This window comes from Streptomyces sp. NPDC001980 (assembly GCF_040296885.1).
Lineage (GTDB): Bacteria > Actinomycetota > Actinomycetes > Streptomycetales > Streptomycetaceae > Streptomyces.
Map to the genome: position 1 here is coordinate 55,488 of NZ_JBEOYD010000017.1, position 55,323 is coordinate 110,810.

The 55,323-nt window shown below is 70.3% G+C and carries 51 protein-coding genes, 1 tRNA gene and 1 pseudogene (1 of these 53 cut by a window edge); 17 read left to right on the forward strand and 36 right to left on the reverse strand.

The window, feature by feature from the left end:
* A protein-coding gene (locus tag ABT137_RS25540; RefSeq protein ID WP_351712695.1) for an MFS transporter crosses the window boundary here: on the reverse strand, positions 1 to 1,419 show its 5' portion. It extends 129 nt beyond the left edge of the window; only the first 1,419 of its 1,548 coding nucleotides appear in the window; its start codon is at positions 1,417 to 1,419; its stop codon lies off the left edge, out of view.
* Positions 1,420 to 1,522: 103 nt separating this feature from the next.
* Complete coding sequence (locus tag ABT137_RS25545) at positions 1,523 to 2,053, reverse strand: hypothetical protein (protein ID WP_351712697.1); 531 nt, start codon at positions 2,051 to 2,053, stop codon at positions 1,523 to 1,525.
* Between the two features lie 98 nt (positions 2,054 to 2,151).
* On the opposite strand from ABT137_RS25545, the gene ABT137_RS25550 reads away from it, so the two are divergent.
* The 3 genes from ABT137_RS25550 to ABT137_RS25560 all read left to right on the forward strand — a co-directional run bounded on the left by ABT137_RS25550 (position 2,152) and on the right by ABT137_RS25560 (position 5,901).
* Entirely contained in the window at positions 2,152 to 2,862 is a 711-nt protein-coding gene (locus ABT137_RS25550; protein ID WP_093502626.1) for a response regulator transcription factor, read from the forward strand.
* Positions 2,859 to 4,289: a sensor histidine kinase gene (locus ABT137_RS25555; protein WP_351712699.1), complete on the forward strand. Its 1,431-nt coding sequence runs from the start codon at positions 2,859 to 2,861 to the stop codon at positions 4,287 to 4,289. Before ABT137_RS25550 ends, ABT137_RS25555 begins: the two co-directional genes overlap by 4 nt.
* A 133-nt stretch (positions 4,290 to 4,422) precedes the next feature.
* Complete coding sequence (locus tag ABT137_RS25560) at positions 4,423 to 5,901, forward strand: glycoside hydrolase family 18 protein (protein WP_351712701.1); 1,479 nt, start codon at positions 4,423 to 4,425, stop codon at positions 5,899 to 5,901.
* Positions 5,902 to 5,925: 24 nt separating this feature from the next.
* On the opposite strand, the gene ABT137_RS25565 is transcribed toward ABT137_RS25560, so the two are convergent.
* The 5 genes from ABT137_RS25565 to ABT137_RS25585 all read right to left on the reverse strand — a co-directional run bounded on the left by ABT137_RS25565 (position 5,926) and on the right by ABT137_RS25585 (position 11,578).
* Entirely contained in the window at positions 5,926 to 6,609 is a 684-nt protein-coding gene (locus tag ABT137_RS25565) for a hypothetical protein (protein ID WP_351712702.1), read from the reverse strand.
* A gap of 156 nt (positions 6,610 to 6,765) precedes the next feature.
* Positions 6,766 to 8,187, reverse strand: coding sequence for a GH1 family beta-glucosidase (locus ABT137_RS25570; RefSeq protein WP_351712962.1), 1,422 nt, complete (start codon positions 8,185 to 8,187; stop codon positions 6,766 to 6,768).
* Positions 8,188 to 8,326: 139 nt separating this feature from the next.
* Positions 8,327 to 9,226 (reverse strand): carbohydrate ABC transporter permease, encoded by a 900-nt coding sequence (locus ABT137_RS25575; RefSeq protein ID WP_351712704.1) that lies wholly within the window; start codon positions 9,224 to 9,226, stop codon positions 8,327 to 8,329.
* 10 nt (positions 9,227 to 9,236) lie between these two features.
* On the reverse strand, positions 9,237 to 10,247 hold the full coding sequence (locus ABT137_RS25580; protein ID WP_351712964.1) for a carbohydrate ABC transporter permease: 1,011 nt from the start codon (positions 10,245 to 10,247) through the stop codon (positions 9,237 to 9,239).
* A 5-nt stretch (positions 10,248 to 10,252) separates the two neighbouring features.
* Complete coding sequence (locus ABT137_RS25585) at positions 10,253 to 11,578, reverse strand: ABC transporter substrate-binding protein (RefSeq protein ID WP_351712706.1); 1,326 nt, start codon at positions 11,576 to 11,578, stop codon at positions 10,253 to 10,255.
* 340 nt (positions 11,579 to 11,918) lie between these two features.
* Here ABT137_RS25585 and ABT137_RS25590 point away from each other — a divergent pair, with 340 nt between their 5' ends.
* On the forward strand, positions 11,919 to 12,974 hold the full coding sequence (locus ABT137_RS25590) for a LacI family DNA-binding transcriptional regulator (protein WP_351712708.1): 1,056 nt from the start codon (positions 11,919 to 11,921) through the stop codon (positions 12,972 to 12,974).
* 280 nt (positions 12,975 to 13,254) lie between these two features.
* On the opposite strand, the gene ABT137_RS25595 is transcribed toward ABT137_RS25590, so the two are convergent.
* Positions 13,255 to 15,210 carry a protein kinase domain-containing protein gene (locus tag ABT137_RS25595; RefSeq protein ID WP_351712710.1) on the reverse strand — a complete coding sequence of 652 codons (1,956 nt, stop codon included), beginning with the start codon at positions 15,208 to 15,210 and terminating at the stop codon, positions 13,255 to 13,257.
* A 203-nt stretch (positions 15,211 to 15,413) separates the two neighbouring features.
* Entirely contained in the window at positions 15,414 to 16,013 is a 600-nt protein-coding gene (locus tag ABT137_RS25600) for a TetR/AcrR family transcriptional regulator (RefSeq protein WP_351712712.1), read from the reverse strand.
* Positions 16,014 to 16,138: 125 nt separating this feature from the next.
* On the opposite strand from ABT137_RS25600, the gene ABT137_RS25605 reads away from it, so the two are divergent.
* Positions 16,139 to 17,272, forward strand: coding sequence for an FAD-dependent oxidoreductase (locus ABT137_RS25605; protein WP_351712966.1), 1,134 nt, complete (start codon positions 16,139 to 16,141; stop codon positions 17,270 to 17,272).
* Positions 17,273 to 17,661: 389 nt separating this feature from the next.
* Here the strand turns inward: ABT137_RS25605 and ABT137_RS25610 are convergent, their stop codons facing one another.
* The 6 genes from ABT137_RS25610 to ABT137_RS25635 all read right to left on the reverse strand — a co-directional run bounded on the left by ABT137_RS25610 (position 17,662) and on the right by ABT137_RS25635 (position 22,015).
* A complete protein-coding gene (locus ABT137_RS25610) occupies positions 17,662 to 18,117 on the reverse strand; it encodes a hypothetical protein (RefSeq protein WP_351712714.1) in 456 nt (151 codons plus the stop codon).
* Between the two features lie 62 nt (positions 18,118 to 18,179).
* A complete protein-coding gene (locus ABT137_RS25615) occupies positions 18,180 to 18,695 on the reverse strand; it encodes a SigE family RNA polymerase sigma factor (RefSeq protein WP_351712716.1) in 516 nt (171 codons plus the stop codon).
* A gap of 326 nt (positions 18,696 to 19,021) precedes the next feature.
* A tRNA-His gene (locus ABT137_RS25620) sits at positions 19,022 to 19,094 on the reverse strand.
* Positions 19,095 to 19,241: 147 nt separating this feature from the next.
* Positions 19,242 to 19,844, reverse strand: coding sequence for an oligoribonuclease (orn, locus tag ABT137_RS25625; protein WP_089105167.1), 603 nt, complete (start codon positions 19,842 to 19,844; stop codon positions 19,242 to 19,244).
* Positions 19,845 to 20,087: 243 nt separating this feature from the next.
* Entirely contained in the window at positions 20,088 to 21,260 is a 1,173-nt protein-coding gene (locus ABT137_RS25630; protein WP_351712719.1) for a helix-turn-helix domain-containing protein, read from the reverse strand.
* Between the two features lie 377 nt (positions 21,261 to 21,637).
* Positions 21,638 to 22,015 carry a hypothetical protein gene (locus tag ABT137_RS25635; RefSeq protein WP_351712721.1) on the reverse strand — a complete coding sequence of 126 codons (378 nt, stop codon included), beginning with the start codon at positions 22,013 to 22,015 and terminating at the stop codon, positions 21,638 to 21,640.
* Positions 22,016 to 22,365: 350 nt separating this feature from the next.
* Here ABT137_RS25635 and ABT137_RS25640 point away from each other — a divergent pair, with 350 nt between their 5' ends.
* Entirely contained in the window at positions 22,366 to 22,893 is a 528-nt protein-coding gene (locus tag ABT137_RS25640; RefSeq protein ID WP_351712723.1) for a universal stress protein, read from the forward strand.
* A gap of 154 nt (positions 22,894 to 23,047) precedes the next feature.
* On the forward strand, positions 23,048 to 23,614 hold the full coding sequence (locus ABT137_RS25645; protein WP_351712725.1) for a GPR1/FUN34/YaaH family transporter: 567 nt from the start codon (positions 23,048 to 23,050) through the stop codon (positions 23,612 to 23,614).
* Between the two features lie 124 nt (positions 23,615 to 23,738).
* Here ABT137_RS25645 and glmS read toward each other — a convergent pair whose 3' ends face one another.
* Together glmS and ABT137_RS25655 are read right to left on the reverse strand one after the other, a co-directional pair.
* Complete coding sequence (glmS, locus tag ABT137_RS25650; protein ID WP_351712727.1) at positions 23,739 to 25,556, reverse strand: glutamine--fructose-6-phosphate transaminase (isomerizing); 1,818 nt, start codon at positions 25,554 to 25,556, stop codon at positions 23,739 to 23,741.
* A 30-nt stretch (positions 25,557 to 25,586) separates the two neighbouring features.
* Positions 25,587 to 25,844, reverse strand: coding sequence for a hypothetical protein (locus ABT137_RS25655; protein WP_351712729.1), 258 nt, complete (start codon positions 25,842 to 25,844; stop codon positions 25,587 to 25,589).
* Positions 25,845 to 26,009: 165 nt separating this feature from the next.
* Between ABT137_RS25655 and ABT137_RS25660 the strand changes: the two genes are divergently transcribed.
* On the forward strand, positions 26,010 to 27,575 hold the full coding sequence (locus tag ABT137_RS25660; protein WP_351712731.1) for a purple acid phosphatase family protein: 1,566 nt from the start codon (positions 26,010 to 26,012) through the stop codon (positions 27,573 to 27,575).
* A gap of 68 nt (positions 27,576 to 27,643) precedes the next feature.
* Here the strand turns inward: ABT137_RS25660 and ABT137_RS25665 are convergent, their stop codons facing one another.
* On the reverse strand, positions 27,644 to 28,507 hold the full coding sequence (locus tag ABT137_RS25665; protein ID WP_351712733.1) for a DUF4429 domain-containing protein: 864 nt from the start codon (positions 28,505 to 28,507) through the stop codon (positions 27,644 to 27,646).
* Between the two features lie 86 nt (positions 28,508 to 28,593).
* Between ABT137_RS25665 and ABT137_RS25670 the strand changes: the two genes are divergently transcribed.
* The gene (locus tag ABT137_RS25670) at positions 28,594 to 30,222 is read left to right on the forward strand and encodes a beta-N-acetylhexosaminidase (RefSeq protein ID WP_502984575.1); all 1,629 of its coding nucleotides are present in this window, start codon (positions 28,594 to 28,596) and stop codon (positions 30,220 to 30,222) included.
* A gap of 70 nt (positions 30,223 to 30,292) precedes the next feature.
* Here the strand turns inward: ABT137_RS25670 and ABT137_RS25675 are convergent, their stop codons facing one another.
* The 7 genes and pseudogenes from ABT137_RS25675 to ABT137_RS25705 all read right to left on the reverse strand — a co-directional run.
* On the reverse strand, positions 30,293 to 32,062 hold the full coding sequence (locus ABT137_RS25675) for an IucA/IucC family protein (RefSeq protein WP_351712735.1): 1,770 nt from the start codon (positions 32,060 to 32,062) through the stop codon (positions 30,293 to 30,295).
* Positions 32,059 to 32,604 carry a GNAT family N-acetyltransferase gene (locus tag ABT137_RS25680; RefSeq protein ID WP_351712737.1) on the reverse strand — a complete coding sequence of 182 codons (546 nt, stop codon included), beginning with the start codon at positions 32,602 to 32,604 and terminating at the stop codon, positions 32,059 to 32,061. Before ABT137_RS25680 ends, ABT137_RS25675 begins: the two co-directional genes overlap by 4 nt.
* Entirely contained in the window at positions 32,601 to 33,884 is a 1,284-nt protein-coding gene (locus ABT137_RS25685) for a lysine N(6)-hydroxylase/L-ornithine N(5)-oxygenase family protein (protein ID WP_351712739.1), read from the reverse strand. Before ABT137_RS25685 ends, ABT137_RS25680 begins: the two co-directional genes overlap by 4 nt.
* Entirely contained in the window at positions 33,868 to 35,310 is a 1,443-nt protein-coding gene (gene desA / locus ABT137_RS25690; RefSeq protein ID WP_351712741.1) for a lysine decarboxylase DesA, read from the reverse strand. Before desA ends, ABT137_RS25685 begins: the two co-directional genes overlap by 17 nt.
* Before the next feature lie 145 nt (positions 35,311 to 35,455).
* Entirely contained in the window at positions 35,456 to 36,292 is an 837-nt protein-coding gene (locus ABT137_RS25695) for a siderophore-interacting protein (protein ID WP_351712743.1), read from the reverse strand.
* 50 nt (positions 36,293 to 36,342) lie between these two features.
* Positions 36,343 to 37,389, reverse strand: a complete 1,047-nt coding sequence (locus ABT137_RS25700) for an ABC transporter substrate-binding protein (RefSeq protein WP_351712745.1) — start codon at positions 37,387 to 37,389, stop codon at positions 36,343 to 36,345.
* Between the two features lie 109 nt (positions 37,390 to 37,498).
* A pseudogene (locus tag ABT137_RS25705) lies at positions 37,499 to 37,768 on the reverse strand (methyltransferase type 11); the annotation flags it as partial.
* 72 nt (positions 37,769 to 37,840) lie between these two features.
* Between ABT137_RS25705 and ABT137_RS25710 the strand changes: the two are divergent.
* Positions 37,841 to 38,131 carry a hypothetical protein gene (locus ABT137_RS25710; protein WP_351712747.1) on the forward strand — a complete coding sequence of 97 codons (291 nt, stop codon included), beginning with the start codon at positions 37,841 to 37,843 and terminating at the stop codon, positions 38,129 to 38,131.
* A 262-nt stretch (positions 38,132 to 38,393) separates the two neighbouring features.
* On the opposite strand, the gene ABT137_RS25715 is transcribed toward ABT137_RS25710, so the two are convergent.
* Positions 38,394 to 39,314, reverse strand: coding sequence for an alpha/beta hydrolase (locus ABT137_RS25715; protein ID WP_351712749.1), 921 nt, complete (start codon positions 39,312 to 39,314; stop codon positions 38,394 to 38,396).
* Positions 39,315 to 39,422: 108 nt separating this feature from the next.
* Here ABT137_RS25715 and ABT137_RS25720 point away from each other — a divergent pair, with 108 nt between their 5' ends.
* The gene (locus ABT137_RS25720; protein ID WP_351712751.1) at positions 39,423 to 39,869 is read left to right on the forward strand and encodes a MarR family winged helix-turn-helix transcriptional regulator; all 447 of its coding nucleotides are present in this window, start codon (positions 39,423 to 39,425) and stop codon (positions 39,867 to 39,869) included.
* Between the two features lie 121 nt (positions 39,870 to 39,990).
* Here ABT137_RS25720 and ABT137_RS25725 read toward each other — a convergent pair whose 3' ends face one another.
* Both ABT137_RS25725 and ABT137_RS25730 read right to left on the reverse strand, forming a co-directional pair.
* Positions 39,991 to 40,785 carry an SDR family oxidoreductase gene (locus ABT137_RS25725; RefSeq protein ID WP_351712753.1) on the reverse strand — a complete coding sequence of 265 codons (795 nt, stop codon included), beginning with the start codon at positions 40,783 to 40,785 and terminating at the stop codon, positions 39,991 to 39,993.
* Complete coding sequence (locus ABT137_RS25730) at positions 40,782 to 41,186, reverse strand: GlcG/HbpS family heme-binding protein (protein WP_351712755.1); 405 nt, start codon at positions 41,184 to 41,186, stop codon at positions 40,782 to 40,784. The genes ABT137_RS25725 and ABT137_RS25730 overlap by 4 nt, the downstream gene beginning before the upstream one ends.
* A 305-nt stretch (positions 41,187 to 41,491) precedes the next feature.
* Between ABT137_RS25730 and ABT137_RS25735 the strand changes: the two genes are divergently transcribed.
* Positions 41,492 to 42,451, forward strand: coding sequence for a GlxA family transcriptional regulator (locus tag ABT137_RS25735; protein ID WP_351712757.1), 960 nt, complete (start codon positions 41,492 to 41,494; stop codon positions 42,449 to 42,451).
* A 163-nt stretch (positions 42,452 to 42,614) separates the two neighbouring features.
* On the opposite strand, the gene ABT137_RS25740 is transcribed toward ABT137_RS25735, so the two are convergent.
* Entirely contained in the window at positions 42,615 to 42,881 is a 267-nt protein-coding gene (locus tag ABT137_RS25740; protein ID WP_351712759.1) for an acyl-CoA dehydrogenase family protein, read from the reverse strand.
* Positions 42,882 to 42,952: 71 nt separating this feature from the next.
* Between ABT137_RS25740 and ABT137_RS25745 the strand changes: the two genes are divergently transcribed.
* From ABT137_RS25745 to ABT137_RS25760, 4 genes are all read left to right on the forward strand, one after another.
* Positions 42,953 to 43,585, forward strand: a complete 633-nt coding sequence (locus ABT137_RS25745) for an HD domain-containing protein (protein ID WP_351712761.1) — start codon at positions 42,953 to 42,955, stop codon at positions 43,583 to 43,585.
* Positions 43,586 to 44,035: 450 nt separating this feature from the next.
* Positions 44,036 to 44,521, forward strand: a complete 486-nt coding sequence (locus ABT137_RS25750; protein ID WP_351712763.1) for a cupin domain-containing protein — start codon at positions 44,036 to 44,038, stop codon at positions 44,519 to 44,521.
* A gap of 343 nt (positions 44,522 to 44,864) precedes the next feature.
* Entirely contained in the window at positions 44,865 to 45,587 is a 723-nt protein-coding gene (locus tag ABT137_RS25755; RefSeq protein ID WP_351712765.1) for a hypothetical protein, read from the forward strand.
* Positions 45,588 to 45,844: 257 nt separating this feature from the next.
* A complete protein-coding gene (locus ABT137_RS25760) occupies positions 45,845 to 46,147 on the forward strand; it encodes a hypothetical protein (RefSeq protein ID WP_351712767.1) in 303 nt (100 codons plus the stop codon).
* Here the strand turns inward: ABT137_RS25760 and ABT137_RS25765 are convergent.
* The 3 genes from ABT137_RS25765 to ABT137_RS25775 all read right to left on the reverse strand — a co-directional run bounded on the left by ABT137_RS25765 (position 46,144) and on the right by ABT137_RS25775 (position 47,791).
* Positions 46,144 to 46,467, reverse strand: a complete 324-nt coding sequence (locus ABT137_RS25765; RefSeq protein ID WP_351712769.1) for a hypothetical protein — start codon at positions 46,465 to 46,467, stop codon at positions 46,144 to 46,146. The two genes, ABT137_RS25760 and ABT137_RS25765, sit on opposite strands and share 4 nt — an antisense overlap.
* A gap of 203 nt (positions 46,468 to 46,670) precedes the next feature.
* A complete protein-coding gene (locus ABT137_RS25770) occupies positions 46,671 to 47,201 on the reverse strand; it encodes a PaaI family thioesterase (RefSeq protein ID WP_351712771.1) in 531 nt (176 codons plus the stop codon).
* Between the two features lie 83 nt (positions 47,202 to 47,284).
* Complete coding sequence (locus tag ABT137_RS25775) at positions 47,285 to 47,791, reverse strand: winged helix-turn-helix transcriptional regulator (protein WP_351712773.1); 507 nt, start codon at positions 47,789 to 47,791, stop codon at positions 47,285 to 47,287.
* A gap of 137 nt (positions 47,792 to 47,928) precedes the next feature.
* On the opposite strand from ABT137_RS25775, the gene ABT137_RS25780 reads away from it, so the two are divergent.
* Positions 47,929 to 49,521, forward strand: coding sequence for an MFS transporter (locus ABT137_RS25780; RefSeq protein ID WP_351712775.1), 1,593 nt, complete (start codon positions 47,929 to 47,931; stop codon positions 49,519 to 49,521).
* Between the two features lie 75 nt (positions 49,522 to 49,596).
* On the opposite strand, the gene ABT137_RS25785 is transcribed toward ABT137_RS25780, so the two are convergent.
* Genes ABT137_RS25785 through ABT137_RS25800 form a run of 4 tightly spaced genes read right to left on the reverse strand, consistent with a single transcriptional unit; the run spans position 49,597 to position 55,257 of the window.
* Positions 49,597 to 50,757 carry an acyl-CoA dehydrogenase family protein gene (locus ABT137_RS25785; protein ID WP_351712777.1) on the reverse strand — a complete coding sequence of 387 codons (1,161 nt, stop codon included), beginning with the start codon at positions 50,755 to 50,757 and terminating at the stop codon, positions 49,597 to 49,599.
* A 5-nt stretch (positions 50,758 to 50,762) separates the two neighbouring features.
* Complete coding sequence (locus ABT137_RS25790; protein WP_351712779.1) at positions 50,763 to 51,710, reverse strand: hydroxymethylglutaryl-CoA lyase; 948 nt, start codon at positions 51,708 to 51,710, stop codon at positions 50,763 to 50,765.
* On the reverse strand, positions 51,707 to 53,629 hold the full coding sequence (locus ABT137_RS25795) for an acetyl/propionyl/methylcrotonyl-CoA carboxylase subunit alpha (RefSeq protein WP_351712781.1): 1,923 nt from the start codon (positions 53,627 to 53,629) through the stop codon (positions 51,707 to 51,709). Before ABT137_RS25795 ends, ABT137_RS25790 begins: the two co-directional genes overlap by 4 nt.
* A gap of 11 nt (positions 53,630 to 53,640) precedes the next feature.
* The gene (locus ABT137_RS25800) at positions 53,641 to 55,257 is read right to left on the reverse strand and encodes a carboxyl transferase domain-containing protein (RefSeq protein WP_351712783.1); all 1,617 of its coding nucleotides are present in this window, start codon (positions 55,255 to 55,257) and stop codon (positions 53,641 to 53,643) included.
* Positions 55,258 to 55,323: the final 66 nt, after the last annotated feature.

Sequence of the window (55,323 nt, forward strand, 5' to 3'; positions counted from 1 at the left end):
CAGGTTCATGCCGTGCACGAAGGATGCGTGGGCGGAGGCGGTGAGGGCGGTGTCGTGCAGTCGCGCGGCGACCGCGTTCGCGCCGGAGACCGAGTCGCGGGCCGTGTCCGCCGCACCGGCGGGCAGCCGGGCGGTGTGCAGCCGGGACAGATAGCCGTAGCTGAGGAGGCTGCCCAGACCGGCGACGCCGAGCACCGAGCCGAGTTGCTGGACCGTCTCCAGGAGGCTGGTGCCGGAGCCGGTGCCTTCCTGTGGCAGCGCGGACATGACCAGGCTGGTGGCCGGGACCACCGCGAGCCCGAAGCCGAGGCCGGTCAGGGCGAGCCACAGCGCGGCGAAGCCGTAGCCGTCGCCGGTGTCCGTGGTCGCGCCGAGCAGTACGCCGGCGGCGAGCAGCAGCAGCCCGAGGGGTACGACGGTCCGGGCACCGAGCCTCGGGACCAGCGGCTCGCTCGCCGCGGCCGCCGCCATCAGGCCGCCGATCAGGGGGAGTACCCGCAGGCCGGTGCCGAAGGCGTCGTTGCCGAGGACCGCCTGGAGGTACTGCGGGACGACGAACAGGATGCCCGTCACCGCGAAGTTGACGAAGACGGCGATCAGCGTGCCCCACAGGAAACGGCGGTCGGCGAACAGCCGCAGGTCGACGATCGGCGCCGGGGCGCGCCGCTCGCGGACGACGAACGCGGCGAGCAGGACGCCGGCGGCGGTGAGCGAGGCCAGGACCCGCGCGCCGGTCCAGCCGGCTTCGGGGATCAGGATCGTGCCGTAGACCAGCGTGGTGATGCCGAGGGCGCCGAGCAGTGCGCCCAGGGTGTCGAAGGCCCCTGCGACGGGGCGCCGGACGTCCCCGGGCAGCAGCCACAGGCCGGCGAGTACGGCGAGGACGGCCACCGGGGCGTTGAACACGAAGACCGAGCCCCACCAGAAGTGGTCGAGGAGCCAGCCGCCGACGACGGGGCCGACGGGCATGCCCAGCGCGGTCGCCGCCGTCCACACGGCGATCGCCTTGGGCAGTTCCTCCTTCGCGAAGACGCGGGGCAGGATCGCCATGGACAGCGGCACGATCGCGGCGGCGCCGAGGCCGAGGACCGCGCGGGCGGCGATGACCGCCGACGGCGAGGTGGCCAGGGATCCGATCAGGGAGGCCGCGCCGAACAGCGAAATGCCCGACAGCAGCAGCTTCTTGTGGCCGAACCGGTCACCGAGCAGGCCGACCGGCAGCATCGCCACCGACAGGGTGAGCAGGTAGCCGCCGCCGATCCACTGCAACTGGGCGCTGTCGGCATTGAGTTCGCCGGCGATGGTCGGTAACGCGACGTTGATGACCGTTCCGTCGAGGCCGACGATCAGCACGCTCAAGGTGAGTGCGGCCAGCGCGAGCCAGCGGCGCGGCGACCGGGTGAGGTCGGGCACGGACATGTGAGCCTCCCATGGGGCGGCAAGTAATGAGAGGCTACCCGCAAATGAGAGTTGACTGTCAATATCTAGTTGTCTTTCACTTTCCTGTGCTCGGTAGGTCTCCTCAGTACGTCTCCACCTGCACCTGCGGCGGGCCGTCGTGCCATGTGCAGAAGACCGTCACCCGGTCCGTGCTCCTGCTGAACTCGATGCGGATCCAGTACTCCGTCTTCCACACCTGCATCGACCAGCCCGTTCCCGGTGTCGCCGACACCAGAGTCGCGCTGGTGGTGCCCAGGTCGAAGACCGCCCGGCCGCCGTCCGTGTCGTATGCCTTGACCTGGCCCGAAGCGGAAGTGGAGGCGGTGGCGGTCGGGCTCGGGGTGGTGGCCGGAGTGCGGGACGGCGTCGGTGCGGGAGTCGCCGACGGGCGCGGGGAGGGGGTGGGCGACGGGCTCGGGGCGCGGGACGTGGACGACGCCAGGGGCTTGGAGCCCTGGGTCGTCGGGTCGTCGTCCGCCGCCGTGACGGGCAGGGCGCGGGGCGGGGCGTAGGCCGTGGCCGCCATCACCGTGTGGACGCCCCACCACGACAGCGTGACCGCCGCGCCCGTGGCGAGCAGCCAGGCCATTACGTGTACGAGTCCTCTGCGCATCGCGGGCCATACTGCCTCAGGGGTACCGCCGTGCGCACTCGACCCGAGTTATCCACAGGCTCCGACCGGCGCCTGCCGCATGGCGTACGGTGCGGCGCATGGCAAGTGTGCTCGTGGTCGAGGACGACCAGTTCGTCCGCTCGGCGCTCATCCGGCATCTCACCGACGCCTCGCACACCGTGCGCAGCGTCGGCACCGCGCTGGAGGCGCTGCGCGAGGTCGCCCATTTCCGTTTCGACGTGGTCGTGCTGGACCTCGGACTGCCGGACCTGGACGGCTCCGAGGCACTGAAGATGCTGCGCGGCATCACCGACGTGCCCGTCATCATCGCCACCGCCCGGGACGACGAGACGGAGATCGTCCGGCTGCTCAACGCGGGGGCGGACGACTATCTGACGAAGCCGTTCTCCGTCGAGCACCTGTCGGCGCGGATGGCCGCCGTGCTGCGCCGGGCGCGGTCGGGCGGCGGCGAGCCGGCGCCGTCGAGCGTGCTGCGGGTCGGCGGGCTGGCCGTCGATCCGCTGCGCCGGCAGGCCGAGTTGGACGGGGTGCGGCTCGACCTCACCCGGCGGGAGTTCGACCTGCTGGCCTTCCTCGCCGGACGGCCGGGGGTCGTCGTGCCGCGCAAGGAGCTGCTGGCGGAGGTGTGGCAGCAGTCGTACGGGGACGACCAGACCATCGACGTGCATCTGTCGTGGCTGCGGCGGAAGTTGGGCGAGACGGCTGCCCGGCCGCGGTATCTGCACACCCTGCGGGGCGTCGGCGTGAAGCTGGAGCCGCCGGGCGGGGAAGCGAGGCCGGTCGGATGAGATGGGCTCTGGTCAAGGTCTGTCTGGCGGTCACCGCGATGGTCGTGGTCGCCTTCGCCGTTCCGCTCGGCCTGGTCGTCAAGGAGCTGGCCCGGGACCGGGCGTTCTCCAACGCCGAGCGGGAGGCCGCCGCGGTCGCCCCGGCTCTGTCCATCACCACCGACCGGGACAAGCTGGAGCGGGTGGTGGCCTCGGCCGGCGCCGATCGGGGCATGGCCGTGCACATACCGGCGGCCGGTGGTCAGGCCGCCGTCGACATCGGGCGGCAGCGCGCAGCCGACCGGGACATCGCGGCCGTACGGAAGCTGGGGCGGGCCTCCACCACCGGCGTGGCCGGCGGGTCGACCCTGCTGCAACCGGTCGCGCTGAGCTCCGGTGCCATCGCGGTCGTCGAGGTGTACGTGCCCGAGTCCGAGGTGACCAACGGCGTCGGCACGGCCTGGGCGGTGCTCGCCGCCGTCGGCCTGGCGCTGATCGTCGGCTCGGTCGCGGTCGCCGACCGGCTGGGCGTACGGATGGTGCAGCCCGCCCAGCGGCTGGTCGAGGGCGCGCACGAACTGGGGGAGGGCAAGCTGGGGGCGCGGGTGCCCGTGGAGGGGCCGAACGAACTGCGGCTGGCGGCGGTCGCGTTCAACTCGATGGCCGATCAGGTCGTCCAACTGCTGGCGAACGAGCGGGAGCTGGCCGCCGATCTGTCGCACCGGCTGCGTACGCCGCTCACCGTGCTGCGGCTGAACGCGGCCTCGCTCGGGGACGGGGCCGCCGCCGAGCAGACCCGGGCCGCCGTCGCGCAGTTGGAGCGCGAGGTCGACACCATCATCCGGACCGCGCGGGAGGCCAAGCCGCAGACGGCGGCGGCCGGGCCGGGGGCCGGGTGCGACGCGGCGGAGGTGGTGCGGGAGCGGATGGGGTTCTGGTCGGCGCTCGCGGAGGACGAGGGCCGCAAGTGGCGGGTGGCCGGCGTGGACCGGCCGGTGCGCATACCCGTGGCCCGCGCCGACCTGGCCGCCGCGCTCGACGCGCTGCTCGGCAACGTCTTCCGGCACACCGCCGAGGGCACCGCCTTCGCGGTCGACGTGCACAACGCGGAGGACGCGGTGATCGTGCTGGTCTCGGACGCGGGGCAGGGCATCCGGGATCCGGAGGCGGCGATGGCCCGGGGGCGGGGTTCCGGGGCGGCCGGATCGACCGGGCTCGGCCTGGACATCGTGCGCCGGCTCGCCGAGTCGACCGGCGGCGACGTGCGGATCGGGTCGTCGGTGCTGGGCGGGACCGAGGTGCGGATCTGGATCCAGCTGGACGGCCGGAAGCCGGAGCGCAAGGGGCACCGGGGAGCGGTGCGCCGACGCCGTTCGCGCAGGCCGCCGGGGGACACCGGCAGGAGGGGGACCGGGGGAACCACCGGAAGAATTGGTCTCGACCTTTAATCGGTCCCGATGCCTTCCTTAAGCGCACCCTAAGATCCCCAACTGCCGCCCCTATCAGGCCGTTTGTCCGATTCCCGACCGCTAGCGTGCTGCCGCACCCCACCCCCTCTTGGCAGGCGAAGGCAGGCACGGCATGAGCACGCACCGGCGCAGAATCAGTGGCAGGAACAAGGCGATAGGCGGTCTGGTCGCCGCGGCCGTGGTCGGCGGCGGGGCGATCCTGTTCACCGGCATCGCGCAGGCGGCCGGGGTCGGTGCCGCGTACACGAAGACCAGCGACTGGTCGACCGGGTACAGCGCGCAGTACGTCGTCACGAACAACAGCGGTGCCAGGGAGCAGGACTGGACGCTGGAGTTCGACCTGCCGGCCGGGGCGAAGCTCAGCTCGCTGTGGAACGCCGAGTACACCGTCAGCGGCCAGCACGTCACCGTGAAGCCGCCGAAGTGGGACACGGACGGCCTCGCGGCCGACGAGTCGGACACCGTCGGCTTCGTGGTCAACGGCAGCGGGGACCCGACCGGCTGCCGCATCGACAACGCGAGCTGTTCGGCGGACGGCACGGCGACCCCGGAGCCGAGCGGCCGCCCGACGCAGTCCGCGACCCCGACCGCGACCGCGACCCCCACGGCCACGGCCTCCACCCCCGCCACCCCTACCGCGACGGCCACCCCCACGGCCTCCCCGACCCAGACCACCGGCACCGGATCCGGTACCACCGCCTCCGCCGGCTTCGCCCCCTACGTCGACACCTCCCTCTACCCGGCGTTCGACCTCCTCGCGGCCGCGGACGCGACCGGCGTGAAGAACTACAACCTCGCCTTCGTCACCGACGGCGGCGGCTGCACGCCCAAGTGGGGCGGGGTGACGGACCTGGCGAGCGACGGCGTGGCGTCCCAGATCGGCGCCCTGCGCGCGAAGGGCGGTGACGTCCGGGTCTCCTTCGGCGGCGCGTCCGGCTCCGAACTCGCCACCACCTGCTCCTCGGCGGACGCGCTGGCGACGGCGTACGGCAAGGTCGTCGACGCCTACAACCTGACCAAGGTCGACTTCGACGTGGAAGGCGGCGCGTTGCCCAACACCACGGCGAACACCAACCGCGCGAAGGCCATCGCCAAGCTCCAGGCGAGCCACCCCGACCTCGACGTCTCCTTCACCCTCCCGGTGATGCCCGAGGGCCTCACCCAGGACGGCGTGAACCTGCTCTCCGACGCCAAGGCCAACGGCGTGAAGATCAGCGCCGTCAACATCATGGCCATGGACTACGGCGCCTCCTACAACGGCGACATGGGCACCTACGCCACCCAGGCCGCCACCGCCACCCAGGCCCAGATCAAGAGCGTCCTCGGCCTCTCCGACTCCGCCGCCTGGAAGGCGGTCGCCGTCACCCCGATGATCGGCGTCAACGACGTCTCCTCCGAGATCTTCAAGGTGGACGACGCCACCCAGCTCGTCGACTTCGCCAAGTCCAAGGGCCTCGGCTGGCTCTCCATGTGGTCGGCCACCCGCGACCAGCAGTGCGCCGGCGGCGCCAAGTCCACCGCCGACGCCACCTGCAGCTCCATCACCCAGGACAAGTACGCCTTCTCGAAGGCCTTCGCCGCGATCGGCTGACCCGCTTCGCGAGCGGTCGTCCGCTCAGAAGCCGCCGGGCCCGCCCGGACCGCCGAACCCCCCGAAGCCGCCCGGCCCGCCCATCGGCGGGCCGTGGTGGTGGAAGCCGTCGAAGAGGGCGTCCGCCAGGAGCATGCCGCCGACGCCCGCGGCGCCCGCGACCAGGGCGGTCTTCCACCAGGGGGTGCTGTACCAGCCGCCGGGGACGGTGCGGCCGCCGACCAGGCCGCCGGGGTAGTAGTAGGGGGTGCCCGCGCCGGGGCGGTCCGAGGACGTGTACGTCTGGCCGCCCACCGTCACCTGCCGGCCCGCCGCGGCCGAGCCCGTCGGCGGCAGGGCCGGGCCGGGGTCGAGGCCGAGGGCGGTGCGGGCCGCCCGTACGTAGTGCAGGCCCTCGACGGCGGTCTGGGTGACCAGGGCGTACTGCGCCGGGGTGTACGCCGTCGCCAGCTGGGCCTGGGCCGCGCGGTGGCGTTCCGTCGCGTCGGCCAGGGCCTGGCGGGCCGCCCGGTCGTCGCCCGCGGCCAGGGTCGCGATGCCGCCGCCGAGCCGGTCCACCCAGCGGGTGGCCTCCGCCCCCGCGTCGGCGGCGAGGTCCTGCTGCGCCAGTTGCCCGGCGCCGGCCGCGGCCTGCTGCCGGTTCCGGCCGACGAAGGCCACCACTGAGCCGATGACCAGCGCCAGCAGCACCAGCGCGATGAATCCCATGACGTCCTCCGGTGTCCACGTCCACGAGGATCGCTCGATCACCTCGTACGACTCATGAGACGCCCGGGGGTTGAGAGACCGCTGATCGACGGCTGAGCGGTCCCTGTGAGACGGGCGCGGCACTCCCCTCCGGGTGCCGCGCCCCGCTTGCTCGTGTCAGGCCGCCGCAGGCCGGGCCGGCGGCAGCGTTCCCGTGCGGGCCGCCTCCGCGTACCAGCGGGCGCTCGACTTCGGGGTCCGGGCGAGGGTCGCGTAGTCGACGTACACCGCGCCGAACCGCTTCTCGTAGCCGTACGCCCACTCGAAGTTGTCCATCAGGGACCACAGGTAGTAGCCGCGCACGTCCGCGCCGTCGGTGATCGCGCGCCGCACCGCCGAGAGGTGGCCGTGCAGGTAGGCGATGCGCTCCGGGTCGTGGACCCTGCCGTCCGGGTCGGGCTTGTCGTCGTAGGCCGCGCCGTTCTCGGTGATGTACAGGGGCAGGCCCGGCGCCTCGCGGGTGTAGCGCATGATCAGCTCGTGCAGGCCCGTCGGGTCGATCGTCCAGCCCATCTCGGTGCGCTCGCCCGGCGTCTGGTGGAAGGTGACGTCGTCGGCGCCCGGCCAGGGGGAGTGGGCGCTGGCGCCGTGGCCGTCCGCGCGCGGGCCGGTGCTCGCATCGCCGGAGGCCGACACCAACGCGGGCGTGTAGTAGTTCAGGCCGAGGGCGTCCAGCGGCTGGTGGATGGCGGCCAGGTCGCCGTCCTGGACGTACGACCAGTCCGTCACCGACGCCGTCGCCGCGAACAGCGACCGGGGGTAGGAGCCGTGCAGGATCGGGCCGTGGAAGACGCCGTTGGCCAGGTCGTCGATGGTGCGGACCGCCACCAGGTCCGCCGGGTCCTGCGAAAGCGGCCGTACCACCGAGGAGTTGAGGCTGATCGCCACCTGGTTGCGGGCCGGCATCGCGGAGCGCAGCGCCGAAGTGCCCAGGCCGTGCGCGAGGTTGAGGTGGTGCGCGGCGCGCAGAGTGGCCGCCGGGTCGGTACGGCCGGGCGCGTGCACCCCGGAGCCGTAGCCCAGGAAGGCGCTGCACCAGGGCTCGTTGAGGGTGATCCACTGCTCCACCCGGTCGCCGAGCGCCTCGCCGACGATCTGCGCGTACTCGGCGAACCGGTACGCCGTGTCCCGCTCCGGCCAGCCGCCCGCGTCCTCCAGCTCCTGCGGCAGGTCCCAGTGGTAGAGGGTGACGGCCGGCTTGATGCCCTTCGCCAGCAGTTCGTCCACCAGGCGGCGGTAGAAGTCCAGGCCCACCTGGACCGCCGGGCCGCGGCCGGTCGGCTGGACCCGCGACCAGGAGACCGAGAACCGGTACGCGTCCAGGCCGAGGTCCGCCATCAGCGCCACGTCGTCGCGGTAGCGGTGGTAGTGGTCGACAGCGATGTCACCGGTCTCGCCGCCGGCCGTCTTGCCCGGCGTATGGCTGAAGGTGTCCCAGATCGAGGGGGTGCGGCCGTCCTCCCGCACCGCCCCCTCGATCTGGTACGCGGAGGTGGCGGCGCCCCAGAGGAAGGCGGGAGGAAAGGTCACGGAGGTCATGGGTTCAGGCATGGAAGCGCTCCCATAGGAGGTCGTGGAGACCGACGGGTAGGTGAGGAGGAGGGGAGAGGAGAGGGGGCCGGGACGGCGGTGACCCGGCCCCCCGTCGCACGGGCGGCGGCGCCCGGAAGGGAGGCGGTCAGCCCTTCACGGCGCCCTGCATGATGCCGCCCACGATCTGCTTGCCGAAGACCGCGAAGACCAGCAGCAGCGGCAGCGTGCCGAGCAGCGCGCCCGCCATGATCAGGGACTGGTCCGGGGTGTAGCCGCGGCCCAGGCCCGCCAGGGCGACCTGCACGGTCGGGTTGCCGGTCTGCGTGAGCACCAGGAACGGCCACAGGAAGTCGTTCCAGGCCTGTACGAACATCAGCATGCCGAGCACAGCCATCGCCGGGCGCGCCGCGGGGAACACGATGTGCCATACCACCCGCCAGCTGCTCGCGCCGTCCACTCTGGCCGCCTCGATCAGCTCGTCCGGCAGCGCCTGGATCAGGTACTGCCGCATGAAGAACACGCCGAACGCGCTCACCAGGGACGGGAAGATCACCGCCTGCAGCTGGTCCGCCCAGTTCAGCTTGGCGACCATCATGTACAGCGGGATGATGCTCAGCTGCGGGGGCACCATCATCGTGCCGATCACCGTCAGCATCAGGATGTTGCGGCCCCGGAAGCGCAGCTTGGCGAAGGCGAACCCGGCGATCGTGGAGAGCACGACGATGGTGATCGCCGAGATCCCCGCCACGATCGTGGTGTTGAGGAAGGCCTGCCCGAGGTTGGCCTCGTTCCACGCCACGTCCAGGTTGTGGAAGAGGTTCCCGCCGAACCAGAACGGCGGCGGGGTCTCGGCCAGCCGGTTGTTGTTCCGGGACGCGGCGATCGCCGTCCACACCAGCGGGAACAGCGAGCCGATGGAGAACAGGACGAGGATCGTGTACGCGATCGGGCCCGCGTGCATGGTGCCGCCGGCGCGCGCCGACTTCGAGCGCCGGGCCCGCTTGGGCTCGACCGCCGGGGAGGGTTTGGTCAGGGTCGTCGTCACGGCCGGTCTCCTAACTACTGGCGCGCAGCCGGCGCGAGATGACGTAGTTGACGATCCCGATCACGATGAGGATCAGGAACATCGTCCAGGCGATGGCGGAGGCCCGGCCCAGGTGCTGGTTCACCCAGCCCTGCTCGTACAGGTACAGGCCGAGCGTCTGGAACTGGTGCTCCGCACCGCCCGACGCGCCCTTGTTGGCGTCGAAGATCAGCGGCTCGCCGAACAGCTGGCTCGCGCCGATGGTCGACACCACGCAGGTGAACAGGATCGTCGGCCGCAGCTGCGGCAGCGTCACATGGATGAACTGCCGCCAGCGCGAGGCGCCGTCCAGGGCCGCCGACTCGTACAGGTCCTGCGGGATCGCCTGCATCGCCGCCAGGTAGATCAGCGCGTTGTAGCCGGTCCACCGCCAGATCACGATCGATGACACGGCTATCTGGGACGGCCACTTGTCGTTCTGCCAGTCGATGTGACCGACGCCGACGAAGTGCAGTGCCCAGTTGATCATCCCGTAGTCGCGGCCGAAGAGCAGCACGAAGACGAGGGAGGCCGCGGCGATCGAGGTGGCGTACGGCGCCAGCATGATGACCCGGTAGAAGGTCGAGGCGCGCAGCTTGTAGTTGAGGATGTGGGCGAGCCCCATCGCCATCAGCAGCTGCGGAACCGTCGAGATGATCCCGATGGTCAGGGTGTTGCGGGCCGCGTTCCAGAAGAAGTCGTCGTCGAAGATCCGGGTGTAGTTGTGCAGCCCCGCCCACTGCATGTCGGTGGGCGCGGTCAGCTCCACCGTGTGCAGCGAGGCCCAGCCCGTGTAGATCAGCGGGAAGAGCCCGAAGGCGAGGAAGAGCACGAAGAACGGCGAGATGAACCCGTACGGGCTCCACTTGATGTCCCGCTGCCAGCGGCGCGAGAGACGGGCGCGGCGCCGCCGCTCCGCCTCCGTGGGGCCGGCGGGCGGGCGGGCCGGGGCCGCGCCCCCCTCCTTCGCGGGGGGCGCGGCGGTGTCGTGCCGGGTGGCCATGCCGGTCACTTGTCCAGACTGTTGTCGATGGTCTTGGTCGCCGTCGCCCAGGCCTCCGCGGGCGACTTGCCCTTGGTGACGAGGATGACGCCGTTGTTGGCCAGACCGTCCTGGATGATCTGGTCCTTCGGGCCGATGACCTGCACCGGGCTGCTCTTGGCGGCCTCGGCGAAGATCGTGCCGATCGGCGCGTCACCGGTCATGTCGTTCTTGGCGCCGGTCACCGCCGCCGAGGTGTACGTCGACGGCGCGCTCGGGAAGGAGCCCTGCACGCTGAAGAGCTTGGCCTGCTGTTCGGGTGCGGTCAGCCAGGCGGCCAGCTTCTCGGCCTCCGCGACGTTCTTGCCGCTCTTGGGCACGGTCAGGAAGGAACCGCCCCAGTTGCCGGCCTTCGGGGCCTGGGCCACGTCCCACTTGCCGGCCGCGTCCGCCTTCGACTGGCCCTTGATGTAGCCGAGCATCCACGGCGGGCAGGAGATCGCCGCGAACTTGTTGTTGGCGATCGTGCTGTTCCAGGACGGCTGGAACTGGGTCTGAGCCTGGACCAGCCCCTCCTGCGCGGCCTTCGCGGTCTGGTCGAACGCGGTCTTCACGGCCGGGTTCGTCTTGTAGATGATCTTGCCGGAGGAGTCGTAGAACTTGGTGCTCTCACTGGACAGGATCGCGTTCAGCAGACCACCGGGGGAGTCCATGAAGGTGGTGCCGGAGGGCGCCTTCTTCTTGTACTGCTCGCCCACCTGGACGAACTTGTCCCAGCTGCCCGCCCACAGCTTGCTCACCGCGTCGCGGTCGGTGGGCAGGCCGGCCTCCTGGAAGAGGTCCTTGCGGTAGCAGATGGCGAGCGGACCGACGTCGGTGCCGAGCCCGATGGTCTGGCCGCCACTGGTCGTGGCCTGCTTCCACTTCGAGTCCAGCCAGTTGCTCTCCGAGACGCCGTTGACCTTGGACAGGTCCTCCAGCTTGTCGGCGAACGTGCTGGTGACCTCGGCGATGTTGCTGACCTCGACGGCCTGGATGTCCATCAGACCGCTGTTGGTGGTCAGGTGGTTGACCAGCGCCGGGTAGTAGTTCGCGTTCTGCTCGACCGAGGTGTCCTTGATGGTGATGTTCGGGTGGAGCTTCTCGTACTCCTTGTAGAGCCCGGCCTCCTTGAAGCCGAACGTGCCGAAGAGGCCGAGCGTGATCGTCGTCTTGCCCTTGCCGCCGCCGCTGGTGCCGTCGCTGCTGCCACCACTGTCGTCGGCACAGCCGGCCAGCAAAGCTCCTCCGAGTGCCAAGACGGCCGCCAGGACCACCGCCTTGTGCGAGGCGGTTCGGGTACGTGCTCGCATTACGTCCTCCTGTTGCCCTGACGTGCCGACCCCCCGGCCAACTGCATTGTTGGGCCCGTTAGTTCTCGCTGCGGCTCGGGCGGGGAACGTGCGGGATGTGTATGTGTCAGGTACTGTGGGAGCGCTCCCACCAGTGATGTGTTGAAGAGTCGTCGGTTCGGAGCGGGGTGTCAAGGGAGTGGGCGTGGCGAACCGCGTTCAGTTATCGGCCCGTTAGCTAACTCCGGGGCGAGGTGCGGCAGCGTTACATGTCATGACAAATCGGCCGCCGGTGCGTCGACGTGCGGCACTGTTAGATTCCAGGCCAGCGAGTTGTGTGTAGGCGAGGAGGGCGGAGCCCATGGCAAGCCACGGAGCGCGGGGGCGTAGTGGTGGTCGGCCCACCCTCGAAGAGGTGGCCGCGCGGGCCGGGGTGGGGCGCGGGACCGTGTCGCGGGTGATCAACGGGTCGCCGCGGGTCAGCGACGCCACCCGGGCCGCCGTCGAGGCCGCCGTCGAGGAGCTCGGTTACGTTCCGAACACCGCCGCCCGCGCCCTCGCCGCCAACCGCACCGACGCCATCGCCCTGGTCGTCCCCGAGCCGGAGACCCGGTTCTTCGCGGAGCCGTACTTCTCGGACATGCTCCGCGGTGTCGGCGCCGAACTCTCCGACACCGAGATGCAGTTGCTGCTGATCTTCGCGGGCAGCGACCGGGAGCGGCAGCGGCTCGCCCAGTACCTGGCCGCGCACCGCGTCGACGGCGTCCTGCTGGTCTCCGTGCACGCCGACGACCCGCTGCCCGACCTCCTCGCCCAGCTGGAGATCCCGGCCGTGATCAGCGGCCCGCGCTCCGCGGCCGAGACGCTGACCTCCGTCGACTCCGACAACTACGGCGGCGGCCGCTCCGCCGTCGAGCACCTGCTCGCCTCCGGCCGCCGCACCATCGCGCACATCACCGGCCGCCTGGACGTCTACGGCGCCCAGCGCCGCGTCGACGGCTACCGCGACGCCCTGCGCGACGCCGGCCACGAGGTCGACGAACTCCTCATCGAGCCGGGCGACTTCACGGAGGAGGGCGGCCGGCGCGCGATGTCCGTGCTGCTGGACCGGCACCCCACCCTCGACGCCGTCTTCGCCGGCTCGGACGTGACGGCGGCGGGCGCCCGCCAGGTGCTGCGCGAGGCGGGCCGCCGGATCCCCGACGACGTGGCGCTGGTCGGGTACGACGACTCGGCGATCGCCCGCCACATGGACCCGCCGCTCACCAGCGTCCGCCAGCCCATAGTGGAGATGGGCCGCGCGATGATCGACCTCCTCCTCGCGGAGATCGCCGACCGCCGCCCGGCCGCGTCCCGGGAGCTGGAGCGGCGGCACGCGGTCCTGCCGGCGGAGCTGGTGGTGCGGGCCTCGTCCTAGTCCCGACCGGTCCCGGACGGGCGCGCTACCGCCCCTGGGCCCCGCCGGGGCGGACCGCGTCCCAGCCGCCTTCCGGCAGGTCGAAGGCCGTGTTGACGGCGGCCGCCGGGTCGGGTGGCGGGCCCGCCAGGGTGCGGGCCTCCAGCGCGCAGTGGGCCGGTGCCGCGCAGGCGGGGTCGTCGGCCGGTGCGCCGAGTTCGGCGGCGATGGCCTCGGCCGGGGCGCGTTCGTGCGACAGCTACGTCGCGATCTCGGCGACGTCTCTGACACAGGCGCTGTGTCAGGACCAGTTCCACACCTGGTTGATGCTGCCCGCGCAGCCCCATACCTGCACCGTTTCACCGTCCTGGCCGGAGGTGGCGGCCTCCGCGTCCAGGCAGAAGCCGTCCGGGACGCTGACCAGCGTTCCTCCGTCGCCGAGCCGCCACATCTGGGCGCTCAGGCCGTCGCAGGTCGCGGCCCGGATCTTCTGTCCGTGAGCGGCGGTATCGGCGTCCAGGCAGCGATGGCTGCCCTGGTTGACGACGAGGTACCGGGAGCTCTGACCGGGCACGCGATACAGCGCCCACTTCTGAGTGGCCGTGCCTTTGCACCCCCACACCTGGACGTTCGGGGCGCGGGTGTCGAGACACCTGGCGACCGAGGCGGCGTTGACGCTCTGTGTCACGGTGACCGGCCCGGCCCGGACCGGCCCGCGCGGGTTGTCGTACAGCAGCGTCTTGGTATGCGCGCCGACTTTCCCGTCGGCAGTGGTACCGGCCTCGGTCTGGAAGGCCCTGACGGCTGCGAGGGTCTCCTGCCCGAACCGCCCGTCCGCCGTGACGTACAGGCCATGGCCGGCGAGGAGTGCCTGCAGGGCCTCGACGCAGTCGCCGGTGGCTCCCGACGCGATCTCTGCGGGGCACGCGCCGGTGCGGATGTCCAGCGTCGCGGGATCCCGTGTGGCCGCCGGACTCGGCGCCTCTGTCGCCGCGTGGTGGTCCGCCTTCGACGGACTGGCTGTGGGCGCCTCCGGCGAACTGCTGGGCGCCGGGGCCGGGCTCTCCGCCACGGCCGACGAGGTCTCGGGCGCGGTGCCGGCCGGCGCCGGGGCGTTTTCGTCCTGCGGCAGCAGCGCCACCGCCAGGCCTCCGGCGACCAGGACGCCCGCCAGGGCGGCGGCGCCCACGATCAGCTTTCTGCGTTTCCGGGGCGTGGGCGTGGGTGCGGGCGCGGACCCGGACGGGTCAGTGCCGGTGGGCGGGTCCCCGGGTGACGCGAGAGCGAAGGCGGCGGGCCGCTCGTCGTGGCGAGGTGTCCGCTGCGGGGCGGGCCGGGACGGCCGTCCGGTCGGCGCGGGCAGCTGGTGCCCGATCGCGGTCCGGAAAACCGCCTCCGGTGACGGACGCTGCTCGGGATCCTTGTCCAGACAGCTGCGGATGAACGCGGCCAGTTCCGCATCCACGGCCGCCGCACTCTCGAGGACCTTCTCCCGCGGCGGCTCAAAGGCCACCCGGTGCAGGACGTCGACCCCCGTGCCCTCGCCGAACGGCGCCTGCCCGGTGACGGCGTAGGCGAGGGCGGAGGCAAGCGAGAAGACGTCGGAGGCGGCGGTGACCTCCTTGCCTCTGACCTGTTCCGGGGACATGAAGGCAGGGGTTCCCACGTTCTGGCCCGTGGCGGTGATCGTGGTGCCGTCGGTGGCCTGGACGACACCGAAGTCGATGACGCGGGCGCCGTCGGCCGCCAGGATCACATTGGACGGCTTGAGGTCACGATGGACGATCCCCGCGCGCCAGATGGCTTCGATCGCGCGGCCCATGTCGGCCAGCAGGCGCCAGGCGGCCGTGGCGTCGATCGGTCCGCGCGCGTCGACGACTTCGGCGAGAGTGGGCCCGGGGACGTACTCGGTGGCGACCCACACCAGATCATCGTCGCAGCCGCTGCCCAGCAGCCGGACGATGTGCGCCCCCTGGACGCGGTCCAGCGCGCCGACCTCGCGTTCGAAACGCTTGCGGAACTGGGGGTCCTCTGCGTATTCCGGCCGGATCACCTTGACGGCGGCCAAGCCCGCCCCGCCGGTGGTGTTCCGGCCCAGATAGACCCGGCCCATCCCGCCGCTGCCGAGAACCGACAGCAGGGCATAGGGACCGACCCGTACGGGATCCTTCTTCCGGAGCGGCACCGGAGGCGGCGGTTCCATGCCGACTGCCGTGTAGGCGAGCGCGTGGGACCGGCTGTATTGCGGGACGGACATGGGGATTCCGGTCTCTCGCGTGACGCGTACGACGTGCGCGACTGGTCTCGATCGGCATGAGGCTATCGCAACATACCTTCGAAATAAGCGAGTTGGCGTTCGAATCAACCTCGCACCACCTCGCCCGACAGCACCCTCGCGAGGATGACCTGCTCGATCTGGCAGGTGCCCTCGTACATACGGAAAAGGGCCTGTCGTCTGGATCACGCCGCAGACGCGGGCGGTCTGCCCGGCGGCTCCCAGCCGCGCGCCAGGATGTCGAAGACCGCCTCGACGGCGGCCCGGTGGTCCTGGCGACTGCGCGTGAGCGCCGGGATCTCGAGGACGAATCGAGCAAGAGCCGCACAGGCGAGGTCGTCGTGGCCGACACCGACCTCGTCGGCGATGGCTGCGCTGAGGGAGTCGGTGTGGCGGGTCCACATGTGTTCGGCGTACGCGCGCAGCACCGGGGTGGAGTCCACCAGCTTGGTGAACGCGTCCCGCTGCGGATGCGCCGCGACCGGCAGCCAGGTGTCGAGGGCGTGCTGCCGGAGGGCGTCGACGATGCTCTGCCCGGCGGCTCGCTGCCGCACCGCGGCGACCAGTTCCGACTCCCGGTCCGCGTCCTGGTCGAAGACCAGCGCCTCCTTGCCGCTGAAGTGCTTGAACACCGTGGTGGTCGACACGTCGGCCGCGTCGGCGATGTCGCGGATGCTCACCTGGTCGTAGCCGCGTTCCAGAAACAGTCGCAGCGCGGCGTCGGCGATGGCTTGCCGGGTGGCCGCCTTCTTGCGTTCGCGGCGGCCGACAGAGGGCTCGGTCATGTCTTGAGCATACCCAAAGGTTGCCCCAATGGCTAAGTTGACTCGTTGCACTTTTCTACTCGGTCTGCTTTTCTGAGGGTGTCGACACCCTGTACCGACCGACGCAAGGAGCACCCATGACATCCATGCACTCCCCCGAACCCGCCCGCGCCCGCATCAGCGTCATCGGCGCCGGACCCGGCGGACTGACCTGCGCCCGCATCCTCCAGCGGCACGGCCTCGCGGTCACCGTCCACGAACGCGACCCGGGCCCCGACGCACGCGACCAGGGCGGCACCCTGGACCTGCACGCCGACAACGGCCAGCTCGCCCTGCGCGAGGCCGGCCTGCTCGACGAGTTCTTCGCACTGGCCCGCCCCGAGGGGCAGGAAATGCGCCAGCTGGACCCGACCGGCAAGATCATGTTCCACAAGGTCCCGGAGGCCGGCGAGCTCTTCAAACCGGAGATCGACCGCGGCCGGCTGCGCAACCTGCTGCTCGGCTCCCTGCGGCCGGGGACCGTGCAGTGGGGCAGCGCCCTCGACACGATCGGCGGACCCGCCGACGGGCCTCGGCAGCTGCGTTTCACCGACGGCACGACCGCGGAGGCCGATCTGGTCATCGGTGCCGACGGAGCATCCTCCCGGGTACGCCGGGCCGTGTCCCCCGCCGTCCCCGAGTACACCGGGGTGAGTTTCCTGGAGGCATGGTTCTCCGACGTGGAGAACCGGCACCCCGAGATCGCCGAGCTGGTCGGCCCGGGCAGCGCCGCGGCGGCCGACGGCGACCGCGGCCTGTTCGCCCAGCGCAACGGCGGAGACCACATCCGCGTCTACGCCATCCGGCGTGCTCCGGTCGACTGGATCAGCGCGAACAGCCTGGCCGCCGACGACACCGACGGCATCCGCGCCCTGCTGCTCGACGAGTACGCCCACTGGTCGCCCCGCATGCGCCGGATGATCACCGAAAACGACGGCCGCTACGTCGACCGCCCGATCTTCGCCCTCCCGGTCCCGCACACCTGGGAACCCCACCCCACGGTGACCCTGCTCGGCGACGCCGCCCACCTCATGCCCCCGCTGGGCGTCGGCGTCAACCTCGCCATGCTCGACGCCGCCGAACTCGCCCTCGCCCTCGTGCGCGCATCCACCGTCGACGACGCCGTCCGCACCTACGAGAAGACCATGCTCGCCCGCTCCACCGAGACGGCCAGAGCCCTTGAGGGCGGCGCCGAGCACCTGCTGTCCGCCGACCTCCCCGACTTCGACGCCCAGCCCTGAGCGCACCCGACCGGCCCGCGCAGCGAAGCCGCGGTCGGTCCCGGTCCGGGCCGTTTCCGGGATCACCGCGCGGACCGGAGGAAGATGCCCGCGACGTGGAGTCCGGCCAGGCGGACGGTTGCCGTCTTCCGGTAGCGGGTGGCGATGCCGCGTCACTCTCACCAACGGGCCTTGGAGGTGGCGTAGTCGGTTGGCCGTTGGCGCAATCCGGGGTTGTGTCGAGGCCTTTGGCGAGCGACGACACGACGGCAGGTCCCGTGACCGGCGTCCGGTACCGCGCGCCGCGGCCGGCTTTCGCGTCGGTTCCGGTGCGGGGGTCGGGTCTGTGATCCTGTGGCAGACACCCGCCCCTGATTGGCGCAGGGGCGGGTGTCGTGCTCAGGGCCGGATCAGTTGCCGGCGCAGAGGACGAAGCTGACCGTGTCGCCGTTCTTGACGGTCTTCGGAGCGTGCGGGGACACCTCGATCACCGAATTCGGCTTGCACTTCGGAGCGGTCCCCTTGCTGACGGTGCCGAGCTTGGTCTGGGTCTTCAGGAGGTACGCCTCGGCACTCTTCAGGTCCCAGCCCCAGAGGTCTGCCGCGATGGGCTTCTCGCCGTCGACGGCATAGAGCAGGGTGGTGGCGTCCCTGTCGGGGGCGGCCGTCCTGGCGGCGGCCGTCTTGGTGGCGGCCGCCGGCTGCGAGCCGCTCGCGCTCATCGCGGCCAGGGCGGTGCCCCCGCCACCCAGGACGATCACGGTGGCGACGGCGGCGATGCCGACGGCCCGGCGGCGCCGGGTACGGCGCACGATCCGGGGCGCGTCGAAGTCCGGCGCATCGGCGGAGTTCGCGTACTGGTTCATGGCATTCATCAGTTCCTCTTCGAATGGGGTGCGGCCGGAAGGCCGTGCGTCGCCGTACGAGGTCATCGGATTCCTTCCGTGTGCCGTCGTGGTGAAGGGTCGGAGAGTGCGGGGAACTGGTTTCTGAGCTTCTCGATGCCCCGGGCGAGCTGGGAGCGGACCGTGCTCGGCGAGATGTCGAGATCGGCGGCTATCTCGGCGTCCGAGAGATCATGGAAATACCGGAGCACCACCACCGTTCTCATCCGCATGGGCAGTTGCTGCAGTGCGCGCACCAACTGGTCCCTGCTGTCGACCTGCCCGTACTCGTCGCCGGGGGCGGCCCGGTCGGGGCCGTCCGAATGCGAGACCGTACGGCGGAAGCGGCGCCAGCGGTCATTGGCCAGGTTGATCATGATCCGCCGTATGTAGGCGTCCGGAGCGTCCTTCGCCGCGATGGTGCGCCATTTGCGGCAGGCCCGCTCCAGGGTTTCCTGGACCAGGTCCTCCGCCGTCTCCCGGTTTCCCGTGAGGACGAGGGCGCCCCGGAACAGCGCGGCCGACCGAGTGGTCACGAATGCCTGGAAGTCCGTCTCCACACGCTCCTCCCTTCCTGTCACCCCTCCTCGACGGGGCAGCCGCGGGATCTGCTGCACGAGCGCGGTGAGACCTGGGTCACAGTCCTCGGGTGAGGGCGGAGCCCGGAACATCCCCACCCGTCCGCTCGCTGTCGATCCGAAACGGTAGGTGGTCTGGATCGTTGATCCCCCCTCAGCGAACTGGTGTGGGGAGCTTCTTGAAGGCCTCGGCATGGGATCGGACAGCAGATCGAAAATCCGGCCGCGCCAGGCCGCCGTTTGGCCGAGCCGGGAAACCAAAAGGCCCCTGGCCTGCGTTTCCGCAGGCCAGGGGCCTTTTGTTCAAGGGTGAGTGACGGGACTCGAACCCGCGACATCCTGGACCACAACCAGGTGCTCTACCAGCTGAGCTACACCCACCACGACCGGTGGTGACTTTGTGGTTTCTCCGACCGGCCGAGAAAAAGTGTACAGGGTCCGAAGGGGTGCTCGCGCACGGCTTTCCCGGCGGCCCTCCGGAGACCTGCCGGACGTCTCCGGGACCGCTCCCGGGCGGCTCCCGGACGGCTATTCCGCAGGCAGGACGTGCTTGGCCGCGATCGTCCGCGCGGTGTCCGAGTCCGGGCCGGGCTGCGGTACGAAGATGGCCTCGCGGTAGTAGCGCAGTTCGGCGATCGACTCGCGGATGTCGGCGAGGGCGCGGTGGTTGCCGTTCTTCTCCGGGCTGTTGAAGTAGGCCCGCGGGTACCAGCGCCGGGCCAGCTCCTTGACGCTGGACACGTCGACGATCCGGTAGTGCAGCCAGCCCTCCAGGGCCGCCATGTCCCGGGCGAGGAAGCCGCGGTCGGTGCCGACGGAGTTTCCGCACAGCGGGGCCTTGCCGGGTTCCTTCACGTGTTCCCGTACGTAGGCCAGGACCTGCTCCTCGGCCTCGGCGAGCGTCGTGCCGCCGGCCAGCTCGTCGAGCAGGCCGGACGTGGTGTGCATCTGCCGCACCACCTCCGGCATCGTCTCCAGTGCCTTGGCCGGCGGACGGATGACGATGTCCACGCCCTCGCCGAGCACGTTCAGCTCGGAGTCGGTGACCAGTGCGGCCACCTCGATGAGCGCGTCGTCGGACAGCGAGAGGCCGGTCATCTCGCAGTCGATCCACACCATGCGATCGTTCATGCGACCACCCTAAAGCTGACGTCGGCGTTTGTGGGCCCCCGGTGCAACGCCGACGTCTGCGGGGACTGCCGCCCCGCGCCCCCGCATCATCGGCCTACGGCCTCGTCCTCGAACGCCGGACGGGCTGAGACGGCAGCTGAGTGCCGTCTTCTCGGGCTCGCTCCTTGTCCTGCCGAGTCGAGCGGTGGGTGGGCGAGGGCCGGGGCCCGCCCACCCGAGGGTGCCGGGTGGGCGGGGGAAGGGTCAGCTGCCGGTGCGGGGACCCGGGAGGCTGGCCGAGAGGCCTACCGTTGCTGTCCTGCGGGTCTGCATCGGCAGTACGCCCTCGGGGTACGGGACCGCGAGCGGGCCCGTCGGCGGCAGCGGGGCCGGTTCCGGGGTGTCGGGGCGGTCGGACTGCGGGCGGCGTGCCCGGTACGCGGCCCGGTACGCCGCCGGGGACGAACCCAGCTGACGGCGGAAGTGACCGCGCAGGGCGACGGGGGAGCGGAAGCCGCAGCGGCCCGCCACCTCGTCCACCGAGTAGTCCGACGTCTCCAGGAGGCGCTGAGCCTGGAGGACCCGTTGCGTGATCAGCCACTGGAGCGGGGCCGACCCCGTCAGCGAGCGGAAACGGCGGTCGAAGGTGCGGCGCGACATGTACGCGCGCGCCGCCAGCGTCTCCACGTCGAACTGCTCGTGGAGGTGCTCCAGCGCCCAGGCGACGACCTCGGCGAGCGGGTCGGCGCCGATCTCCTCTGGTAAAGATCGATCGAGGTAGCGCTCCTGACCGCCCGAGCGGCGCGGCGGGACCACCAGGCGGCGGGCGAGCGCACCGGCCGCCTCGTTGCCGTGGTCCGTCCGCACGATGTGGAGACAGAGATCGATTCCGGCCGCCGTACCGGCCGACGTGAGGACGTCGCCGTCGTCCACGAAGAGTTCTCGCGGGTCGACGTGCACCGACGGATAGCGCTTGGCCAGCGTCGGCGCGTACATCCAGTGGGTGGTGGCCGGGCGGCCGTCCAGCAGGCCTGCGGCGGCCAGCACGAACGCGCCCGTGCACAGCCCGACTATGCGGGCCCCTTCTTCATGGGCGCGGCGCAGCGCGTCCAGCGCATCTTCCGGTGGCGGCGCGGTGATCGAGCGCCAGGCCGGTACGACGACCGTCCCGGCGCGCGAGATCGCTTCCAGGCCATGCGGCGCGGTGAGTTCCAGGCCCCCTGTGGTCCGCAGCGGGCCTTCCTCACCACCGCACACCAGCAGTCGGTAGCGCGGTACGCCGGCGTCCTGGCGGTCTATCCCGAACACCGACAGCGGTATGGAACTCTCGAAGATGGGGCCGCCGCTGAACAGCAGCACCGCGACGATCTCCTTGCGGCGTCGCCCGGACAGTTTCCGGGCCGCGGCTTCCGGCGCGGCAGTGGAGTCGTGGCTCATCCTGCTAAGCCCCCCTCGGTGGTCGCGGCTCCTCGGTTGTGTCGCTCCTGCACGTTTCCCCTCGGTCCTGCACGAGTCCCCCGCCGTAAGACGTCAAGATCGAATCTACTGGTTTCCGCAGTGTCGCGTTGACCAGTTCGACACGCCGTCGATTGTCGACATGACAACTTGGCGTGAAGCATTCGATCACGAAGGGTTGCACTCACGGGCCGTGCAGGGAAGTGCGCCTCGTCGCCGTGGCCAAACCGCGTAGGGTGCGGAGGGTCCCGCAGACCCTTTCCGTGCAGGTGGAACGGGGGTTGGGGGGTGGGTGGCGCCCCTCTTGCACAGGTCCGCCAAGTTGGCTGAAAAGAAGCGTTGGTGTGCACGGAAACCGGTCAGTCGACCGGTGTAGTGCTCCGGGTGTGACGTCCGCCTCCCCGGGGCGCCGCCCCACGCTCGGCGCCGGGCCTCGCGCCGAGCTCCGAGCGGCGCAGCAGGAAGCGACACGCGACGGTGACGGCGGCGAGGCCGAGGGCGGTGCCGGCCGCGCCGGCCGGCGGGGTGCCGTACCAGAGGAGCACGACGGGGACGAGCGCGCAGGAGAACGCGGCCCAGCGAACCACGTCGCCGGCGGTGTCCGGAGCGCGGCGCGGGGAGGGGCCGTGATGCGGGGAGGAGGTGCGGTGCGGGGAGGGGGTGCGGTGCGGGGAGGGGGTGCGGTGCGGGCCGGGGGCACGGCGCGGGCGGGGGGTGGTGGGGCGCGGTCCGGACATGGTCGTACTCCCTCGTCGTGCTCCCTTGTGCTCCCTCGTGACGCACTCGTACCGGGATCAACGCGCGTTCGAGCGGTCGGTCACCGTGCGTGGGCTCCGGTGCTGTCCGAATCCTGTGCAAACCGCCTGTACGGGGCAGCAACCATTGCGTTACGGGCGCGGCTCGTGCATGCTCCCTGGAACCCCTAACCGACTCCGGGGAAGGTCCCCTACGGAGAGTGCGCGGGATCTGGGCTGAGGAGGCGTGCCGCCGTACCCTTGGGGGTATGGGGTTGGGAAGATGTTTCCCGGACACAGCTCCGCCGCACACTGTCGGCCCTCCCACAAAGGATCACAACGCCGAGACAGCCATGGCCGGTCACGAATTCTTCGATCCAGCGGACCGCAAGCGGCCGGTCGCCGACCCCACGGCGGCCGATGCGCTGGCGGCGGAAGAGTCACGCCCTTCCTGCGATCCCGCCTTCAAACACGGAGTGGTCGTCGGCTTCGACGGCTCCACCTCCAGTGAGCGCGCCCTCGCCTATGCGATCGGGATGGCACACCGCTCCCGCGCAGGGCTGATCATCGTCCACGTCGCCAACCGACTGCCGACCACCGTGTGGGCCGGCTGCGAGCCACCCGTCTTCGTCGACGTTCCGGACCACCGCACCGAGGTGCTCGGTCTCGAACTCGCCTGCGCCGACTACCTGGCCGAGGTGCCCTGGATCCTCGTCGAGCGCGGCGGTGACATCTGCCACGAACTCGAAGAGGTGGGGCGGGAGTACGAGGCCGACGCGATCGTCGTGGGGTCGACCCACGGGATCGTCGGGCGGATCTTCGGCTCCGTCGCCGGGCGGCTCGCCAAGCGGGCCAAGCGGCCTGTCGTTGTCATTCCGTAACTCCACGTTCCCCCAGGTGAGATGTGGAGTGGGAACGGTCCGGCTCTCTTCGTGCAGGGCCTGAAATTCCTGGCGTGCAGAGGTGTTTGTGCCCTTGTGAAGGGCATATATCGGTCACCGCGCACAACTGCACAAAGCATGAAGGGAGCCCGCCGTGGACAACGACGTCTCTGCGGGAAGCGGAACCACCACCGTGGCCGGCCGACTCGCCCTGGGTATCACCCTGTTGGCGTTCGGACTCGGTACCACCGGTGTCATCGACGACGTCACCACCTCCGACGCCGTGTCAATCGCCCACTACGTGGGCGGAGTCGCCCTCTTCCTCGTCGGCCTGCTGGCCTTCCGTGACCGGGACACCGCGAACGGCACGGGCTATGTGGCCCTCGGCGCCCTCTGGTTCACCTGGGCCGTCTCGTCCGGTGGCCACACCTCGGCCAACGGGGCCGGGCTCTTCCTGCTCCTCTTCGCCCTCGTGGCCCTGTCGTTGACCCTCGCGGGCGGCGACCAGCTCGGACAGGGCATGCACGGACTGCTGTTCCTGGCGATGCTGCTGCTCGCCGTCGCGCAGTTCGCCGACAGCTCGTCACTGACCAAGGTCGGCGGCTGGGTTGCGGTGGCGGCGGGGGCGGTGGCCTGGTACGCCGCGACGGCCGCGCTCGCGCACTGGCCGACGGTGCTGCCGGGGCGGGCTGCCGGTCGGGGGGTGACGGCCCACGGCTGATATGGCAGCCGACGCCGGGGAGTTGGGCGTCCCCGGCGACAAATAGAGCGGACCCCCCCGTGGCTTGGTGGCACACGTGGGGGTCCGTTCGGTTTCGTCGGCCTGCCTGCACAGCCAAACGGTCCTACTCCACCGTCACCGACTTGGCGAGGTTCCTGGGCTTGTCGATGTCGCGGCCCAGGACCTTCGCCGTGTGGTAGGCGAGGAGTTGGAGGGGGATGCCCATCAGGATCGGGTCGAGTTCGTCCTCGTTCTTCGGGACGACGATCGTGCGGTCCGCCTTCTCCTGGTGCTGGTGGGCCACCGCCAGGATCTTGCCGTGGCGGGCCTTGATCTCCTCCAGGGCCGCGCGGTTCTTCTCCAGGAGGTCGTCGTCGGGGACGATCGCCACCGTGGGGAGGGCCGGCTCGATCAGGGCCAGCGGGCCGTGCTTGAGCTCGGACGCCGGGTAGGCCTCCGCATGGATGTAGGAGACCTCCTTGAGCTTCAGGGACGCCTCGCGGGCCACCGGGTAGCCCCGGACGCGGCCGATGAAGAGCATCGAGCGGGCCTCGGCGTACTCCGCGGCCATCTTCTCGATCTCCGCCTCCTGGGCGAGGATCTCCGAGATCTGGGCCGGCAGCTTGCGCAGGCCGTCGATGATCCGCTTGCCGTCGCGGACGGACAGGTCGCGGATACGGCCGAGGTGCAGGGCGAGGAGCGCGAAGGCCACCGTCGTGTTCGTGAAGCACTTCGTCGAGACCACGCAGACCTCGGGACCCGCGTGCACGTACGTGCCGCCGTCCGCCTCCCGCGCGATCGCCGAGCCCACCACGTTCACCACGCCCAGCACCCGCGCGCCCTTGCGCTTCAGCTCCTGGACCGCGGCGAGCACGTCGTACGTCTCACCGGACTGGGAGACCGCGATGTACAGGGTGTCGGGGTCGACCACCGGGTTGCGGTAGCGGAACTCCGACGCCGGCTCGGCGTCGGCCGGGATGCGGGCCAGCTCCTCGATCAGCTGGGCGCCGATCATGCCCGCGTGGTACGACGTGCCGCAGCCGAGGATCTTCACCCGGCGCACGGCACGCGCGTCACGGGCGTCCAGGTTGAGGCCGCCGAGGTGCACGGTGGAGAAGCGGTCGTCGATCCGGCCGCGCAGCACGCGGTCGACCGCGTCGGGCTGCTCGAAGATCTCCTTGTGCATGTAGGTGTCGTGGCCGCCCATGTCGTACGACTCGGCCTCCCACTCCACGGTGGTCGGCTCGGCCGTCGTCCGGGTGCCCTCGGTGGTGTAGGTGCGGAAGTCGTCGGCCTTGAGGGTGGCCATCTCGCCGTCGTCGAGCGTCACTATCTGGCGGGTGTGGGTGACCAGGGCCGCGATGTCCGAGGCGACGAACATCTCCTTGTCGCCGATGCCGAGGACGACCGGGGAGCCGTTGCGGGCGACGACGATCCGCTCGGGGAAGTCGGCGTGCATGACCGCGATGCCGTAAGTGCCCTCGATCAGACGCAGCGCCTGGCGGACCTTCTCCTCCAGGGTCTCCGCCTGGGAGCGGGCGATGAGGTGGGTGAGGACCTCGGTGTCGGTCTCGGAGAGGAACACGACGCCGTCCGCCTCCAGTTTGCGGCGCAGCTCGGCGGCGTTGTCGATGATGCCGTTGTGGACGACGGCGACCTTCTGGTCCGCCGACATGTGCGGGTGGGCGTTCACGTCGGAGGGGGCGCCGTGGGTGGCCCAGCGGGTGTGGGCGATGCCGGTGGTGCCCTTGAAGCGCGCCGGGACCTTGGCCTCCAGGTCGCGGACCCGGCCCTTGGCCTTCACCATCTTCAGACCGGCCGTCTTCGGCGCGGAGACGACGATGCCCGCCGAGTCGTAGCCGCGGTACTCCAGCCGCTGGAGGCCTTCGAGGAGGAGGGGGGCGACGTCGCGCCTACCGATGTATCCGACAATTCCGCACATATATGGGTGTTCCGTATCCCTAAGCCGTAGTCATCCGTAGACCATGCGGCGCAGCTGCCGGAGGGTGAGCTCCGGCGGGGCGACCGCCCTGTACTTCAGATCCGCCGCGATCCGGTCGAAGATCTCCGCGTTGACCAGGCCTTCCGTCTGGAGCTCGCGGTGGCGGCGACGGACGTAGTCTGCGGTCGTCTCGTCGAAGTAGGCGAGCACGTCCTGGATCACCCGCAGCGCCTCGCCCCGGCTCAGGGGCGAGGATCGCGTCAGGTGATCAACGAGTTCGTCGTGCACCCGGTAGATCCTGGGGTACCGGCGCCGGTTTCGCAAGAATCCTGCCCGATTTCGGGCAACAGACTGTTGAATCTCTTATGGGGTGCTGTTCGCAGCCTGTCCATCCTGTGTCTTGCGCCACGTCGCTTGTGGAGACGATTTTCAGACGCCATGGACATTCCTCGTATGGGCGTACCCGATGAGCTCGCCGAGCGCATGAGCATGGCCGAGCAGCACGAGTACCTCCGCGCCAAGTTCTCCCGGCGCTCCATGATCAGAGGCGGCGCCGTGACGCTCGGCGCCGTCACGGGCGGCTCGCTCGTCATGGGCGGCACGGCCCAGGCCGCCGTCCCCACCCAGTCCTCCGCCCCCGCCACCCAGTACGTCGACGGCGCCTACGTGGCGCCGTTCGGCCGCCACCTGGCCTACGGCACCGACGCCAGCACGGAGATGACGATCTCCTGGCAGGTCCCGGTCGCGGTCAAGAAGCCCTTCGTCCGCATCGGCACCCACGCCTCGCACCTCTCGGTCAAGATCGACGCCGAGATCCGCACCCTGTACACCCCGGCCGGTATCGGCGCCAGCGGCGACCACACCCAGTACTACGTGCACGCCAAGCTGGCCAACCTCAAGCCCGGCCGCACCTACTTCTACGGCGTCGGCCACGAGGGCTTCGACCCGGCCTCGCCGCAGTTCGCCAGCACCATCGGCACCTTCACCACCGCGCCCTCGCACAAGGAGCCGTTCACCTTCACGGCCTTCGGCGACCAGGGTGTCAGCTACCACGGCCTGGCCAACGACAGCCTGATCCTCGGCCAGAACCCCAGCTTCCACCTGCACGCCGGCGACATCGCCTACGCCGACCCGGCCGGCGCCGGCAAGACCGCCGACACCGGCTTCGACTCCCGCGTGTGGGACCAGTTCCTGGCCCAGACCGAGTCGGTCGCCAAGTCCGTGCCGTGGATGGTGTCGTACGGCAACCACGACATGGAGGCCTGGTACTCGCCGAACGGCTACGGCGGCGAGGAGGCCCGCTTCTCCCTGCCCGACAACGGGCCGGACAAGAAGAACCTGCCGGGCGTCTACTCCTTCGTCCACGGCAACACGGCGATCATCTCGCTCGACCCGAACGACGTCTCCTTCGAGATCCCGGCGAACCTTGGCATCTCTGGCGGCACCCAGACCAAGTGGTTCGAGGCGCAGCTGAAGAAGTTCCGCGCCTCGAAGGACATCGACTTCATCGTCGTGTTCTTCCACCACTGCGCCTACTGCACCTCCACGGCGCACGCCTCGGAGGGGGGCGTGCGACAGGAGTGGGTGCCGCTGTTCGAGAAGTACACGGTGGACCTGGTCATCAACGGCCACAACCACCAGTACGAGCGCACCGACGTCATCAAGGGCAACACCGTCGTCAAGAAGCTCCCGATCGGCGAGACGGCCTACTCCGAGACCGAGGGTGTCGTCTACGTCACCGCGGGCGCGGCCGGCCGCAGCCTCTACGCGTTCACCGCCCCGGACTCCTACGAGGGCCACCTGAACGAGGTCGACTCCGTCGCCTCCTTCATCAACACCAAGGACGGCAAGGTCAACGAGACCGTCGCCTGGTCCCGGGTGCGTTACCTCAACTACTCCTTCCTGCGCGTCGACGTCGAGCCCGCACCGCGCGGCCAGTACGCCAAGCTGAAGGTGTCGGGCATCGCCGAGACCGGCGACCGCATCGACCACTTCACCGTGGCCCGCAAGGCCAAGTAAGGCCCAGTAAGACCAAGTAGCACCGCCGTGCGCCGGAAGGCAGGGCGCAGGGCACCCGCAGGCGGTCCTCACAAGCGTTTGAGGACCGCCTGTTTGGCCCTCGTGAACTCCTCGTCCGTGAGCACCCCCGCGCGGTGCAGCTCACCCAGTTCGCGGAGCCGCCGCAGCAGCGCGTCGTGATCGGCCCCGGCCGCCGCCTCCGGCTCCTGGGACGCCTCCGCCGCGTCGGCCGCCGACGGATGCGGCAGCCGCGCCTGCACCGCCGCCGCGACCAGCGCCATCAGCGGATCCCGCTTGAACCCCCACAACTCCAGCGCGTTCGGGTCGTACTTGGCCCGGACCTCGACCGGCGCACCGCGCACCCGGAACCGCAGATGGCCGTTCTCCAGCCCGGCGGACGGCTGCCACTCCACGCCGAGGATGTCCGCCAGGGCGAGTGTGCGCGGACCCGCGGCGGCCTTGACGTCCTCCGTCTTCCAGTTCCACTCCAGCTGGACCCGCTCCCCGTCGAACGACGCCGTGCCGTCCCCGGCGGAGACCGACAGCGGCAGCGGCGGCCCCGGCAGCAGGAACTCGCCCACCGGCGTGCCCGGCACCTCTTCGAGGAGCAGCGCGTCGCGCACCTCGTCCGTGAAGTACTCGGCGACCCCGTACCGGTCCGACTCGACGGTCAGCCGATAGGGGTCGTGGGGTTCGGCAAGGCGGCCGCCGGTGGCGTGCAGCAGCGGATCGGCGCCGTCCCGCAGCCGCAGTCTCAGCCGCCCCTGCTTGCGGCCCTGCTCGAACGAGATCCCCGCCAACGCGCCCAGCGGCACGACCAGTTCACCCAGCACCCGGCGCAGCACACCGACGTTCCGGTCCCGTCCGGGAGTCAGCCGCAGGGCGTCTCCGTCGAAGACCCAGATGCCGTCCTTCTGGATGATTTCCGCCATGCGGGGATTGTTCCACCGGAAGTGCGGGAGAGTGGTCTCGACCAATCCTGGTTCGGTCTCACCCCCCCCCGCTGAAGGGAGCGCATGTGCGAACGCACCGCAGAACGACTCCCCGAACTCTCCGAACGTCCCGAACTCCCCGTCTGGCCCGCGTCCTTGGATCCCTGCTGCTCGTCGCGGCGGCCGGTGCCTTCACGGTCGGCGCCACCCCGGCGTCCCCCGCGACCGCGCCCACCCCGCTCGGCCAGGTCGTCCCGGCGCCCGCGTCGGTCACGCCCGGCGGAGCGCCGTACCGCATCACCCGGGACACCGCCATCCGCGTCGACGGCTCCGGGGAGGCCCGCCGGGTCGCCGGGTACCTCGCGGACCTGCTGCGCCCGTCGACCGGCTACCGGCTGCCCCTGACCACCCACGGCACCGCGGGCATCCGGCTGCGCCTGGCCCCCGGCCCGTTCGGCGCCGAGGGCTACCGGCTCGACAGCGGCCGCGACGGCGTCACCGTCACCGCCGCCGAGCCCGCCGGCCTCTTCCACGGCGTCCAGACCCTGCGCCAGCTGCTCCCCGCGGCCGTCGAGAAGGACACCGTGCAGCCCGGCCCCTGGCTGGTCGCCGGCGGCACCGTCGCCGACCGCCCCCGCTACGCCTACCGCGGCGCGATGCTCGACGTCTCCCGGCACTTCTTCACCGTGGCCCAGGTCAAGCGCTACATCGACCAGCTGGCCCTCTACAAGATCAACGAGCTGCATCTGCACCTCAGCGACGACCAGGGCTGGCGCATCGCGATCGACTCCTGGCCGCGGCTGGCGAGCTACGGCGGCTCGACCCAGGTCGGCGGCGGCCCGGGCGGTCACTACACCAAGGCCCAGTACGAGGAGATCGTCCGGTACGCGGCCTCCCGCTACCTGGAGGTCGTCCCCGAGATCGACATGCCAGGGCACACCAACGCCGCCCTCGCCTCCTACGCCGACCTCAACTGCGACGGCACCGCACCGCCGCTGTACACGGGCACGGAGGTCGGCTTCAGCTCGCTGTGCGCCGGAAAGCAGGTGACGTACGACTTCGCCGACGACGTCATCCGCGAACTGGCCGCCCTCACCCCCGGCCGCTATCTCCACATCGGCGGCGACGAGGCGCACTCCACCAGCCACGAGGACTACGTCACGTTCATGGACCGGGTGCAGCCGATCGTCGCGAAGTACGGCAAGACGGTGATCGGCTGGCACCAGCTGACCGGCGCCCACCCGGCGCCCGGGGCCCTCGCCCAGTACTGGGGCCTGGACGACACGAGCGCCGACGAGAAGGCCCAGGTGGTCAGAGCCGCCCGGAGCGGCACCGGGCTGATCCTCTCGCCCGCCGACCGGGTGTACCTGGACATGAAGTACACCGAGGACACCCCGCTGGGCCAGGACTGGGCGGGCCTGGTGGAGGTGCGGCGGTCGTACGACTGGGACCCGGGCGAGTACCTCGCCGGCGCCCCCGGTTCGGCCGTCAGGGGCGTCGAGGCGCCGCTGTGGACGGAGACCATCGTGACGAACGCCGACATCGACTACATGGCCTTCCCACGGCTGCCGGGCGTGGCGGAGCTCGGCTGGTCCCCGGCCGCCACCCACTCCTGGGACGCCTACAAGGTGCGGCTCGCCGCGCAGGCCCCGCGCTGGGACGCCCTCGGCATCGCCTACTACCGCTCGCCGCAGGTGCCCTGGCCCGCGCACTAGGGTGAAACCAGGGTGAAACGACCGACGGGCTCCCCCGAGGACCGTACTCGGGGGAGCCCGTCCGCCCGGATCAGAACCCCGCGACGGGATTTTTCAGGGTTCCGACCAGCTGGAGGGCGCCCGAGGGGTCCGCCAGGTCCACCATCTGCCGGTTGTCGCGCAGCTGGAGCCGGTTGAGGCAGGACAGCGCGAACTCGGGCGCGAACATGTCGTACTGCGCGAACTTGTCGGCGAGTTCGGGCGCCGACTCCTGGTACTCACGGGTGACCTCGGCGACCGTCCGCCAGAAGTCGTCCTCCGTCAGGACCCCCTCGGTCGCGAGGTTCGCGGCGAGGAAGCGGAAGAAGCAGTCGAAGACGTCCGTGAAGATGGAGAGCAGCTTCTTGTCCTCGGGGACCTCGACGCGCAGCCGCTCGACCGTCGGCGGCAGCACCGCGTCCGGGTCCATGACCGCGATCTCCTCGGCGATGTCCTTGTAGACCGCCCGCCGCACCACACCGTCCTCCAGGACCAGGATGACGTTCTCGCCGTGCGGCATGAACACCAGGTCGTAGGCGTAGAAGCTGTGCAGGAGGGGCGTGAAGTAGGCCCGGAGGTAGGCGCGCAGCCACTCCCGCGCCGGCAGCCCGCTCCGCTCGACCAGCGCGGCCGCGAAGGAGGCGCCCTCGTGGTCCACGTGCAGCAGGGAGGCCATGGTCGCGAGCGACTCGCCCTCCCGGAGGGACGGCACCGGGCTCTCCCGCCACAGCGCGGCCAGCATCTTCCGGTACGGCGAGTAGCGGTCGGTCGCCTTCTCGTACTCCAGGTGCCGGTAGCCGACGGCCGCCCGCTCCCGGATGATCGACAGGCCGGTGGACTTGAGCACCGGGTCGTTGTCGATGAGCTGGGCCAGCCAGTCGTTGATGGCCGGGGTGGCCTCCATGTAGGCGGCGGAAAGCCCGCGCATGAAGCCCATGTTGAGGACCGAGAGAGCGGTCTTGACGTAGTGCTTCTCCGGGTGCGAGCTGTTGAAGAAGGTCCGGATGGACTGCTGGGCCAGGTATTCGTCGTCGCCCTCGCCCAGGCACACCAGGTGGCCGCGGGCGACCTCGGCGGCGAAGGTGACGGTGAGCTTGTTCCACCACTGCCAGGGGTGGACCGGGATGAGGAGGTAGTCGGCGGGGTCCAGACCCCGGTCGCGCAGGACGCCGTCGAAGCGCTCGACGGTCGCCGTGCCCAACTCGTCCCGTACGAAGGACTCGTACTCGATGCCGACCCCCGCCGTGAACGCGGCCCGCGACCGGTGGGCCGCCAGCCACACCAGCCGGACCGGGCTCGCGGTCTCCGGGGCGTACGACAGGTACTCGTGGACGCCGAAGCCGAGCCGCCCGTTGTTGGCGACGAAGCAGGGGTGGCCCTCGGTCATCCCGGTCTCGATCGCCTGGAAGCCGGCGCGGACGAGCTCGGCGACGGGGATCTGCGGCTTGGTGAGCTTGTAGCAGGTGCCGGAGAGGGTGGAGGAGATCTCCTCCAGGTAGACCGGCAGGACCTCGTCGCCGAGCCCCAGGGCGTCCTTCAGCTCGATGAAGAAGTCCAGGGCGGCGAGCGGGAGTTCGGCGCCGTCCCGGGTACGGGTGATCGAGTCGGCGTCCACCTGCCAGTGGTCCAGGGCGCGGCGGACGGCGGTGAAGCGGTAGCGGGTGAGCCCGTCGTCGCTGCGGACGACGTAACCGGCCCCTTCCTCCTCCGGGGTGATCAGGCGCTCGTGGGCGAACTCCGCAAGGGCCTTGCGTATGAGGAGCCGGTTGGCCTTCTCCCAGCGCTCGGGGGAGAGGTGGGCCACGGAGTCGGCGAGGGTCATACGGCGGCCACCGCCCGCTCGAACCGCTCCCGGGTGCAGTAGCTCAGCAACGCCTTCTTCTCCGGCTTCTGGATCTCCCGTACGGGCACGAACCCGACGGCCTCGTTCAGTGCGTGCACGGCCTTGTTGCCGACGTCCGGCTCGACGACGATCCGGCGGGTCGCCGGGTTCTCGAAGAGGTGGGCGACCACGGCGGTGATGACGGCCTTCGTGAAGCCGTGCACGGGGGTGTCGGTGGCGGGGGTGAGGAAGTGCATCCCGACGTCGCCGGGTTCGGGCTCGTAGAGCCCGACCAGCTCGCGGTGGGCCGGGTCGTAGTACTCCATGAGGAAGGCCGGCTCGCCGTCCTCGCCGAGGCCGAGGAGCGCGTGGTGGTGTTCGTCGGCCGCGATCTCCATGTACGCCCGCTCGACGTCCTCCGGCCGGGCGTCCTGCATCATCCAGTAGGCCGCCTTGGGGTGGGTGACCCAGCGGTGCAGCAGCTCGGCGTCCTTGAGGGGGTCGAGGGGACGGAAGGTGAAGGCCATCGTCATCGTGCTCATACCGCGAACTCCTGGAAGGCGATCGTCTTCTCCACCGGGTAGTACTCCGAGCCGAGCAGCTCGCGGATGATGTACGCGTTCCGGTAGGGGCCCATGCCCAGGTCGGGGCTGGTGATGCTGTGGGTGTGGACGCCGGCGTTCTGCAGGAAGACGCCCCGGCCGGTGACGTCGATCGCGTAGTTGCGGGCCACGTCGAAGTTGCCGTGCGTGTCGTAGCGCAGCCGGTCGTGGACGGGCCTGAGGAACTCGGGCTCGGCGTACCGGTAGCCGGTGGCCAGGACCAGGCCCTGGGTCTCGATCTCGTACTCCTTGCCCTGCTCCTCCTGGCGGAGGGAGAGGGTGTACGTGCCGTTGTCGTAGGCGGCCGCGGTCAAGGCGGAGTTGGTGAGCAGTCTGGTCGGCACCGGGCCGCCGAGGTTCTTCTGGTAGAGCAGGTCGAAGATCTCGTTGATCAGGTCGCCGTCGATGCCCTTGAAGAGGCTCTTCTGCTCGGCGGTGAGCCGGTAGCGGGTCGCCTCGGGCAGGGCGTGGTAGTAGTCGATGTACTCGGGGCTGGTCATCTCCAGCGTGAGCTTGGTGTATTCGAGGGGGAAGAAGCGGGGGGAGCGGGTCACCCAGTTCAGGCGGTAGCCGTGGACGTCGATCTCGCTGAGCAGGTCGTAGTAGATCTCGGCGGCGGACTGGCCGCTGCCGACCAGCGTGATCGACTCCTTGGACTGGAGTTCCTGCTTGTGCCGCAGGTAACGCGAGTTGTGGATGAAGTCGCCGCCCAGGCCCCGGCAGGCCTCGGGGATGTGGGGCGGGGTGCCGGTGCCGAGGACCAGGTGACGGGCGCGGTAGGTCTCGCCGGCGGCCGTCGTGACGACGTAGACCTCGTCCGTGTCGTCGTACCGGACCTCCGTCACCGTCGTGCCGAAGCGGACGTTGGTCAGCCTGTTCGCGGCCCACCGGCAGTAGTCGTCGTACTCCACCCGCAGCGGATAGAAGTTCTCGCGGATGTAGAACGGGTACAGCCGGCCCTTCTCCTTCAGGTAGTTGAGGAAGGAGTACGGCGAGGTGGGGTCGGCCAGGGTGACCAGGTCCGACATGAACGGGGTCTGGAGGTGGGCGCCGTCCAGGAACATGCCGGCGTGCCACTCGAAGTCGGGCTTCGAGTCGAGGAAGACGCCGTCCAGTCCGGCGATCGGCTCGGTGAGGCAGGCGAGGCCGAGGTTGAAGGGCCCGAGCCCGATCCCCACGAAGTCATAGGTTTTGGTCGGGTGTTCAGGACGCGCGGTCAAGGGACTCTCCCAGGTACTGCTCGGCGTGGCCGGCGATCAGGTCGAGGACGGCGGCGATGTCGGCCGTCGTGGTCTCGGGGTTGAGCAGGGTGAACTTCAGGTAGTGGCGGCCGCCGACCTTGGTGCCCGCGACCACCGCGTCGCCGGAGGCGAACAGGGCCTTGCGGGCGTAGAGGTTGGCGCGGTCGATCTCGGCCGGGTCGGTGACGGCCGCCGGGATGTAACGGAAGACGAGGGTGGACAGGGACGGCTCGACGACGACGTCGTAGCGCGGGTCGGCCACGAGGAGCTTCCAGCCCTCCTCCGCCAGCTCGCAGACCTCGTCGAAGAGCTCGCCGATGCCGTCGGCGCCCATGGTGCGCAGGGTCATCCACAGCTTGAGGGCGTCGAAGCGGCGGGTGGTCTGGAGGGACTTGTCGACCTGGTTGGGGATGCGTTCGGTGACCATGCGGCGGGGGTTGAGGTAGTCCGCGTGATATGTGACATGGCACAGGGTCGACCCGTCCCGGACCAGCACCGCGGACGAACTCACCGGCTGGAAGAAGGACTTGTGGTAGTCCACGGTGACCGAGTCGGCGCGCTCGATGCCGGCGAGCCGGTCCCGGTGCTTCAGGGAGGCGAGCAGCCCGCAGCCGTAGGCCGCGTCGACGTGCATCCACACGCCGTACTGCTCGCACAGCTCGGCGATCCCCGGCAGCGGGTCGATGGAGCCGAAGTCGGTGGTGCCGGCGGTGGCGACGACCGCCATGGGTACCAGGCCGTCCTCCGTGCAGCGCTCCAGCTCGCGGGCGAGGGCGACGGTCTGCATCCGCTTGTCGGCGCCGACGGGGACGGAGACCACCGCGTCCGGGCCGAGGCCGAGCAGTTTCGCCGACTTCCTCACGCTGAAGTGGCTGACCTCGGAGGCGAAGATGCGCAGTTTGGCGAGCGAGTCGGTCTTCGACTCCTCCCGCGCCAGCAGCAGCGCCTGGAGGTTGGACTGGGTGCCGCCGGAGGTGAACACGCCGTCGGCGGCCGGGCCGAGGCCGATCCGCTCGGCCGTCCAGTCGATCAGTTTCCGCTCGATGAGGGTGCCGCCGGCCGACTGGTCCCAGGTGTCCAGGGAGGAGTTGACGGCGGAGAGCACCGCCTCGCCGAGCACCGCCGGGATGACCACCGGGCAGTTGAGGTGGGCGAGGTAGCGGGGGTGGTGGAAGTAGACGGCGTCCCGGAGGTAGACGTCCTCCAACTCGTCGAGGACCGCGGTGGTGTCGTGCAGCGGCCGGTCGAGGTCGATGCCGTCGATGCGGGGGGAGAGGGTGTCGACGGTGACGCCGGTGAACGGACGGTCGGTGGTGGCGAGTTTGGCCGCCACCCGCTCTACTCCTTCGGTCACGGAGCGGCGGTACTGCTCCGCGGTGAGGTCATTGAGCAGGTGCGAGCGCATGAGGGGGGCCTCCGGGACGTTCCGTGCGGGGGAGGGGAGCGATCGGCTCCACTTAGGTTAGCCTAACCTAAGTAACGCGAGTGAAACGCTGCCCCTCCCGTGACAGCCGTCACGTCGGCGGCCGTAACTGCTCGCCCGCCTCGGACTACTCGCCGGCCGCCCGGAGTTGTTCCTCCGTCAGACCCTGCCGCCAGTACCCGACGAAGGTGACCTTGCGCCGGTCGATCCCGCGCTCGCCGACGAGGTGCCGGCGCAGTTCCTTCACCTGTCCCGACTCCCCGGCGATCCAGGCGTAGGGGTGCGCGTGGGACGGGAGTTGCGCGGCGCGGATCTCCGCCACGGCATCGCGGCCGCCCACCAGCCAGGTGATCTCCGCGTCCGCCTCGGTGGCCACGTCCTGGACGTCCCCGGCGCACGGCACCTCCAGCCAGGCGCGCACCCGGGCACCGGCGGGGAGGGATTCGAGGACGGCGGTCGCGGCGGGTACGGCGGTCTCGTCGCCCCAGATCAGCACCAGGTCGGTGTCCTCGGGCGGCCGGAAGCGGATCGCCCGGTTGTCGGCGATCGCGGGTCCGAGCAGGATCACCCGGTCACCGGCGCGGGCCCGCGACGCCCACCGGGAGGCGGGCCCCGCGGGGGTGGCGGCCCCCGGCTCGACCCCGTGCAGCACGAAGTCGATGTCGATCTCGTCGGGGTCCCGGCGCAGCGCCCGCAGCGTGTACGACCGCATCACGGCCCGTACGTCGTCCGGGAGTTCGCGCCAGCCCTGCCACCACCCGTCGCCGAGCTCTGTCGGCACCGCGGGCTCGGTGTGTCCCTCGGCCGGGATGAACAGGGAGAGCGACTGGTCGCGTCCGTGGGAGTGGAAGTGCGCCAGGTCGGCGCCGGCGAAGGTGACCCGGACCAGAGACGGACCGAGCCGCCTCGTCCGTGCGACCTGGAGGGAGAAGAAACGGAACGGGGCGGCTACGGCCGTCGTCATATGTGCTCCTGAGACTCAGGAAGTTGTGTGGATGTGCTGCCTCTGGCGGGTCAGCTGACCTTCTTCGCCGTCTCGATCGCCTTGGCGAGGTTCTCCACCATCGCGACGCACTTGTCGTACGAGAAGATCGGCTCGGGGGAGCGGGCGATGACCTGGCCGGCCTTGACCGCGGGGAGCTTCTTCCAGGTGGCCTGGGTGATGTCGGCGGGCTGGATGGTCGCCGAGCGGTCGTCCATCATGATGATGTCGGCCTTGTACTTGTCGACGTTCTCCCAGCTCAGGCTCTCGTACCAGCCGCCGCTCGCCTTCAGTACGGACGCCGACGGTTCGACGAAGTTCACGCCGAGGGCCTTGAAGTACTCCAGGTCCACGGAGAGGCTGGAGCCGGAGACGTAGAACAGGTCCTGGGCGGCGGAACCGGCCATCACCGTGATGTCGGGGTGCGCCTTGGCGGCGGCGCGCAGCCGGGAGGACGCCTCCTCGAAACGCTTCTTGGCGTCCGTGACCTTGCTCGCCGTCATGTCCGCGCCGAGCGACTCCGCAAGGGCCCAGACGCGCTGGAGCGGGACGGTCAGCTGACGGTCGTAGGCCGAGATGCCGACGCTCGGGGCGAGCTTGGCGATCTTGTCCTTGGACTCCTCCGGGACGTACCAGAGGGTGCCGGCGGCGTCGAACAGCGTGGTGATGAGCACGTCCGGGGCGAGCGCCGCGTACTTCTCGACGTTGAACTGGCCCCACTCGTTGCCGAGGATGGTCAGCTTGCTGATGTCCATGTCGCCGGCCTGGACGTCGGCCTTGCCGGCCTTGGTCTTCGTCGGGCCGAAGACGCCCTTGACGCTGATGCCGTAGTCGTAGAGCGCGGCGGCGACGCCGACGAACGCGACGATGTTCGCCGGGGCCTTGTCCAGCTTCACGGTGGTCCCTCGGTCGTCCTTGAACGTCCAGGGGCCGGACTTGGCGGCCGTCGTCTCCTTGTCGGAGGAGCCGCTTTTCGCGTCGTCGTCACCGCAGGCCGCGAGCGCGGCGCCGAGACCGAGGGCGCCACCGGCGGCGAGGATGCCACGGCGGGTGAGGTGGGCTGCTCTGACGTTGGACATAGGTGTGGCTGCTTTCGGACGTGCGGGAACACCGCCGGACGGGATGGAGATTAGGTTAGCCTAACCTCAGATCATGTCCAGGGCCGGGCCCTGCCGGACCCGTTCGCGGTCACCGGGGCCGGTAGGCGGTGGCCAGCACCGAGACGGTGATCCGGTCGGGCAGGGGGCCGTCATCGCTCAGCTCCGCGCGGCTCAAGTGGCGTGCGCTCGGCGTCATTTCGAGCAGGTCCAGGGCCTCCTCCCGGGCCAGGGGCGCGCCGTACTCGACTTGTTCGGTGGCGGCGACGGCGAAGAAGGGATCCAGCGCCCGGTGCAGGCGCTGTTCCTTGGCCGGGTCGATCGTCACCATCGCGGGCAGCCGCTCGCGCAGCTCCCTCAGGTCTCCGGCCCAGGTCAAGCCCATCGCCGCGCTTGGTTCGCTCGTGCAGTAGCCCTCCCGCGGAGGGGTGCCATGTCCGCGTGGATCATGCTGGGGTCCGGCTGCTTGTTCGTAGTTCTGGGCGTGTTGACCTTGATCGGCCGGGGGGCCGCAGCGTACGCGCGGTCGCGCAGGGCTGGTTGGGGACAGGCAGCCATGGGCGGTGGCTTCGTGTTGGACGGAGGGTCGAAACTTCTCGGCTTCTCTTCCGGAACGGAGACGGTTCTTTCCACCGTTGCCCTGGGGTTCGTCGTGCTCGGTGGGGCGGTTCAGGCCCAGGCTGAGGTGTCCGCCATGGCTCGTCGTGCCGGCGGCGGCGGCTGATCGGCGCCTGTACCCTCGGGCCGGACTACGGTCAGGTGAGCCACTGAGGTCTTCTCGCGCCGATATGCCGACCCGGCCAAACTCGCGCTCATGGACCTGCCGACCCCGGTGTGACTCCCTGCCGGCGAAGGACGCGCATACGCGAAGTGGTCCACACCAGATACCGCAGAGACGTTGAACTTGCTGGAATTGAACCCGTGATGTCGGCGATGGTGCTCCTGCGGCCGTCGCCGACATCACGTGGAGGCCGCCGGGGTCGGTGTCAGTGGATCGGTTCGAGACGGTCGGCGCCGGCGCTCAGGTGGGCGGTGAGGAAGCGGGCGGCGCGGTCGAGTGCGGCGTCCGCCTCGTCGAGGCGGCCGTAGTGGTGCTGGAAGACGTGGGGAAGGCCGGGGCCGACTTCGAGCGTGACCTCGACGCCGTCGGCGCCCGCGCGGCCGGCCAGCCGGACCGCGTCGTCGAGGAGCACCTCGTTCGCCCCGACCTGCACGAGGAGTGGGGGCAGTCCGGTGAGGTCGGCGAACACCGGACTGGCCAAGGGATGCGCCCTGTCGCCTGCGCCGACGTAGAGATCGGCGCAGGCGCGCAGGTCGGCCTCCGTGAAAATGGGGTCGGCGCTCTCCTTGGAGCGGATGCTTCCTCCAGCGAGGGTGAGGTCGGCCCAGGGGGAGAAGACGACCACGGCGGCTGGTTGCGGCAGCCCGGCCTCCCGGGCGGCGAGCAGCGTGGCGATGCTCAGTCCGCCACCGGCGGAGTCACCGGCCATGATGAGGTCCCGTGGGTCGGTGCCCGACGCCAGCAGCTCGCGGTAGGCCGCGAGCCCGTCGTCGACAGCCGCGGGGAAAGGGTGCTCGGGCGCCAGCCGGTAATCCACCGACGTCGCGCGCAGGCCGGCGCGGCGGGCCAGTTCACCGACCAGCCCTGCGTGGGTGTCCGGAGAGCCGATGACGTAGCCGCCGCCGTGCAGGTAGAGCAGTCGGCCGCGGCCGGTGGCTTCGGCCGGCTCCAGCTCCAGGGCCGGCCGCCCGCCCAGGACGGTCCTGCGGGTGACCACGCCCGCCGGTGCGGGGCGGGTGATGGCCGCGGCGAAATCGCTGCGCTGCTCCTCGGGAGTGGGCCGCTTCTCGCTGCGGGGGGCGGAGCGGAGTACGGCGTCCAGGTCGTCGCGCTGCTGTCGGGACATGCGGGGCCTCCAGGGGTCGGGGTGCGAGGATAGATTCCTGGGAATCCACCTGCCTGACCCCAACCGGATTCCAAGGAAGATGATTCCTGGGAATCTACTGGAGCCAATGTGAGCCACATCACCCCGACTTTCATCGATCTGGTCCGCGTCGAGACCCGGCTCTACAACGCGGTGAGCGCCCGGTTGCGCGCCGAACAAGGGCTGGGGCTGGGGCAGTTCGAGCTTCTGGAGATCATCGACCGCGTGCCGGGGTGCCGCGTGCTCGACATCGTCGGCGAACTGGCGATCACCGTCGGGGCCGTCAGCAAGGCGGTCGACCGGCTGGCGGCTGCGGGCTGGTGCCTGCGCGTCGCGCACCCCCAGGACCGCCGCTCGTCCGTCCTCCGCCTCACATCCGCGGGTGAGAAGCAGTTGTCCGCTTCCCGCCCCATCGTCGAAAGCGAGCTCATCTCACTGACTGCGGCGGTTCCCCCTGACGACCTGGCCCGCATCGCCTCCACCCTGGCCATCCTTCGCGCAACCCTCGAAGCGGGCTCCCACGGCCGGCCGGGATGAGGGGACATGACCTGCGAACGGCATCCGCCCCCCAGAGCTGAGTGACACTGGTGGCAGACGCACAGACCTAGGCGTAGGCGTCCCGGGTGAGGCCCGTGTCGGGGAGGCGGAGCGCCTCGAATCACACCTTGCGGGTCCAGGCTGCTTCCTGGACCTCCTTGATGAGCTTCTCAGTCTCCGGGGGCCAGACGTTCCGGTACTTTCCCTGCTCGGCGCCGATGATCTCGACCATCTTGTCGATCATGTCTTGCGGCTCGTACTGGTCGGCCAGGATTTCCGCGAAACGGGCCCTCACGTCCTCGGTCCGGTTGAAGTTGACCGCGTCATCCAGCCAGCGGAAGGTCGTGTCCGCGATACGGTCATTGAATCCCGTCAGGTACGCCCCGGGGTTGATGGTCTGAACGGTGATGCCGGTCGGCGCGAGCTCGTCGCGCAGGGTTGCCGCGATCGCCTCGAGCGCATGCTTGGTTGCGCAGTAGGGCCCCAGGCCGAACGCGGTGAGCATGCCTCCCATCGAGCTGACGATGACGACGCGGCCCGCCGTGCCGGCGTCCACCCAGGTGCGGATCACCTGCTGGGTGAGTTCCAGGTTCGCGAAGACGTTCGTCTCGAACGTGCGCCGGACCAGCTCGACGGGAATCTCCGCCAGCGGCCCGCAGTCACCGATCGCGGCATTGCTGACGAAGGTGTCGAAGTCCCAGCCGGAGACGGCCGCGATGTCGCGGGTGTCCAGGACGTCGAGCTTGTCGACCGTGACGCGGTCCTGCAGGCCGAGTTCCTCGATGTGCCTGCGCAGTTCGGTCACCTGCGACCAGATCTCCGTGGTGGCGATGACCTGGTGCCCGGCCCGGGCCAGGCCGATGACGGTGCCGCGTCCCAGGCCGGTGCCGGCGCCGGTGATCAGGATCTTCTTCATCGTGCTTCCTTTCCGAGCGCGATGCGGGCGACCTCGCCGTCCTGGACGGGCATGCCGCCCGAGACGCCGATGGCCCCGATCAGAGTGCCGCTGTCGTCGTGCATGGGGAGGCCCCCCGCGTAGGGGATCAGGCCGCCGTTGGTGTACTCGGTCGCGGGAGCCGGGCCGCCGGGCTTGCAGAACTCCCACAGGTTCTCGCTCGGGCCGTTGAACAGAACCGAGGTCTTCGCTTTGGCCAGCGCGATCTCGATCGAGCCGAGGATCGACCCGTCCATGCGGGCGAACGCGACCAGGTGCCCGCCGCTGTCGACGACCGCGATGTTCATCGCGACGCCGATCGCCACCGCGTGGGCGCGGGCCTTCTCGATCACGGCTTGGGCCGTATCCAGCGTGATGCTCATGGCGGTTGCCCCTATCGGTAGCGGTGCGACGTCGTGTCGCGCCTGGCGGGATCGCACGAAGCTGCCCTCTGCCGTGCATCAGGGGAGGACGGTGGTGACGGGGCGGCCACGATCTTGTCCATGACGTCTCGCGGTGCAGGTCCGCCCAGGCGTTTTCGCCGGCGCTGTAAACCCCTCACGGTGCGTGGCAGCGGCAGGCGACGTCTCTGTCAGTCATGAGACGACCGTAGGTGCGATCCGGGCGAAGGAGTCAGTGGCACGCATGCCATGCAGAGATAGGATCGTGCCATCGGCTGGGAGGTGAGATGTCAGGCGGAAAGCACCGCGTGGTCGTGGTGGCTCTCGAGAACGTCCTCGCACTCGACATCGGGATCCCGTTGCAGGTCTTCGGGAGCTGGCCGGACGGGCCCTACACGCTGACGGTGTGTGCGGAACAGCCCGGGCTCGTCGCGATGCACGGCGGCCCCACGCTGTCGGTCGCCGAGGGGTTGGACGCCCTGGCTACCGCAGACACCGTGATAGTCCCGGGGTACCTGGAGCCCGACACACCCTCCGCCGCTGTCAGCGCCGCGCTCGCGGAGGCGGCAGCTCGGGGCAGCCGCATGGTGTCCATCTGCTTGGGAGCGTTTGCCCTTGCCGCCGCCGGTCTGCTCGACGGCCGACGAGTCACCACGCACTGGCAGTACGCGGCAACACTGTCGAAGCAGTACCCACAGGTGACGGTGCAGTCGGAGGCTCTGTACATCGACGAAGGCCACGTGCTGACCTCCGGCGGCGTCACCGCCGGCCTCGACCTGTGCCTGCACCTCATCCGCCGCGATCACGGCACCCGACTGGCGAACCAGCGAGCACGTCTGCTGGTCGCCGCGCCGCACCGCACGGGCGGTCAGGCCCAGTTCGTAGACCTGCCGGTGCCCCCCGACCCGGATGACGGACCGTCGCCGGTGTACGAGTGGGCCCTACGCAACCTGCACCAGCAGCTCACCGTCGACCAGTTGGCGCGCAAGGCCGGGATGTCGCGTCGCACCCTCATCCGCCGCTTTCACGCCGACACCGGCCGACCGCCCATGCGTTGGCTACTCGACGCAAGGCTCGGCCTGGCACGGGAACTCCTGGAGTCGAGCGACCTGACGGTGGAAGCGGTCGCACGGCGCTGCGGCCTGGGCACGCCGGCCAACTTCCGGAACTTGTTCAAGGCCCACGTCGGAGTACCGCCCCGCGCGTACCGCGAGACGTTCAACTCGGCCCCGTCGAGCAAGGCTTGATGTCCGGCCGATCGTTGTCGTCAACCACGTCCACACGTCCGCCCACACGCCTGCCTTCACGGGAGTTCGATGCCCAGCGGCTGTCACTGACCAGAGACGCAGAGGCTTACCGTCAGGACAGCGTCGCGTAAGTCTTCATTTCCTACTCGAATTCCTACCATCGTCACGGATCCCATTCCTGACCGAGCATGCGGATGCCGCGATGCGCCGCAGCGTCGGGGTTGGTCCGGGCTAGGACAAACGTCCAGCTTGCCTTGTGCGCGCCGGAGGACCACAGTTTCTGCCCCTTCAATACCCACCGGTCGCCGTGCCGTTCGGCCCGGTCCGAGCCGGCGCCCCGGTCGGAGAAGCCCTGCGCGAAGACGTGCTCACCGAAGGCGATCCTTGGTAGAAACCGGCGCAGCAGATCAGGCCAGTCCGTCGAATGCATGGCACGAATGTTGCGACTGGTGGCACGCACGCATCTGCTGTGGTTGGACTCGGGACGCCTAGCCTGCACATATGGACTTCTCGCTTGAGTTTCCGATTGGCCCGTTGGCCGAGGCCGTCGTCTCCGCAGTGCGTGACTCCGAAACCACTTCTGTTTTCAACCATAGCGTGCGGAGTTTCTATTTCGCGCAGCTCCTGGCTGAGCGCGAGGGGTGTCTGGAAGATGCCGCATACGATCGTGACCTGCTGTTCGCCGCAACCGTCCTGCACGATCTGGGTACCGGCAATCTCGCGAAGGGCGAAGCCCGCTTCGAGGTGGAGGGCGCCGACCTGGCGGCAGCTCTGCTCCAGGCACATGGCATTCCCGCAGCGGACATCGACCGCGTCTGGGAGGCTATCGCTCTGCATACCTCCCCTGGCATTGCTGAGCGCCGAGGGCTGCTGAGTTACCTCACTCGCGAAGGTGTGGGGATGGACTTCGGGCGCAATGCGGAGCTGGCCGCTGCATGGCAGGTTGAGATCCACGCCGCCTACCCCCGTCTCGACATGGTGCGTTCGTTGGTCGACGCCATCGTGGAACGAGCTGCTCGGTCAGACGCCGCAGCGCCTCGCTACTCCATTGGCGGCGAACTGCTGCGCGAGCGTCAGACCGACGGTGTGACAAGGATGGAGTTGGCGGCCGCCTCATCTCCTTGGGGAGAGTGACCACTCGGCCGGCCAGGAAGCCAATATTCTCGGATGCTGGCGCAAGGCGGATGCGCTTCAGGCAAAGCGCATTTGCCTCGCGATCGGCTTGGGAAGTGACTTCGTGCTGAATTCGAGTTCCACCGTGCAGCACGTACATGATCTCCTGGGCAAGAGCTGACCGCAGTCCGGTATCCGGTCACTATTCGTGCCACCACGCTCCTTATCGCCGGGCGGACGAGTTCTCCGGCGGGGGGGGGGGGGCAACAGCTTGCCAGAGGGCACCGGCGTGCGCGTTCAAGCCCCCGGCGGCGCTGCTGCCTTCGGCCCGCTCTGCCCGACGATCACTTGCGACCACGCACCGGCGAGCGGTATTCCCCCGAATGGCATACCCCGGATGCTGTGCACAGGATGGAGAGGTACGCGCGACCTCTAGCTCTGGCCTCCGGAGCACCCAAGGGGATGGTTTGCATGTCGTACCCGAAGCAGGTGTACTTCGGCGACAGAGGCGAGATCAACGCGCACTTCCTGCCGGCCGACACTGCGACGAATGTCGGCGAACCCGGAGCCGACATGCGCATCCGCTACCTCGCGACAAGCGACATCACCCACGGTGAGTTCGGCCTCTACCGGGTCATGCTGGGGGCGAAGGCGGGTGGCCCCCCGACACACTTCCACCGGACTATCTCGGAGTCCTTCTTCATCCTCAGCGGAACCGTCCGCCTCTTCAATGGCGAGAAGTGGGTCGACGCGCGGGAGGGCGACTTCCTGCTCGTTCCGCAGGGCGGGCTACACGCCTTCCGCAACGACTCCGACAGCCTCGCCGAGATGCTGCTGCTCTTCACGCCGGGCGCACCGCGCGAGGAGTTCTTCGAGAAGATGTCGGAGATGGGCAACGCCACGGAGGCGGAGCGCGCCGAGTTCTTCGACAGACACGACCAGTACTTCGTCGACTGACCCGTCCCACAGCGGTGGCGCGACAGTACAGCAACGAAGTACAGCAACCCCAGCAAACGCAAACCGGCTCATCTCTGCCACGGAAGCTAACAGCCCCCACTGACAACGCCCTTGTCCCTGTGGCTGGCACCCCGGCAGACGTGCCAGAACCGTGCCAGGTCGTGCGGGAACGCACGGGGAACACCGGGGAACGCAAGCTGCGCACGTCAGCCGTCGACACCGTTGCGCCGCAGGTCAGCACAGCAACCGCCGCCAAGAAACCCAGGCTTCCCAAGCTCAGGGCTCAGGCCGAAGTCCCCAGGCAGTGCCTGAGGGTGTTACGCCGACGCGGCAGAATGCGGGAGTGTCCTTTGACGCCATAGACGCTGTGAACTGGTCGGCGATACCCAACCCGACGTCGCATCCGTACGACGATCCAGAGCGCGTCGCACACGCGCTACGTCTGCTCACGGTGTCCACCACCGCCAACGAGACAGGCGACGCGGCATCCCTCCTCGCCGGTTGTGGCTTCGTCTGCGCGCACGCTGCCATGGTGTTCCCAGCGGCCTACGCAGCCACCCCGATCCTGCTGGACCTCATCGAGCACGGCCAACGACCACGCATCAAGGACGCAGCCCTCGGGCTCCTGTCCAACGGGCTGGACTACTTCCCGACCGCCGGCCACAACCGCGTGGACACTCCCTACGACATCCACGTCCCGCTCTGCTGCGCCATAGCGCGACACATCCGCGGCCGCCGCACCGCTCTTCTGGCCCATGGGATCCATGGCAAGCAACTCCTGGCAGAGGCAGACCTTCACTGGCGGCTGACCATCGAGGAGGCGGAACTCCAGGCTGATGGCACCCTGACAGCCATCGCCGCCCTCGAAGGCACACCGTTCCAGACGCCGGTCGAAGCCGAACTACACGTCCCACCACCCTTCGAACAGGCCGTGCAAACCGTCCGGATGGACGCGCTGACCGCCGACGTCTCGGGCACCGCCTGCATCGAACTCGGGCAAACACCGTTCAAGCACGCCCCGGGCTCCTCCCTCTACCCAGCCGAATGCGGCCGCCGCGAGCACTGACTCGGCTCCTGATCTCGATGACTGCACCACAACCGCACCAGATCGAGCGGGGAACAGCGGGGAGTCATGGTGAAAACCGGCAAGCCCCAGGGGGCAGCGCTCAAGCCATTCGCCCAGGTCGGCGTCCGAGCCACCCCCAAATGCCCGCAGCTTCCCAAGCTGATGGCCGCAAGCCGTGAGTAAAGATCGCGTTGACGGCGATCCCAGCCTCACTCATGGCATTGACCGGTCCGTCGCGTCGCCTCACGATGATCTGCGTGACGTACGCCGTCGATTTTGCCGGCTCAGCTCCGGCAAGTGCTCCTCCCGGCACGGCCGGTGCCGTCTTCCTCATCCTGGTGGGAGTCGGCCTGCTGTGCGGAGGGACTGTCGTCGCCACCGACTACAAGAAGGTGGCGTCCCGCCTCTATTCGAAGGCGATGAGTACGCAGCGGAACAAGCCGGCCCGTATCTACGGCGGCCCTCCGGCGGGGCCGTCGTCCCTCAGAGTGATCGGGCTCTTCCAGGTCCTCGGCGGCACCGGTGTGGCTGCTGTCGGTGTCTACTTCCTCAGCCGTTAGTCGGTACGGGTCCCCGATGTGGCTTGTCGGGCGGGATCCCTGAGCACTCCGAGGTCGCTCGGCAGGCTCTCGTTGTCCTCGACCATTCCGATGGCGAATGGGAATGACTCCAGGAACTCCCGCCGCGCAGGGTCTTGCTCCGCTTCGGCCAAGTCCGCGAGCACCTGCGAGAGCCGTTGGCGTTGATCCGAGGGCAGTTGCACGAGCGCCCAGCCCACGCTCTCCATCATCTTCACCGCGGAATCGGGATCCACTTCCTCGTCCCCGCAGCTCTCCAGCCACCACACGAGGTCGACGAGCAGGTCGGCGAGTGCCGGCACGAGTGGATCCCTGTGAGTCATGCGGGCAATTTAGCCGTGCCCTACGACACCGCCCCCCAACCGGTGCGTGTCCGACTGCGTGAGCGTGGCGGATCCTGCGGGGTCAGGCCAGGGCGGCTGACGTGGGAGTTTGCGGTGCGCCCTGTGTTGACCTGCGGGAACTCCACTCGGTGGTTCCTGCGGGTCGACACCGTTCCCCAGGCTCACGTGTCCTGGCGGCCCCGGACCGGGAAGAGCATGCAGCTGCTGGTGGCATGGGCCAGCAGGCGGTCCTCGGAGTCGCGGAGCTCCGCCTGGGCGAGGGCGGTGCGGCGGCCGCTGTTGAGGACGGTGCCGATGGCGCGGACCTTTCCGGTGTCGACGGTGATCGGGCGCAGGAACTTCAAGGTCAGGTCGATCGAGGTGTACCCGGTGCCCTGGGGCAGCACGGACTGCACCGCGCAGCCGGCCGCCGAGTCGAGGAGTGTGGCGTAGACGCCGCCGTGGACGCTGCCTATCGGGTTGTAGTGCTCCTCGCCCGGCACCAGTGCGAAGACCGCCCGGCCGTACTCGGCCTCCTCCAGGGTGAAACCCAGGGCGGCCGCGATCGGCGGTGCGGGCAGGCGCCCGGCCAGGATCTCGCGGAGGAAGCCGAGACCGCTGTGGTGCGGGACGGCGCCGGCGGAAACGGCGGGGTCCTCCCAGCCGAACGTACGTGACCTGGACCCCTGCCCGGGGTGGAAGTCGAGCGTCAAGACAACTCCTCGTAGTGGGTGATCCGCGCCCGCCGTGGGCGTGCCGCTGTGGGCGTGCCGCTGTGGGCGTCCCGCCGGGCGTCTCAGGCGCCGTCGGGTTCGGGGCTGTCCGGGCCGACGCGGATGAGACCAGGGCCGGCGTCGACGAACGATTCCCTGAGCCGTACGTCGTGGCCGTCGTCGCAGCGCAGCACCGCGTGCACCGCGGCGCCGCAATCCCGGTGGCGTACGACCAGCGGGGGCCCCTGTTCGTCCGTGGCCCAGGTGTCGCCCCACTGCCGCAACGCCGTGAGAACGGGCAGGAAGTCCCGTCCTTTCTCGGTCAGTTGGTAGGCGTAGCGGGTCCGCTGGCCGGGTTCCTGGTAGGGCACGCGTTCCAGGAGCCCGGCGGCGGTCAGTTCCTTCAGGCGCGCCGAGGCGGCGGGTTCGCCGATGCCCACGCGCTTGGCGAAGTCGTCGAACCGGCGGGTGCCCAGGAACGCCTCGCGCATGATCAGCAGCGCCGTCCTGGTGCCGGCGATCTCCAGGGTGCGGGCGACGGAGCAGTTGGCCATGGACCAGGCGTCGCGCTCCTGCAGCAGGTCCGTCATCTCTCCACCCTCCACCTGACTTGCCTCATGTGAAGCCAGCCTATAGCGTCACCGCTGACTTCTGCAATCATAAGTCAGCTCGGGTCGTCGAGGGCGCTGCCGCCTGCTGCCCGCAGCTCGGCCGAGACGAGGACACGATGGTTTCCACCCCTTCCCCCGCCCCGGGCCGGCTCAAGCCGACCGACCGGCCACCCGGCGACCGGCTCCCCTCCCACCAGCCCTCCCGGCGCGCGGCGCTCACCCTCGTCGCGATGTGCCTGGGCGCCATGACGACCTTTCTGCTGATCACCGCATCGGTGTCGGCGCTGTCGGCCATCCAGGACGACCTGCACGTCTCCCCGACCGGCCTCGTCTGGATCCCCTCCGCGTACACCCTGCTCGTGGCCAGTCTGGTGATGTCCGCGGGCACCATGGGCAACCTCTACGGCCGCAAGCGCGCCTTCCTCGTCGGCGCCGCGGTCATGATCATCGGGTCCCTCACCGTCTACGCCGCGGATTCGACCGGAGGCGTCATCGCCGGACAGCTCGTCTCCGGCCTCGGCGGCGCTCTCATCCTGCCCAACAGCCTGGCCATCCTGGGGGCCGCCTTCCCGGACCCCCACCGGCGCACCGAGGTCGTCACGGCCTGGGCGGCCGCCTCCGGCATCGGGCTCGCCGCCGGCCCGCTGATCGCCGGCACCCTGCTGGACCACTTCCACTGGAACACGGTCTTCCTGTCGACCGCGGCCCTCGCGGTCGTCACCATGGCCGCCGCCGTCTTCGTCGCCGAGTCACGCGGCCCCGCCGGCAAGCTCGACGTCCCCGGCCAGATCCTGGCCGCCCTGGGCATCGCCGCCCTCGTCTACGCCCTCATCGAAGGCGGACACGACGGTTACACCAGCCCCCGGATCCTCATCGCCTGGCTCGTCGCGGCCGCGGCCCTGAGCGGGTTCGTCCTCGTCGAGCGGGCCGCCCGCACCCCCATGCTGGACATCAGCCTGTTCCGGTCGGCGTCGTTCAGCGCCGTCATGTTCGTCGCGGCCGTCTCCCTGTTCGGCTTCACCGGGGTGGCCATCCTCTCGGTGCTCTTCTACGAGCGCGTCCAGCAGCTCTCCGCCCTGGACGTCGGCTGGCGGCTGCTGGCCTTCTTCGGCGTCTACGTCGTCGTCGCCTACGCGACCGGACGCGTGATCCGCCGTACCGGCTTCAAGCTCCCGCTCACCCTGGGCTTCCTCGTCGGAGCCGCCGCCACGGCCGGATTCACCACGCTGGAGCCGACCACCCCCTATGCCCAGGTGTGGTGGCTGTACGTGCTCTTCGGCGCCGCGTCCGGGATGGTGGCCGCGCCGAGCACCGCCGCCGCGCTGGTCAGCGTCTCCCACGAACACGCCGGCATGGCCTCCGGAGCCGTCAACGCCTTCCGCCAGATCGGGTCCGTCACCGGCTCCGCCCTCCTCGGCGCCCTGCTCGCCGACCGGCTCCAGTCCCGGCTGCCCGCCCGGCTCGACGCCCACCACGTCCCCCGGGCGGCCTGGCCCGCCGTCGAGCACGCCGTCTCCACGGGCACCGGCGGTCACGGGGCGACCCCGCCGAACGTGACCGCCGCGGTCGGCGACGCCTTCACCTCCGGCGTCCACGTCGGCATGACCGTCGTCGCCGCCGTGTTCCTGTGTGCGGCCCTGGCCTCGGCCCTGCTGGTACGCAACCGGCCGCACCACATCACCGGCACCGCCACCGCCACGACGAACTGACGCGCGACGCGGACCCGCCCGCGGGCGTGCTCCGGCACCGAGGCCTGCCGGAGCCCGCGCCGCCGCCGGTCGGCCTCAGCTCACCAGCCCCAACTCCCGCGCGATCAGCATCCGCTGCACCTCGCTCGTGCCCTCGCCGATCTCCAGGATCTTGGAGTCGCGCCACATGCGGGCCACCGGGTACTCGTTCATGAAGCCGTAGCCGCCGTGGACCTGGGTGGCGTCGCGGGCGTTGTCGACGGCGATCGTCGAGGAGTACAGCTTGGCGAGGGCCGCCTCCTTCTTGAAGGGTTCGCCGGTGACCAGGCGGGAGGCCGCGTCACGCCAGGCCAGACGGGCCGTGTGGGCCTTCATCTCCATGTCGGCGATCTTGAACTGGATGGCCTGGTTGGCGCCGATCGGGCGGCCGAAGGCGTGCCGTTCCTTTGCGTACTTGACGGACTCGTCGACGCAGCCCTGGGCCAGGCCGGTCGCCAGGGCGGCGATGGCGATGCGGCCCTCGTCGAGGATGCGGAGGAACTGGGCGTAGCCGCGGCCCTCCTCGCCGAGCAGGTTGGCGGCCGGGACCCGGACGTCGGCGAAGGACAGCTCGCGGGTGTCGGAGGCGTTCCAGCCGACCTTGGAGTAGGGGGCGGCGACCGTGAAGCCGGGGGTGCCGGAGGGGACGATGATGGACGAGATCAGCGGCTTGCCGTCGGGCTTGCGGCCGGTGACCGCGGTGACCGTCACCAACCCCGTGATGTCCGTGCCCGAGTTGGTGATGAAGCACTTGCTGCCGTTGATCACCCATTCGTCGGTGGCGGGGTCCAGGCGGGCGGTCGTACGCGTGGCGCCCGCGTCGCTGCCGCCGTCCGGTTCCGTGAGGCCGAAGGCGCCCAGGAGTTCGCCGGAGCAGAGGCGCGGGAGCCACTCCCGCTTCTGGTCATCCGTGCCGAAGAGGTGGATCGGCATGGCGCCCAGGGAGACCCCGGCTTCGAGCGTGATCGCCACCGACGAGTCGACGCGGGCCAGCTCCTCCAGGGCGATGCCGAGCGCCAGGTAGTCGCCGCCCATGCCGCCGTACTCCTCGGGGAACGGCAGCCCGAACAGACCCATGCGGCCCATCTCGCGGACGATCTCGTACGGGAACTCGTGCCGCTCGTAGAAGTCGCCGATCTTCGGCGCCACGACGTCGTGCGCGAACTCCTCCACCGTACGGCGGAGTTCTTCCAGTTCGGGGGAGAGGCGGTGGTCCATGGTCGTCACTCCTGGTGGGAGAGGGCGCGGACGGTACGGGACGGGCTGGGTCGGCCCAGTTGTTCGGCCATCCACACGCTGGTGGCGGTGAGTTTGCCGAGGTCTACTCCGGTCTCGATGCCGAGGCCCTGGAGCATCCAGACCAGGTCCTCGGTGGCGAGGTTGCCGGTGGCGGACTTGGCGTACGGGCAGCCGCCGAGCCCGCCGGCGGACGCGTCGATCGTCGTCACGCCGTGTTCCAGGGCCGCGTAGGTGTTGGCGAGCGCCTGGCCGTAGGTGTCGTGGAAGTGCACGCCGATGACGTTCGTCGGCACGCCCTCCTCGTTCAGCAGGGAGAGCAGTTCGAGGACGTGGCCGGGGGTGGCCACGCCGATCGTGTCGCCGAGGCTCAGCTCGTCGCAGCCCATGTCGCGCAGCGCCTTGCAGACCCTGACCACCTGGTGGAACGGCACCGCGCCTTCCCAGGGGTCGCCGAAGCACATCGAGACGTAACCGCGGACATGCACGTCCGCCTCCTTCGCCCGCCGGACGACCGGGTCGAAGACGGCCAGGGACTCGTCCAGCGAGCGGTTGAGGTTGGCCTTGGCGAAGGACTCGGTGGCGCTGGCGAAGACGGCGACCCGGCGGGCGCCCAGGGCCAGGGCCCGGTCCAGGCCCCGTTGGTTGGGGACGAGGACGGGGAGGGCGACGCCCCGGAGATCGGCGAGCTGCGGGAACAGGTCCTCCGCGTCCGCCAGTTGGGGCACCCACTTCGGGTGCACGAAGCTGGTCGCCTCGATCGTCGTCAGGCCCGCGTCGGCCAGGCGGTGCACGAACTCGGCCTTCACCGACGTCGGTACGGCCGTCTTCTCGTTCTGCAGGCCGTCGCGCGCGCCGACCTCGTGGATCCGGACCCGGGCGGGCAGATCGGTGGCCGGTACGATCATGGGGAGGGCGCTCTCCGGGGTGGTCATGCCGTCTCCTCCTCGTGCGGGGTGATCACGGCCAGCACCTGGTCCATGGCGACCGTGGCGCCGGGCTTCACGTCGAGTTCGGCGACCGTGCCGGCGTGCGGGGCGGAGATGACGTGCTCCATCTTCATCGCCTCCACCACCAGCAGGCTCTGCCCGGCGGTGACCTCGTCGCCGACGGCCACCTTCACGACCGTCACCGTGCCGGGCATCGGCGCGGTGAGGGAGTCGGCGCCGGCGTGCGCGGTGCGGCTCAGCGAGGCGGCGACCGGGTCGTGGTCGCGGACCTGCCAGGCGTCGCCGTCGCGGCCGATCCAGTCGGCGGCGCGGTGGAAGGTGTGGCGGACGCCGTCCACGGTCACCGACACGCGGTCGGCGGTGACGGTGTGCGTGCCGCGCGGGACGTACTCCACCGGGTCCTGCACCCGGAGGTGGAAGCCGACGGACCTGGGGGTACCGCCGAGGCGCCAGCCGCTGGGCACGGAGAAGGGGTCCGTCCAGCGCCCGTCCGCCGCGGCCGGCCGCAGCGCCTCCAGCCGTACGGCCGCCGCCGCCTCGTACACCTCGTCCGGGACGTCCGTGGACACCAGGTCGTCCACCACCCGCTCGACCAGGCCGGTGTCCAACTCGCCCGCCACCACGGCCGGATGGGCCAGCAGGCGGCGCAGGAAACCGGCGTTGGTCTGCACGCCGAGGGTGACCGTCCCGGCGAGGGCCCGGCGGAGCTTCCGGAGGGCGGTCGCGCGGTCCGGGCCGTAGGCGATCACCTTGGACAGCATCGGGTCGTACAGGCTGCCGACCTCGGTGCCCTCGCTGAGCCCGGAGTCGCTGCGGACACCGTCCCCCGACGGCTCGTGCAGCAGCAGCACCGTGCCGCCGGTGGGCAGGAAGCCGCGCGCCGGGTCCTCGGCGCAGATCCGGGCCTCCACCGCATGCCCGGTGAGCGTGACGTCGGCCTGGGCGAAGGGCAGCCGCTCCCCGGCCGCCACCCGCAGCTGCCACTCCACCAGGTCAAGACCCGTGACCAGCTCGGTGACCGGGTGCTCCACCTGGAGGCGGGTGTTCATCTCCATGAAGTAGTACGACGAAGGGTCGCCGCCCGGCACGATGAACTCCACCGTGCCCGCGCCGACGTACCCGCACGAGCGCGCCGCCTGCACCGCGGCCTCGCCCATCGCCGTCCTGGTCTCCTCGTCGAGGAGCACGCTGGGCGCCTCCTCGATCACCTTCTGGTGCCGGCGCTGCAGCGAGCACTCGCGCTCGCCGAGGTGGACGACGTTCCCGTGGCCGTCGGCCAGGACCTGGATCTCGATGTGCCGGGGGCGGTCGATCCACCGCTCGACGAGGAGGGTGTCGTCGCCGAAGGAGGCGCGGGCCTCGCGGCGGGCGGCGGCGATCTCCTCGTCCAGGATCCCGAGGTCCCGTACCAGCCGCATGCCCTTGCCGCCGCCGCCGGCGGAGGGCTTGAGGAGCACGGGTGCCCCCAACGTGCGGGCGGCCTCGGCGAGTTCGGGGTCACGGCCGCCGGGCACCACCGGCACCCCGGCCGCCGCCACCGTCTCCTTGGCCCGGATCTTGTCGCCCATCAGCGCGATCGCCTCGGCCGGCGGGCCGATGAAGACCAGCCCGGCCTCCTCGCACGCCCGCGCGAAGCCCGCGTTCTCGGCGAGGAAGCCGTACCCCGGGTGGACGGCCTGGGCGCCGGTCCGCGCGGCCGCCTCCAGCAGCCGCGCCACGGACAGATAGCTCTCGCCCGCCGGCGACGGACCGATCCGGACCGCCGTGTCGGCCTCCCGGACGTGCCGCGCGTCCGCGTCGGCGTCGGAGTACACGGCCACCGAGCGGACGCCCAGCGAGCGGAGCGTACGGATGACCCGGACGGCGATCTCGCCCCGGTTGGCCACGAGTACGGTGTCGAACACGAGTCCCCTCCTCACATCCGGAAGACGCCGAACTGGGGGTCGCCCAGCGGCGCGTTGCCACAGGCCGTCAGGGCCAGTCCCAGCACCTGCCGGGTGTCGAGGGGGTCGATGACCCCGTCGTCCCAGAGGCGGGCGGTCGCGTAGTAGGCGTTGCCCTGGCGTTCGTACTGGGCGCGGACGGGCGCCTTGAAGGCCTCCTCGTCCTCGGCCGGCCAGTCCTCGCCGCGGGACTCCAGCTGGTCCCGCTTGACGGTCGCCAGCACGGACGCGGCCTGCTCGCCGCCCATCACCGAGATCTTGGCGTTGGGCCACATCCACAGGAAGCGGGGGGAGTAGGCCCGGCCGCACATGGAGTAGTTCCCGGCGCCGTACGAACCGCCGACGACGACGGTCAGCTTCGGGACCCGGGTGCAGGCCACTGCCGTGACCATCTTCGCGCCGTGCTTGGCGATGCCGCCGGCCTCGTAGTCCTTGCCGACCATGAAGCCGGAGATGTTCTGCAGGAAGACGAGCGGGATGCCGCGCTGGTCGCACAGCTCGATGAAGTGGGCGCCCTTCTGGGCGGACTCGGAGAAGAGGATGCCGTTGTTGCCGACGATGCCGACCGGGTGGCCGTGGATGCGGGCGAAGCCGGTGACGAGGGTCTGCCCGAACTCGGCCTTGAACTCGGCGAACCGGGAGCCGTCGACGACCCGGGCGATGATCTCGCGGACGTCGTAGGGGGTGCGGGAGTCGACGGGGACGGCGCCGTAGAGGCCGTAGGGGTCGGCCTTGGGCTCGGTGACGGGCGCGACCTCCCAGGGGAGCGCGCGCCGGGCCGGCAGCGTGGCGACGATGTTCCGGACGATCCGCAGCGCGTGCGCGTCGTCCTCGGCGAGGTGGTCGGTGACACCGGAGACCCGGGAGTGGACCTCGCCGCCGCCCAGCTCCTCCGCCGTGACGACCTCGCCGGTGGCCGCCTTCACCAGCGGGGGGCCGCCGAGGAAGATCGTGCCCTGGTTGCGGACGATGACCGCCTCGTCGCTCATGGCCGGGACGTAGGCGCCACCGGCGGTGCACGAGCCGAGGACGGCGGCGATCTGCGGGATGCCCGCCCCGGACATCCGGGCCTGGTTGTAGAAGATCCGCCCGAAGTGGTCGCGGTCCGGGAAGACCTCGTCCTGCATGGGGAGGAAGGCGCCGCCGGAGTCGACCAGGTACACGCACGGCAGCCGGTTGTCGAGGGCCACCTCCTGCGCCCGCAGGTGCTTCTTCACGGTCATCGGGTAGTACGTGCCGCCCTTGACCGTGGCGTCGTTGGCGACGATCACGCACTCGCGCCCGCTGACCCGGCCGATCCCGGCGATCACCCCGGCCGCCGGGGCCGCCCCGTCGTACATCCCGTCGGCGGCCAGCGGAGCCAGCTCCAGGAAGGGGGAGCCGGGGTCGAGGAGGGTGTCCACCCGGTCCCGGGGCAGCAGTTTCCCGCGCGCGGTGTGCCGGGCCCGCGCCTTCTCGCCGCCGCCCAGCGCGGCCGCGGCGAGCTTGGCGCGCAGCTCCTCCACGAGGACGCGGTGCGCCTCCTCGTTGGCCCGAAAGGCCTCCGACGCGGGGTCTGCCGCGCTCGTCAGCTCCGGTGCCTGGTCCATGCCGCGATCCCCTCACCTTGTTAATGAGCGTTAACGCATTGCCTTCAGGTTAACGACCGCTAACCT

Excerpts from the sequence above, each read along its gene's own strand:
- ABT137_RS25545 (WP_351712697.1), bottom strand. The coding sequence starts at position 2,053 with ATGCGCAGAGGACTCGTACACGTAATGGCCTGGCTGCTCGCCACGGGC.
- ABT137_RS25550 (WP_093502626.1), top strand. The coding sequence starts at position 2,152 with ATGGCAAGTGTGCTCGTGGTCGAGGACGACCAGTTCGTCCGCTCGGCG.
- ABT137_RS25555 (WP_351712699.1), top strand. The coding sequence starts at position 2,859 with ATGAGATGGGCTCTGGTCAAGGTCTGTCTGGCGGTCACCGCGATGGTC.
- ABT137_RS25560 (WP_351712701.1), top strand. The coding sequence starts at position 4,423 with ATGAGCACGCACCGGCGCAGAATCAGTGGCAGGAACAAGGCGATAGGC.
- ABT137_RS25565 (WP_351712702.1), bottom strand. The coding sequence starts at position 6,609 with ATGGGATTCATCGCGCTGGTGCTGCTGGCGCTGGTCATCGGCTCAGTG.
- ABT137_RS25570 (WP_351712962.1), bottom strand. The coding sequence starts at position 8,187 with ATGACCTCCGTGACCTTTCCTCCCGCCTTCCTCTGGGGCGCCGCCACC.
- ABT137_RS25580 (WP_351712964.1), bottom strand. The coding sequence starts at position 10,247 with ATGGCCACCCGGCACGACACCGCCGCGCCCCCCGCGAAGGAGGGGGGC.
- ABT137_RS25585 (WP_351712706.1), bottom strand. The coding sequence starts at position 11,578 with ATGCGAGCACGTACCCGAACCGCCTCGCACAAGGCGGTGGTCCTGGCG.
- ABT137_RS25590 (WP_351712708.1), top strand. The coding sequence starts at position 11,919 with ATGGCAAGCCACGGAGCGCGGGGGCGTAGTGGTGGTCGGCCCACCCTC.
- ABT137_RS25595 (WP_351712710.1), bottom strand. The coding sequence starts at position 15,210 with ATGTCCGTCCCGCAATACAGCCGGTCCCACGCGCTCGCCTACACGGCA.
- ABT137_RS25600 (WP_351712712.1), bottom strand. The coding sequence starts at position 16,013 with ATGACCGAGCCCTCTGTCGGCCGCCGCGAACGCAAGAAGGCGGCCACC.
- ABT137_RS25605 (WP_351712966.1), top strand. The coding sequence starts at position 16,139 with ATGCACTCCCCCGAACCCGCCCGCGCCCGCATCAGCGTCATCGGCGCC.
- ABT137_RS25610 (WP_351712714.1), bottom strand. The coding sequence starts at position 18,117 with ATGAACCAGTACGCGAACTCCGCCGATGCGCCGGACTTCGACGCGCCC.
- orn (WP_089105167.1), bottom strand. The coding sequence starts at position 19,844 with ATGAACGATCGCATGGTGTGGATCGACTGCGAGATGACCGGCCTCTCG.
- ABT137_RS25630 (WP_351712719.1), bottom strand. The coding sequence starts at position 21,260 with ATGAGCCACGACTCCACTGCCGCGCCGGAAGCCGCGGCCCGGAAACTG.
- ABT137_RS25635 (WP_351712721.1), bottom strand. The coding sequence starts at position 22,015 with ATGTCCGGACCGCGCCCCACCACCCCCCGCCCGCGCCGTGCCCCCGGC.
- ABT137_RS25640 (WP_351712723.1), top strand. The coding sequence starts at position 22,366 with ATGGCCGGTCACGAATTCTTCGATCCAGCGGACCGCAAGCGGCCGGTC.
- glmS (WP_351712727.1), bottom strand. The coding sequence starts at position 25,556 with ATGTGCGGAATTGTCGGATACATCGGTAGGCGCGACGTCGCCCCCCTC.
- ABT137_RS25660 (WP_351712731.1), top strand. The coding sequence starts at position 26,010 with ATGGGCGTACCCGATGAGCTCGCCGAGCGCATGAGCATGGCCGAGCAG.
- ABT137_RS25665 (WP_351712733.1), bottom strand. The coding sequence starts at position 28,507 with ATGGCGGAAATCATCCAGAAGGACGGCATCTGGGTCTTCGACGGAGAC.
- ABT137_RS25675 (WP_351712735.1), bottom strand. The coding sequence starts at position 32,062 with ATGACCCTCGCCGACTCCGTGGCCCACCTCTCCCCCGAGCGCTGGGAG.
- ABT137_RS25680 (WP_351712737.1), bottom strand. The coding sequence starts at position 32,604 with ATGAGCACGATGACGATGGCCTTCACCTTCCGTCCCCTCGACCCCCTC.
- desA (WP_351712741.1), bottom strand. The coding sequence starts at position 35,310 with ATGCGCTCGCACCTGCTCAATGACCTCACCGCGGAGCAGTACCGCCGC.
- ABT137_RS25695 (WP_351712743.1), bottom strand. The coding sequence starts at position 36,292 with ATGACGACGGCCGTAGCCGCCCCGTTCCGTTTCTTCTCCCTCCAGGTC.
- ABT137_RS25700 (WP_351712745.1), bottom strand. The coding sequence starts at position 37,389 with ATGTCCAACGTCAGAGCAGCCCACCTCACCCGCCGTGGCATCCTCGCC.
- ABT137_RS25710 (WP_351712747.1), top strand. The coding sequence starts at position 37,841 with ATGTCCGCGTGGATCATGCTGGGGTCCGGCTGCTTGTTCGTAGTTCTG.
- ABT137_RS25715 (WP_351712749.1), bottom strand. The coding sequence starts at position 39,314 with ATGTCCCGACAGCAGCGCGACGACCTGGACGCCGTACTCCGCTCCGCC.
- ABT137_RS25725 (WP_351712753.1), bottom strand. The coding sequence starts at position 40,785 with ATGAAGAAGATCCTGATCACCGGCGCCGGCACCGGCCTGGGACGCGGC.
- ABT137_RS25730 (WP_351712755.1), bottom strand. The coding sequence starts at position 41,186 with ATGAGCATCACGCTGGATACGGCCCAAGCCGTGATCGAGAAGGCCCGC.
- ABT137_RS25735 (WP_351712757.1), top strand. The coding sequence starts at position 41,492 with ATGTCAGGCGGAAAGCACCGCGTGGTCGTGGTGGCTCTCGAGAACGTC.
- ABT137_RS25740 (WP_351712759.1), bottom strand. The coding sequence starts at position 42,881 with ATGCATTCGACGGACTGGCCTGATCTGCTGCGCCGGTTTCTACCAAGG.
- ABT137_RS25745 (WP_351712761.1), top strand. The coding sequence starts at position 42,953 with ATGGACTTCTCGCTTGAGTTTCCGATTGGCCCGTTGGCCGAGGCCGTC.
- ABT137_RS25750 (WP_351712763.1), top strand. The coding sequence starts at position 44,036 with ATGTCGTACCCGAAGCAGGTGTACTTCGGCGACAGAGGCGAGATCAAC.
- ABT137_RS25775 (WP_351712773.1), bottom strand. The coding sequence starts at position 47,791 with ATGACGGACCTGCTGCAGGAGCGCGACGCCTGGTCCATGGCCAACTGC.
- ABT137_RS25780 (WP_351712775.1), top strand. The coding sequence starts at position 47,929 with ATGGTTTCCACCCCTTCCCCCGCCCCGGGCCGGCTCAAGCCGACCGAC.
- ABT137_RS25785 (WP_351712777.1), bottom strand. The coding sequence starts at position 50,757 with ATGGACCACCGCCTCTCCCCCGAACTGGAAGAACTCCGCCGTACGGTG.
- ABT137_RS25790 (WP_351712779.1), bottom strand. The coding sequence starts at position 51,710 with ATGACCACCCCGGAGAGCGCCCTCCCCATGATCGTACCGGCCACCGAT.
- ABT137_RS25800 (WP_351712783.1), bottom strand. The coding sequence starts at position 55,257 with ATGGACCAGGCACCGGAGCTGACGAGCGCGGCAGACCCCGCGTCGGAG.